Source organism: Aeromicrobium tamlense, from assembly GCF_013408555.1.
GTDB classification, from domain to species: domain Bacteria; phylum Actinomycetota; class Actinomycetes; order Propionibacteriales; family Nocardioidaceae; genus Aeromicrobium; species Aeromicrobium tamlense.
The window spans coordinates 1-54,727 of sequence record NZ_JACBZN010000001.1; the positions used below are offsets into that span (position 1 = coordinate 1).

56 protein-coding genes and 2 tRNA genes are annotated in these 54,727 nt (G+C 71.9%); 33 read left to right on the plus strand and 25 right to left on the minus strand.

The features are described from left to right. From BJ975_RS00005 to BJ975_RS00060, 12 genes are all read left to right on the plus strand, one after another. Window positions 1–552, plus strand: a 552-nt coding sequence (locus BJ975_RS00005; RefSeq protein ID WP_179422416.1) for an ABC transporter substrate-binding protein, incomplete at its 5' end; no start/stop codon positions are given. 111 nt (window positions 553–663) lie between these two features. Continuing rightward, window positions 664–1,836: an ABC transporter substrate-binding protein gene (locus BJ975_RS00010; RefSeq protein ID WP_179422418.1), complete on the plus strand. Its 1,173-nt coding sequence runs from the start codon at window positions 664–666 to the stop codon at window positions 1,834–1,836. 85 nt (window positions 1,837–1,921) lie between these two features. Then, on the plus strand, window positions 1,922–3,271 hold the full coding sequence (locus BJ975_RS00015; RefSeq protein WP_179422420.1) for an MmgE/PrpD family protein: 1,350 nt from the start codon (window positions 1,922–1,924) through the stop codon (window positions 3,269–3,271). Next, window positions 3,268–5,259 carry an oxidoreductase gene (locus BJ975_RS00020; RefSeq protein ID WP_179422422.1) on the plus strand — a complete coding sequence of 664 codons (1,992 nt, stop codon included), beginning with the start codon at window positions 3,268–3,270 and terminating at the stop codon, window positions 5,257–5,259. Before BJ975_RS00015 ends, BJ975_RS00020 begins: the two co-directional genes overlap by 4 nt. Window positions 5,260–5,279: 20 nt before the next feature. After that, a complete protein-coding gene (locus BJ975_RS00025; RefSeq protein WP_179422424.1) occupies window positions 5,280–5,627 on the plus strand; it encodes a RidA family protein in 348 nt (115 codons plus the stop codon). Beyond that, complete coding sequence (locus BJ975_RS00030) at window positions 5,624–6,346, plus strand: SDR family NAD(P)-dependent oxidoreductase (protein WP_179422426.1); 723 nt, start codon at window positions 5,624–5,626, stop codon at window positions 6,344–6,346. Before BJ975_RS00025 ends, BJ975_RS00030 begins: the two co-directional genes overlap by 4 nt. A gap of 47 nt (window positions 6,347–6,393) precedes the next feature. Then, the gene (locus BJ975_RS00035) at window positions 6,394–7,548 is read left to right on the plus strand and encodes an NAD(P)/FAD-dependent oxidoreductase (protein ID WP_179422428.1); all 1,155 of its coding nucleotides are present in this window, start codon (window positions 6,394–6,396) and stop codon (window positions 7,546–7,548) included. Then, window positions 7,545–8,243 (plus strand): SDR family oxidoreductase, encoded by a 699-nt coding sequence (locus BJ975_RS00040; protein ID WP_179422430.1) that lies wholly within the window; start codon window positions 7,545–7,547, stop codon window positions 8,241–8,243. The genes BJ975_RS00035 and BJ975_RS00040 overlap by 4 nt, the downstream gene beginning before the upstream one ends. Before the next feature lie 15 nt (window positions 8,244–8,258). Then, window positions 8,259–8,609 (plus strand): cupin domain-containing protein, encoded by a 351-nt coding sequence (locus BJ975_RS00045; RefSeq protein ID WP_179422432.1) that lies wholly within the window; start codon window positions 8,259–8,261, stop codon window positions 8,607–8,609. Then, complete coding sequence (locus BJ975_RS00050) at window positions 8,606–9,421, plus strand: Rossmann-fold NAD(P)-binding domain-containing protein (protein WP_179422434.1); 816 nt, start codon at window positions 8,606–8,608, stop codon at window positions 9,419–9,421. The genes BJ975_RS00045 and BJ975_RS00050 overlap by 4 nt, the downstream gene beginning before the upstream one ends. A gap of 10 nt (window positions 9,422–9,431) precedes the next feature. Continuing rightward, the gene (locus tag BJ975_RS00055) at window positions 9,432–10,166 is read left to right on the plus strand and encodes an aspartate/glutamate racemase family protein (protein ID WP_179422436.1); all 735 of its coding nucleotides are present in this window, start codon (window positions 9,432–9,434) and stop codon (window positions 10,164–10,166) included. 35 nt (window positions 10,167–10,201) lie between these two features. Beyond that, the gene (locus BJ975_RS00060) at window positions 10,202–11,191 is read left to right on the plus strand and encodes an MDR family oxidoreductase (RefSeq protein WP_179422438.1); all 990 of its coding nucleotides are present in this window, start codon (window positions 10,202–10,204) and stop codon (window positions 11,189–11,191) included. Window positions 11,192–11,197: 6 nt separating this feature from the next. Here BJ975_RS00060 and BJ975_RS00065 read toward each other — a convergent pair whose 3' ends face one another. The 3 genes from BJ975_RS00065 to BJ975_RS00075 form a co-directional block, all read right to left on the minus strand. Continuing rightward, window positions 11,198–11,668, minus strand: coding sequence for a nitroreductase/quinone reductase family protein (locus BJ975_RS00065; protein WP_179422446.1), 471 nt, complete (start codon window positions 11,666–11,668; stop codon window positions 11,198–11,200). Between the two features lie 32 nt (window positions 11,669–11,700). Beyond that, window positions 11,701–12,309, minus strand: a complete 609-nt coding sequence (locus BJ975_RS00070) for a hypothetical protein (RefSeq protein WP_179422448.1) — start codon at window positions 12,307–12,309, stop codon at window positions 11,701–11,703. A gap of 239 nt (window positions 12,310–12,548) precedes the next feature. Continuing rightward, window positions 12,549–12,621, minus strand: a tRNA-Glu gene (locus BJ975_RS00075). A 136-nt stretch (window positions 12,622–12,757) separates the two neighbouring features. Here BJ975_RS00075 and BJ975_RS00080 point away from each other — a divergent pair. The 5 genes from BJ975_RS00080 to BJ975_RS00100 are packed head-to-tail and all read left to right on the plus strand — an operon-like array spanning window position 12,758 to window position 17,206. Beyond that, a complete protein-coding gene (locus BJ975_RS00080; protein ID WP_179422450.1) occupies window positions 12,758–13,108 on the plus strand; it encodes a metallopeptidase family protein in 351 nt (116 codons plus the stop codon). Beyond that, window positions 13,101–13,766 (plus strand): pirin family protein, encoded by a 666-nt coding sequence (locus BJ975_RS16505; protein WP_218845691.1) that lies wholly within the window; start codon window positions 13,101–13,103, stop codon window positions 13,764–13,766. The genes BJ975_RS00080 and BJ975_RS16505 overlap by 8 nt, the downstream gene beginning before the upstream one ends. 10 nt (window positions 13,767–13,776) lie before the next feature. Then, window positions 13,777–15,135, plus strand: coding sequence for an FAD-binding oxidoreductase (locus BJ975_RS00090; protein ID WP_179422452.1), 1,359 nt, complete (start codon window positions 13,777–13,779; stop codon window positions 15,133–15,135). After that, on the plus strand, window positions 15,132–16,418 hold the full coding sequence (locus BJ975_RS00095; protein WP_179422454.1) for a class I SAM-dependent methyltransferase: 1,287 nt from the start codon (window positions 15,132–15,134) through the stop codon (window positions 16,416–16,418). Before BJ975_RS00090 ends, BJ975_RS00095 begins: the two co-directional genes overlap by 4 nt. Then, the gene (locus tag BJ975_RS00100) at window positions 16,418–17,206 is read left to right on the plus strand and encodes an exodeoxyribonuclease III (protein WP_179422456.1); all 789 of its coding nucleotides are present in this window, start codon (window positions 16,418–16,420) and stop codon (window positions 17,204–17,206) included. The genes BJ975_RS00095 and BJ975_RS00100 overlap by 1 nt, the downstream gene beginning before the upstream one ends. A 1-nt stretch (window position 17,207) precedes the next feature. On the opposite strand, the gene BJ975_RS00105 is transcribed toward BJ975_RS00100, so the two are convergent. From BJ975_RS00105 to BJ975_RS00135, 7 genes are read right to left on the minus strand one after another with little or no spacing between them, the layout of a single operon-like run. Next, on the minus strand, window positions 17,208–17,606 hold the full coding sequence (locus tag BJ975_RS00105) for a phage holin family protein (RefSeq protein ID WP_179422458.1): 399 nt from the start codon (window positions 17,604–17,606) through the stop codon (window positions 17,208–17,210). A 40-nt stretch (window positions 17,607–17,646) separates the two neighbouring features. Then, window positions 17,647–17,976, minus strand: coding sequence for a monovalent cation/H(+) antiporter subunit G (mnhG, locus tag BJ975_RS00110; protein ID WP_179422460.1), 330 nt, complete (start codon window positions 17,974–17,976; stop codon window positions 17,647–17,649). Then, complete coding sequence (locus BJ975_RS00115) at window positions 17,973–18,242, minus strand: monovalent cation/H+ antiporter complex subunit F (protein ID WP_179422462.1); 270 nt, start codon at window positions 18,240–18,242, stop codon at window positions 17,973–17,975. Before BJ975_RS00115 ends, mnhG begins: the two co-directional genes overlap by 4 nt. After that, a complete protein-coding gene (locus tag BJ975_RS00120) occupies window positions 18,239–18,796 on the minus strand; it encodes a Na+/H+ antiporter subunit E (protein ID WP_179422464.1) in 558 nt (185 codons plus the stop codon). Before BJ975_RS00120 ends, BJ975_RS00115 begins: the two co-directional genes overlap by 4 nt. Continuing rightward, window positions 18,789–20,402, minus strand: a complete 1,614-nt coding sequence (locus BJ975_RS00125) for a Na+/H+ antiporter subunit D (RefSeq protein ID WP_179422466.1) — start codon at window positions 20,400–20,402, stop codon at window positions 18,789–18,791. Before BJ975_RS00125 ends, BJ975_RS00120 begins: the two co-directional genes overlap by 8 nt. Continuing rightward, window positions 20,399–20,857, minus strand: coding sequence for a Na(+)/H(+) antiporter subunit C (locus tag BJ975_RS00130; protein WP_179422468.1), 459 nt, complete (start codon window positions 20,855–20,857; stop codon window positions 20,399–20,401). The genes BJ975_RS00125 and BJ975_RS00130 overlap by 4 nt, the downstream gene beginning before the upstream one ends. Further along, complete coding sequence (locus tag BJ975_RS00135) at window positions 20,854–23,712, minus strand: Na+/H+ antiporter subunit A (protein WP_179422470.1); 2,859 nt, start codon at window positions 23,710–23,712, stop codon at window positions 20,854–20,856. Before BJ975_RS00135 ends, BJ975_RS00130 begins: the two co-directional genes overlap by 4 nt. A gap of 145 nt (window positions 23,713–23,857) precedes the next feature. Between BJ975_RS00135 and BJ975_RS00140 the strand changes: the two genes are divergently transcribed. Together BJ975_RS00140 and BJ975_RS00145 are read left to right on the plus strand one after the other, a co-directional pair. Continuing rightward, on the plus strand, window positions 23,858–24,406 hold the full coding sequence (locus tag BJ975_RS00140; RefSeq protein WP_179422472.1) for a hypothetical protein: 549 nt from the start codon (window positions 23,858–23,860) through the stop codon (window positions 24,404–24,406). Beyond that, a complete protein-coding gene (locus BJ975_RS00145; protein ID WP_179422474.1) occupies window positions 24,399–25,163 on the plus strand; it encodes an exonuclease domain-containing protein in 765 nt (254 codons plus the stop codon). Before BJ975_RS00140 ends, BJ975_RS00145 begins: the two co-directional genes overlap by 8 nt. 1 nt (window position 25,164) lies before the next feature. Here the strand turns inward: BJ975_RS00145 and pgm are convergent, their stop codons facing one another. The 3 genes from pgm to BJ975_RS00160 all read right to left on the minus strand — a co-directional run bounded on the left by pgm (window position 25,165) and on the right by BJ975_RS00160 (window position 28,439). After that, window positions 25,165–26,802, minus strand: coding sequence for a phosphoglucomutase (alpha-D-glucose-1,6-bisphosphate-dependent) (gene pgm / locus BJ975_RS00150; RefSeq protein WP_179422476.1), 1,638 nt, complete (start codon window positions 26,800–26,802; stop codon window positions 25,165–25,167). A gap of 102 nt (window positions 26,803–26,904) precedes the next feature. Next, entirely contained in the window at window positions 26,905–27,735 is an 831-nt protein-coding gene (locus BJ975_RS00155; protein ID WP_179422478.1) for an alpha/beta fold hydrolase, read from the minus strand. Then, window positions 27,732–28,439 carry a lysoplasmalogenase gene (locus BJ975_RS00160; RefSeq protein ID WP_179422480.1) on the minus strand — a complete coding sequence of 236 codons (708 nt, stop codon included), beginning with the start codon at window positions 28,437–28,439 and terminating at the stop codon, window positions 27,732–27,734. The genes BJ975_RS00155 and BJ975_RS00160 overlap by 4 nt, the downstream gene beginning before the upstream one ends. Before the next feature lie 40 nt (window positions 28,440–28,479). Between BJ975_RS00160 and BJ975_RS00165 the strand changes: the two genes are divergently transcribed. Further along, entirely contained in the window at window positions 28,480–28,887 is a 408-nt protein-coding gene (locus BJ975_RS00165) for a pyridoxamine 5'-phosphate oxidase family protein (protein WP_179422482.1), read from the plus strand. A 1-nt stretch (window position 28,888) separates the two neighbouring features. On the opposite strand, the gene BJ975_RS00170 is transcribed toward BJ975_RS00165, so the two are convergent. From BJ975_RS00170 to BJ975_RS00195, 6 genes are all read right to left on the minus strand, one after another. Then, the gene (locus BJ975_RS00170; RefSeq protein WP_179422484.1) at window positions 28,889–30,145 is read right to left on the minus strand and encodes a DUF1501 domain-containing protein; all 1,257 of its coding nucleotides are present in this window, start codon (window positions 30,143–30,145) and stop codon (window positions 28,889–28,891) included. After that, window positions 30,142–31,602 carry a DUF1800 domain-containing protein gene (locus tag BJ975_RS00175; protein WP_179422486.1) on the minus strand — a complete coding sequence of 487 codons (1,461 nt, stop codon included), beginning with the start codon at window positions 31,600–31,602 and terminating at the stop codon, window positions 30,142–30,144. The genes BJ975_RS00170 and BJ975_RS00175 overlap by 4 nt, the downstream gene beginning before the upstream one ends. Next, a complete protein-coding gene (locus tag BJ975_RS00180) occupies window positions 31,602–32,546 on the minus strand; it encodes a spore germination YkwD domain-containing protein (protein WP_179422488.1) in 945 nt (314 codons plus the stop codon). Before BJ975_RS00180 ends, BJ975_RS00175 begins: the two co-directional genes overlap by 1 nt. Window positions 32,547–32,645: 99 nt before the next feature. Continuing rightward, a complete protein-coding gene (locus BJ975_RS00185) occupies window positions 32,646–33,464 on the minus strand; it encodes a DivIVA domain-containing protein (protein ID WP_179422490.1) in 819 nt (272 codons plus the stop codon). A 69-nt stretch (window positions 33,465–33,533) separates the two neighbouring features. Next, window positions 33,534–34,391: a cellulose-binding protein gene (locus BJ975_RS00190; protein ID WP_179422492.1), complete on the minus strand. Its 858-nt coding sequence runs from the start codon at window positions 34,389–34,391 to the stop codon at window positions 33,534–33,536. Then, complete coding sequence (locus BJ975_RS00195) at window positions 34,388–35,809, minus strand: coiled-coil domain-containing protein (RefSeq protein WP_179422494.1); 1,422 nt, start codon at window positions 35,807–35,809, stop codon at window positions 34,388–34,390. The genes BJ975_RS00190 and BJ975_RS00195 overlap by 4 nt, the downstream gene beginning before the upstream one ends. Before the next feature lie 240 nt (window positions 35,810–36,049). Between BJ975_RS00195 and BJ975_RS00200 the strand changes: the two genes are divergently transcribed. Next, complete coding sequence (locus tag BJ975_RS00200; RefSeq protein WP_179422496.1) at window positions 36,050–37,081, plus strand: NADP-dependent oxidoreductase; 1,032 nt, start codon at window positions 36,050–36,052, stop codon at window positions 37,079–37,081. A gap of 132 nt (window positions 37,082–37,213) precedes the next feature. On the opposite strand, the gene BJ975_RS00205 is transcribed toward BJ975_RS00200, so the two are convergent. The 3 genes from BJ975_RS00205 to glnT all read right to left on the minus strand — a co-directional run bounded on the left by BJ975_RS00205 (window position 37,214) and on the right by glnT (window position 39,704). Then, window positions 37,214–37,286: transfer RNA gene (locus BJ975_RS00205), tRNA-Lys, on the minus strand. 40 nt (window positions 37,287–37,326) lie between these two features. Then, entirely contained in the window at window positions 37,327–38,325 is a 999-nt protein-coding gene (locus BJ975_RS00210) for an alpha/beta fold hydrolase (RefSeq protein WP_179422498.1), read from the minus strand. Next, a complete protein-coding gene (glnT, locus tag BJ975_RS00215; RefSeq protein WP_179422500.1) occupies window positions 38,325–39,704 on the minus strand; it encodes a type III glutamate--ammonia ligase in 1,380 nt (459 codons plus the stop codon). Before glnT ends, BJ975_RS00210 begins: the two co-directional genes overlap by 1 nt. Window positions 39,705–39,812: 108 nt before the next feature. On the opposite strand from glnT, the gene BJ975_RS00220 reads away from it, so the two are divergent. Both BJ975_RS00220 and BJ975_RS00225 read left to right on the plus strand, forming a co-directional pair. Further along, window positions 39,813–40,514 (plus strand): TetR/AcrR family transcriptional regulator, encoded by a 702-nt coding sequence (locus BJ975_RS00220; RefSeq protein WP_179422502.1) that lies wholly within the window; start codon window positions 39,813–39,815, stop codon window positions 40,512–40,514. A gap of 114 nt (window positions 40,515–40,628) precedes the next feature. Further along, a complete protein-coding gene (locus BJ975_RS00225) occupies window positions 40,629–41,936 on the plus strand; it encodes an ammonium transporter (RefSeq protein WP_179422504.1) in 1,308 nt (435 codons plus the stop codon). A 46-nt stretch (window positions 41,937–41,982) separates the two neighbouring features. Here the strand turns inward: BJ975_RS00225 and BJ975_RS00230 are convergent, their stop codons facing one another. Further along, a complete protein-coding gene (locus BJ975_RS00230; protein WP_179422506.1) occupies window positions 41,983–43,455 on the minus strand; it encodes a polysaccharide pyruvyl transferase family protein in 1,473 nt (490 codons plus the stop codon). A 74-nt stretch (window positions 43,456–43,529) separates the two neighbouring features. Between BJ975_RS00230 and BJ975_RS00235 the strand changes: the two genes are divergently transcribed. The 4 genes from BJ975_RS00235 to BJ975_RS00250 are packed head-to-tail and all read left to right on the plus strand — an operon-like array spanning window position 43,530 to window position 46,566. Further along, window positions 43,530–44,513: a Rossmann-like and DUF2520 domain-containing protein gene (locus BJ975_RS00235; RefSeq protein WP_223302976.1), complete on the plus strand. Its 984-nt coding sequence runs from the start codon at window positions 43,530–43,532 to the stop codon at window positions 44,511–44,513. After that, on the plus strand, window positions 44,513–45,355 hold the full coding sequence (panC, locus tag BJ975_RS00240; protein ID WP_179422510.1) for a pantoate--beta-alanine ligase: 843 nt from the start codon (window positions 44,513–44,515) through the stop codon (window positions 45,353–45,355). Before BJ975_RS00235 ends, panC begins: the two co-directional genes overlap by 1 nt. Before the next feature lie 4 nt (window positions 45,356–45,359). After that, on the plus strand, window positions 45,360–45,776 hold the full coding sequence (gene panD / locus BJ975_RS00245; RefSeq protein ID WP_179422512.1) for an aspartate 1-decarboxylase: 417 nt from the start codon (window positions 45,360–45,362) through the stop codon (window positions 45,774–45,776). A gap of 13 nt (window positions 45,777–45,789) precedes the next feature. Continuing rightward, window positions 45,790–46,566 carry a type III pantothenate kinase gene (locus BJ975_RS00250; protein ID WP_179422515.1) on the plus strand — a complete coding sequence of 259 codons (777 nt, stop codon included), beginning with the start codon at window positions 45,790–45,792 and terminating at the stop codon, window positions 46,564–46,566. Between the two features lie 102 nt (window positions 46,567–46,668). Here BJ975_RS00250 and BJ975_RS00255 read toward each other — a convergent pair whose 3' ends face one another. After that, window positions 46,669–47,391, minus strand: a complete 723-nt coding sequence (locus BJ975_RS00255; RefSeq protein ID WP_179422517.1) for a glycerophosphodiester phosphodiesterase — start codon at window positions 47,389–47,391, stop codon at window positions 46,669–46,671. A 118-nt stretch (window positions 47,392–47,509) separates the two neighbouring features. On the opposite strand from BJ975_RS00255, the gene BJ975_RS00260 reads away from it, so the two are divergent. Together BJ975_RS00260 and lysS are read left to right on the plus strand one after the other, a co-directional pair. Then, window positions 47,510–48,091 (plus strand): 1-acyl-sn-glycerol-3-phosphate acyltransferase, encoded by a 582-nt coding sequence (locus BJ975_RS00260; RefSeq protein ID WP_179422528.1) that lies wholly within the window; start codon window positions 47,510–47,512, stop codon window positions 48,089–48,091. 87 nt (window positions 48,092–48,178) lie between these two features. Next, window positions 48,179–49,636: a lysine--tRNA ligase gene (gene lysS / locus BJ975_RS00265; RefSeq protein ID WP_179427899.1), complete on the plus strand. Its 1,458-nt coding sequence runs from the start codon at window positions 48,179–48,181 to the stop codon at window positions 49,634–49,636. On the opposite strand, the gene BJ975_RS00270 is transcribed toward lysS, so the two are convergent. Next, window positions 49,637–50,983, minus strand: a complete 1,347-nt coding sequence (locus tag BJ975_RS00270) for a dipeptidase (RefSeq protein WP_179422530.1) — start codon at window positions 50,981–50,983, stop codon at window positions 49,637–49,639. Between the two features lie 124 nt (window positions 50,984–51,107). On the opposite strand from BJ975_RS00270, the gene BJ975_RS00275 reads away from it, so the two are divergent. From BJ975_RS00275 to BJ975_RS00290, 4 genes are all read left to right on the plus strand, one after another. Next, on the plus strand, window positions 51,108–52,133 hold the full coding sequence (locus BJ975_RS00275; RefSeq protein ID WP_179422532.1) for a heme-binding protein: 1,026 nt from the start codon (window positions 51,108–51,110) through the stop codon (window positions 52,131–52,133). Window positions 52,134–52,212: 79 nt separating this feature from the next. Beyond that, window positions 52,213–52,812, plus strand: a complete 600-nt coding sequence (locus BJ975_RS00280; protein WP_179422534.1) for a hypothetical protein — start codon at window positions 52,213–52,215, stop codon at window positions 52,810–52,812. After that, window positions 52,809–53,561 carry a hypothetical protein gene (locus BJ975_RS00285; protein ID WP_179422536.1) on the plus strand — a complete coding sequence of 251 codons (753 nt, stop codon included), beginning with the start codon at window positions 52,809–52,811 and terminating at the stop codon, window positions 53,559–53,561. The genes BJ975_RS00280 and BJ975_RS00285 overlap by 4 nt, the downstream gene beginning before the upstream one ends. A gap of 24 nt (window positions 53,562–53,585) precedes the next feature. Next, window positions 53,586–54,578, plus strand: a complete 993-nt coding sequence (locus BJ975_RS00290; protein WP_179422538.1) for a HEAT repeat domain-containing protein — start codon at window positions 53,586–53,588, stop codon at window positions 54,576–54,578. Window positions 54,579–54,727: the final 149 nt, after the last annotated feature.

Consider the following 54,727-nt stretch of genomic DNA (forward strand, 5'->3'; position numbering starts at 1 on the left):
AGCCTGGTCACCACGACCGGTCAGAAGGACTTCACCCCGCAGCTGACCGAGCTGAAGAACGCCGGCATCGACAGCCTCGTCCTGCTGAACCTCTACACGGACGCCGCGCTGCAGATCAAGCAGGCGAAGGCCCTCGGACTGGACGTGCCGATCCTGGTCACGGCCAGCGCCAACAACCCCGAGCTGGTCAACATCGCCGGTGCCGAGGCCGCCGAGGGCACGTACGTCTCGGCGATCTTCGACCCGGGCAGCAGCAACGAGGGCACCCAGGCGTTCGTCAAGGCGTTCAGCGACGCCAACGGTCGCGAGCCCAGCGAGGGCGCGGCCGTGGCCTACGACTCCGCGTGGGTCGTCTTCCGGGCCTTCGACGAGGGCGCGAAGGACCGAGAGTCGCTGATCAGCACGATCGACGGCATCGAGTCCTTCGACCTGCCGATCGTCGGGGAGTTCGTCTTCAACGACAAGCACGAGCCCACCGTCACGCCCGGCAAGCCCTCGCAGTCGCTGCTGCAGGTGCAGGGCGGCGAGATCAAGACGCGCCCCGGCGCGTGAGTCCCGGTCCGGCGGGTGCGGACTCCGCACCCGCCGGGCACCACTTCCCCACCATCGCGGCGGCCGTCCGGTCGTGGCAGCAACTCCCAACCAACGAAAACCAGGAGTGACATGTCGAGGAAACAGCTGATGCTGGCCGCGCTGGCCGGTGGAGCGCTCATGCTGAGCGCGTGTGGGGGCGGTGACGAGGCCGGTGACAAGGACACGATCGTCGTGGCCGTCGCAGGACCGATGACCGGAGAGAACGCGATCTACGGCAAGAACCAGCTCGCGGGCGTCCAGTTCGCGGCGAAGCAAATCAACGACGGAGGCGGCGTCGAGTCCGGCCCGCTCAAGGGCGCGAAGATCGAGGTCAAGTCGTTCGACGACGTGGCCGACCCCAACCAGGGCGCCTCGGTGGCGCAGAAGATCTGCGACGACGACGACATCATGGCCGTCTTCGGTCACAGCAACTCGTCCGTGACCCTCGCGGCGATGCCGATCTACGAGCGCTGCGGCATCCCGCTGTTCGTCAGCTACTCGTCGAACCCGGAGATCACGGCCGAGCTGCACGAGAACCTCTTCCGCACGCTCATCGACGACGCCTCCATGGGTGCCGAGATGGCGTACCAGGCGGGTCGGGAGATCGGCGCCGAGAAGGTCGGCCTGATCGCCTCGGACGACGACTACGGCACCGGACTCGTGGAGTCCTTCGAGGAGACCGCGCCCGACGCGGGCCTCGAGGTGGTCGACTCGATCGCCACGACCACCGGACAGAAGGACTTCACGCCCCAGCTGACCACGCTGCGCAACCAGGGCGTCGACACGATCGTCCTGCTGAACACGTACACCGACGCCGCCCTGCAGATCAAGCAGGCCGACGCCCTGGGCTGGGACGACGTGAAGATCCTGGTCACGGCCGGCTCCAACACCCCCGAGCTGGTCAAGATCGCCGGCAAGGACGCCGTCGAGGGCGTGCTCGTGAACGCGGTCTTCGACCCGAACTCCTCGTCGGAGGGCGTGAAGTCCTTCGTGGACGCGTACTCCGCGGACAACGGCGAGGCGCCCGGTGAGGCCAACGCGGTCGCCTACGACTCGTTCTTCGTCTTCCTCGACGGGCTCGAGAACGGTGGCGAGGACCGCGAGTCGCTGATCTCGCAGGTCGCCGACACCGAGTCGTTCGAGCTGCCGATCCGCGGCACGTTCCGCTTCGACGAGAACCAGGGTGCGGCGGTCGACCCGGACTCCCCGGCGACGGCGCTGCTGGAGATCCAGGACGGCGCGTTCGCCTCGTTCACCCCGTGACCGGTCGGGGCGCCCCGCCCCCTTCACGGGGCGCCCCGACCCTCCCGCCCACCCACCTCACGTCTCGTCCTGCCAGGAGCTCCTCATGACCGATCCCCTCAAGAAGATGTCCGACTGGGCCGCCGGCCTGCGCTGGGAGGACGTCCCGAGCGCCGTCCGCGAGCGGGCCGCCGACGCCCTGAGTGACACCGTCTCGACGATGGTCGGGGGAGCCGTGACCGGCTCGGCCGGCATCGCCGCGAAGGTCACCGGCCGCACCGCGGGCCCGTCCCCGGTCGTCGGCCGCGGCCAGGGCTCGTCGCCCACCATGGCCGCCTTCGCCAATGGCGTCGCGGCCAGTGCCCTGGACTTCGACGACGGCCACTACCTGGCCGGCGCGATCCACCCCGGGTCGGTCATCGTGCCCGCCGTGCTCGCGGCGGCGACGAGCGGCACCACCGTGGCGGAGGCGCTCACGGCGCAGGTCGTCGGCTACGAGATCGGCCTGCGGGCCGCGCACCTGCTGTGGCCCAAGCACGACGGCGACCACTACCACTGCACGGGCTGCGCGGGCGCGATCGGCGCCGCCGCCGCGGCCGCCAAGGTCTCCGGAGCCGACGCCGACGAGATCGAGCGCGCCGTGAAGATCGGCTGGCTGCACGCCCCGATGGCCACGTTCGGCTCGCCCATGGTGAAGGAGTCGATCGGCTGGGGCGCCGCCACCGGCGTCATGGCCGCCGAGCTCGCGGCCGCCGGCTTCATGAGCCTGCCGGAGGGCTACGCGCTCGCCGACAACGACGTGCTCCCCGCGACCCCGTTCCACCAGCCCGGGGCGGCCGAGGACCCGTTCGTCACGAGCATCGGCGAGGTCTACGAGACGGGCAACACCTATTTCAAGTCGTTCGCGGCCTGCCGCTACACGCACGCCGCCGCCGCGGGCTTCCGCGGACTGCTCGCCGAGCACGCGATCACGCCCGAGCGGATCGCACGGGTGCGCGTGGGGACCCACCAGGCCGCCACGTTCCTCGACGAGCTCCGTCCCGGCACGATCGACTCCGCGCAGTACAGCTTCCCGTTCGTGCTGGCCTCGATCGCGCTGCACGGCGCCGCCGGTGCGGCCGAGATGGACGAGTCCGTCCTCGCCGAGCCCGAGCGGCTCGACCTCGCCTCGCGCGTCGTCCTCGAGCACGACGCCGACCTCGACCAGCACTACCCGGCGCGCTACCCGAGCCGCGTCACGATCGAGACCACCGACGGCGCCAGCGTCGACGGCGTCTTCCTCGACGCCCCGGGCGATCCCGGCACCGACTTCGGTCGCGCCGAGCTGCAGGAGAAGTGGCGTCTGCTGCTGACGCCGGCGCTGGGGGAGCAGTCCGACCGGGTCCTGGCGGGACTGCGGGACGACGACGCGCTCGTCCTCGACGCCTCGGCCCCTGCGTGGGAGGCATGGGCATGACGTCCGCCCACCTGCGCTCCCTCGTCGAGCCGCTGCGGCTCGGTCCGGTCACGCTGCGGAACCGCATCGTCGTCACGGCCCACGCGACGCACAACATCGACACCGAGCACCTGCCCAACGACGACGACGTCGCGTACTTCGCCGAGCGGGCGAAGGGCGGCGCGGCGATGGTCTCGATGGGCACGACCGCCGTGCACCCGAGCTCGCCCACGCCCTACGGGATCTACCACAACTTCGACGACCGGATCGTCGAGCGCTACGAGCGTCTCTCGGAGGCCGTGCACGCCCACGGCGCCGTGATCGTGCCCCAGCTGGGGCACATGGGCGGGCGCACCGACGGCGGCGACGGCGGCGTCTGGGCGCCCTCGGGATTCTCGCACCACCTCTACGGCTCGGTCCCGCGCGAGATGACGCGGCGCCAGGTCGACGAGATCGTCGAGGCCTTCGCCAGCGCGGCCGAGCGGGCCGTGCGCGGTGGGATGGACGGCGTCGAGATCGCCGTGGGTCACGGCCAGCTGGTCAACCTGTTCCTCTCGCCCCTGACGAACCGCCGCGCCGACGAGTACGGCGGCAGCGACGAGGCGCGCTTCCTCTTCTGCCGGCGCGTGCTCGAGGCGGTGCGCGAGCGGATCGGCGGCGCCCTGCTGATGGTGCGCGTCAACGGGTCGGACGAGACCGAGGGGTCGCTGGACACCGACGCCTGGCTCGACATCGACCAGCGGATCGACGAGCTCGGCATCGTCGACGGGATGAACGTCTCGGCGAACTTCAACGGCTCGGTCATCCCCACGATGGCGGTGCGCCGTGGCTGCTACCTGCACTACGCGCGTGCCGTGCGTGAGCGCGTCGGCCTGCCGGTCGGCGCGGTCGGGCGGATCACGGATCCCGCGATGGCCGCCGCGGCGATCGAGGCCGGCGACGCCGACTTCGTGGGCATGACGCGCGCCCACATCGCGGACCCCCACCTCGTCACGAAGATGCTCGAGGGGCGCGAGGACGAGATCCGGCCCTGCATCGGCTGCATCCAGATGTGCCAGGGCGAGCTGGGCCGTCACCGCAACGTGAAGTGCGTCTACAACCCCGTCACGGGACGCGAGCGCTTCCTCGGCGACATCGAGACCACGACCGCGCCCACCTCGCGCCGCGTCGTGGTGGTCGGCGGCGGGCCCGCCGGACTCGAGACCGCGCGGGTCAGCGCCCTGCGCGGGCACGACGTCACGCTGTTCGACGAGCGTCCCGACACCGGCGGCACCGTGCGGATCGCCGCGCGCACCGAGGGTCGCGACGGGCTGGTCGACGCCGTCGACTGGCTGGGCAACGAGGTCCGCCGCCTCGGCGTGGACCTGCGCCTGCGCCGGACCGCCGAGGGTCGCGACATCGCGGCGCTCGACCCCGACATCGTGGTCCTGGCCACCGGCGCTGCCGAGACCCTGCCGCAGTGGGCGGCGCGCGACCACCGGCGCCTCGTCGCCGCGGCCGACGTCGTCTCGGGGCACCCGGTCCTCTCGGGCCGAGTCGTCGTGGTGGACGAGCACCACCGCACCAACGCGATGTCGGCGGCCCTCGTCGCCGCGCGCGCCGGCTGCGAGGTGACCTTCGTGACTGCCACGCCGGGGCCCGCCGAGCTCGTGGAGCCCGAGGTCCGCGACGACTTCCTGACGCTCATGCACGAGGCCCGCATCGCGATCCGCTGCTCCACCAAGGTCACGGAGTTCGACCCCGCCGGGCCGCGGCTGCTGTGCCACCTCGGCGGCGTCGAGGCGCTGACCTACCGCCACACCGACGACCACGGACGGCCGGTCGTCCGCCCCTCCGAGGTCGTCGAGCTCGAGGCCGACTGGGTCGTCCACACCTGGACCGAGCCGCGCTCCGAGCTGTTCGACGAGCTGCCCGACGACGTCACCGTGCACGCGGTCGGCGACGTCATGAACCCCCACCGCATCGAAGGTGCGGTCCACGCGGCCTTCCGACTCGCCGCGACCTTCTGACCTACCGAAAGGAACCACCCATGGCCACCTACCCCCTCCGCGCGAGCGTCAAGGCAGGCTCGCTGCTCTTCGTGTCCGGCCAGCTCGGCATCGTCGACGGCGCGCTCGTCGACGGCGCCAGCGACCAGACCGACCGCGCGCTGGCCAACTTCGAGGCCGTCGTGCGCGAGCACGGCGCCACGCTGGCCGACGTCGTGAAGACCACCGTCTTCATGTCGTCGATGGAGCACTACGCCGACATGAACGAGGTGTACGCGCGCTGGTTCCCGACCGACCCGCCGGCCCGCTCGGCCTTCGCGGTCCAGGAGCTGCCCCTCGGCGGTCTCGTCGAGATCGAGGGTGTCGTCCAGCTGCCGGAGGACCGATGACGACTCCCGTCGCCGTCGTCACCGGGGGCTCGCGCGGCATCGGTCGCGCGTTCGTGCTGGAGTGCGCGCGCCGCGACTACGCGGTCGTGCTCACCCACCGCGGGCGTGGCACCGACGCCGAGGAGACCGTGCGCGCGGTGGAGGAGATCGGCGGTCGTGCGGTCGCCGTCGTCGCCGACGTCACGACGGACGAGGGCGTCGCTGCCGTGCAGTCGGCCGCCGGCGACCTCGGTGCCGTGTCGCTGCTGGTGAACAACGCCGGCATCCTCGCGCACGGCGAGCTCGGCGAGACCACCGACGAGCTGTGGGACGACGCGTTCGCGATCCACGTGAAGGCGCCCATGAAGCTGACCCGGGCGCTGCGCGACGACCTCGCGGCGACCGGGGGAGCCGTGCTCAACCTGTCCTCGACCGGTGGTGTCGTGGGCTCGGTCCACGGCGTCTCCTACGGAGCGTCGAAGGCGGCGGTCATCGGACTGACGAAGACCCTCGCCCGCGAGCTCGCCCCGCACGTGCGGGTCAACGCCGTGGCGCCCGGCCCGGTCGCCACCGACATGTACGCCTCGATCCCGGCCGACGAGCAGACCGCGGTGGAGGACGAGACCCCGCTCAAGCGGATCGCCGACCCCGCGGAGATCGCCCGCACCGGCCTCGACGTGAGCTCCTGGCCGAACGTCACGGGGCAGGTCATCGTCTCCGACGGTGGACGCGTCATGTGATCCCGTCACACCCTGAACATCACCCACATCTTCGAAAGGACCCTTCAATGGGACAGACACCCGGCAACGACGCGACCAAGGTCGGCACCGCCATCATCGGCGGCGGCATCGTCGGTGTCACGCTCGCCTTCTACCTGGCCGAGCTCGGTGAGAAGGACATCGTCGTGCTCGAGGGTCGCGAGCTGGCCAGCGGATGCACGGGCGGGTCGCTCGGTGGCGTGCGCCAGCAGTTCAGCACGGCGACGGAGATCGAGCTGGCCATCCGTGGCCGCCGGTTCTGGCAGACGTTCGAGGACGTCTTCGATCAGCCGTGCCAGTACCACCAGGACGGCTACCTCATGCTGACCGGCCGCGAGGAGCTCTTCGCGAAGCTCGCCGAGGCGGCCAAGACGCAGGCGACGCACGGCGCGCCGAACGTCGAGATGCTCACCGCGCGGGACCTCAAGGAGGTCGTGCCGTGGCTCGGCACCGACGGCCTCGTCGGCGGCTGCTGGACCCCCGAGGACGGCCGCGTCAACCCGACCGACGGCGTCTACGGCGTGGCCGCGGCCGCGCGCCGGCTCGGCGTGAAGATCCGCGAGCGCTTCGAGGTCGCCGACCTCACGCAGGTCGAGGGCGGCTGGCTCATCGCCGGGCCCGAGCCCGTCGTGGCGGAGCGCGTCGTCGTGGCCAGCGGCCTGGGGTCGCCCAAGCTCCTGGCGAAGTTCGGCCTCGACATGGACATCTTCCCGATGTGGGTGCACTACGGCTTCACGACGCCCGTCCTGGGCGACCAGCGCCTGCCGCTGACGATCGACCTCGAGACCGGCTGGTGCGTGGAGCGCGAGCAGGACGGCGCCATGGTGACGATCCTGAGCTCCACCCTGCCGGAGCGCTACGGCGTCAGCGACATGCTGGCCGAGTTCGCCGAGGCGTCCGAGACGCGCGCCCCGATCTTCGCCGAGGTCGGCATCCGCAGCACGATCAGCGCGGCCGCCGACGCGACCGGCGGCGACGGCCACCCGTTCATCGGCGAGGTCGAGTCGGGCCTGTGGACCATCACGGGCTTCGACGGCCACGGGACGATGATGGGCCCCGCCGCGTCGCAGCTGCTGGCCAAGCTCATGCTCGGCATGCCCGACCCGGTGCTGGACGTGAAGGCGTTCGACCCGCACCGCACGGCCACCGAGAACCTCGAGTGGCTGCGGGCGGCGCGCAAGTGAGCCGTCCGGTCGCGATCGTCACCGCGGCGAGCAGCGGCATCGGCGCGGGGATCGCCCGCACGCTGGCGTCGTCGCACGACCTCGTGCTGTTCGCCCGCTCCGAGGCCGTCGTCGAGCTCGCCAACGAGCTCGGAGCGGTCGCCGTGCGTGGCTCGCTGACGGACGCGGCCGACCGCGAGCACCTCGTGGCCACGACGATCGAGCGGTTCGGCCGCATCGACGCCGTGGCCGTGAACTCCGGCCACCCGCCGAAGGGCGACCTGCTGGAGCTCACCGACGAGGACTGGAGCACCGGCTTCGAGCTGCTGTTCACGAGCGTCGTCGACCTGGCCCGGCTGGTCACGCCGCACATGCAGGCGGCCGGTCGTGGAGCCTGGGCCGTGGTGACGAGCTACGCCTCGCTCCTGCCCGAGCCGGCGATGCCCGTCTCGAGCGTCGTCCGCGCGGCGGTGCAGAGCTGGGTGAAGCTCTACGCCACGCGGGTCGCGGCCGACGGCATCCGCGCCAACTGCGTCCTGCCGGGCTTCGTGCAGACCCACCCGATCGACCGGGAGCGCCTGGCCACGATCCCGCAGCGTCGCTACGCCCAGCCCGGCGAGATCGGCACGGTCGTGCGCTTCCTGCTCTCGGACGAGGCGTCGTTCGTCACCGGCCAGAACCATGTCGTCGACGGCGGCATGATCCCCCTTCCCTGAACCCGAGGAGCCTCCATGTCCCACCCCGTCCGCCTGGCGCCCTTCAACGCCGACTTCACCGCCCAGAACGGGCCGATCGACATCGAGCGCCGTTCGATGCCGAACGGCCTGTCCGAGCTGTCCGCCGGCATCGTGCGGTTCCCCGACGGAGGCCGCTCCGAGCCGTGGACCCTGCCGTACGAGGAGGCGTTCTACGTCATCGACGGCGAGCTCTCGCTGCACGTCGGCGACGAGACGATCGTGGTGCCGGCCGGCGAGGTCGTGACGCTCGAGAAGGGCTGCACGGTCGAGTACGAGGGCACGCCCGGGACGAACGCGTTCTTCTGCCTCGTGCCGGCCAACTGGCTGGAGACGATGGAGTCGTGATCGCGCTGACGGGCGCGTCGGGCAAGACCGGGCGCGACCTCGCGGCCCTGCTCGCGGAGCGCGGGATCGCGCACGTGCGGCTCTCGAGCCGCCCGGGCTGCGGCGACCGGGTCTTCGACTGGACCGACCGCGCCACGTGGGGTGCGGCCCTCGAGGGCGTCGACTCTCTGTACCTGGTCAAGCCGCCCCACGGCACGGGCATGGCCGAGCTCGTCGCCGACCTGCTCGCGTCCGCGCCCGCGATCCGGCGCGTCGTCCTCCTCTCGGAGATGGGGCGGGGCGACAAGCCGGACGCCGACCCGGACCGCGCGGTCGAGCGCGTCCTGGAGCGGTGGGACGGCGAGTGGACGCTGCTGCGACCGAGCTGGTTCTTCCAGAACTTCTCGGCGGGCGGCGGCTTCCGCGCCGGCGTCGTCGACGGCACGATCGCGCTGCCCACCGGGGGCGCGCCCGTGTCGTGGCTCGACACGCGCGACATCGCCGAGGCGGCGCTCGTGGCCCTCACCGAGGACGGCCACTGCTGCCGCGGCTACACGCTCACGGGTCCGGAGTCCTTCGGCGTGCCCGAGCTGGCCCGCCGGATCGGTGTGGTCACGGGACGCATCGTGGAGGCGGCCGACCCGCTGCGCGTCGAGGAGCTCGCGACGACCTACGACGACGGGACGGAGCGCGGCTCCTACTACGCCGAGCTGCTGGTCGACGTGCGCGAGGGGCGGTACGCCGACATCACGACGGACCTCGAGGACCTGACCGGACGCGCGCCCCGCACGTTCGACGACTTCGTGCGCGAGCACGCCGACGACTGGAAGTGAGAGGACGACGATGACGGTCTACGAAGCGCGCAAGGGCCAAGTGTCCTACGGCTACACGATCGGGATGCTGAGCGCCGAGTGGCACATCGCGTTCCCGCCCGGCGACATCGGCAACGCCTCGACGTTCGACTTCCCGATCCGCTACCTCGGCATCGAGGGCATGGACGGCTCGGCCGTCCTCAACGGCGCCGACCCGGACTCGACGGGTCGCGTCGTGGAGGCCGCCCTGCGGCTGCAGGACGAGGGCGTCCGCGCGATCACCAGCAACTGCGGCTTCATGGCGGCCTACCAGCCGGCCGTCGCCGAGGCGCTCGACATCCCGGTGTTCCTGTCGAGCCTGCAGCAGCTGCCGATGCTGACGACGATGCTGGGCTCGCACCGCAGGCTCGCGCTCGTCACCGCGAACGGCGCCAACATGACCCCCACCCTGCTGGAGGCCGCGGGCTTCACCGACCTCGACAGGCTGCACATCGTGGGCATGGAGGAGTACGAGCACTTCGTCGACGCGATCTTCCGCGAGAACGGCACGCTCGACACCGAGATCATGGAGCGCGACGTCGTCGACGCCGCCGTGCGCGCCACCCGCGAGGCGCCGATCGGCGGCATCTTCCTGGAGTGCAGCGACCTCCCGCCGTACACCTCCGCCGTGCATCGTGCGACGGGCCTGCCAGTGTGGGACTGGACCCAGTTCATCCGGTACGTCCACGCCGCGGTCGCCCCGCGGCCGTACACCGGCACCTTCTGACCATCGATTCGACCGCAACGTCCGAGGAGACACCCATGACCGAGACCACCTTCAAGGCCTACCGGGTCGACGCGCCCAAGCAGCCCGCCGAGCTGGTGACCTCGAACCGCGACGAGCTGACCGGCGGCGACCTGCTCGTCCGCGTCACGCACTCGTCGCTCAACTACAAGGACGGCCTCGCGATCCTGGGCAAGCCCGGCGTCGTGCGCTCGTTCCCGATGACCTGCGGGATCGACCTGGCCGGCGAGGTCGTCGAGGGCGGCGGGGACTTCGCCGAGGGCGACCAGGTCGTGCTCACCGGCGCGGAGCTGTCGGAGACCAAGCCCGGCGGCTACTCGCAGTACCAGCGGATCGAGTCGGACTCGGTCGTCGCCACCCCCGCCGGCCTCGGCCCGTGGGGCGCCATGGCCGTCGGCACCGGAGGCCTGACGGCGATGCTGTGCGTCCTGCGCCTGGAGGCCGCGGGCGTGACGCCCGAGGACGGCCCGATCCTGGTGACCGGCGCGACGGGCGGCGTCGGCAGCTTCGCGGTGTCCACCCTCGCGCGCCTCGGCTACGAGGTCCACGCCGCGACGGGCAAGGACAGCGAGCACCAGTACCTCACGGACCTCGGTGCGTCGGAGATCATCGCGCGCGACGAGCTCTCGGGCGACCCGCGGCCGCTCGCGAAGGAGCGCTGGGCCGCTGCTGTCGACAGCGTCGGCGGCACCACGCTGGCCAACGTGCTCTCGCAGATCCGCTACGGCGGCGCGGTGGCCGCGTGCGGACTCGCCGGCGGCCACGGCCTGCCCGCCACCGTCATGCCGTTCATCCTGCGCAACGTCGCGCTGCTCGGCGTCGACAGCGTGCATGCGCCGCTCGAGGCGCGGAAGCAGGCGTGGTCGCGCCTCGACGAGCTGTTCTCCGAGGAGGACCTGCGCGCCGTGGCGGTGGACGCGGCCTTCACCGACCTGCCCGAGCTGAGCGAGAAGATCCTCTCGGGCGGCATCCGCGGCCGCGTCGTCATCGACGTCGCCGGCGCCTGACCCGCGTCAGCCGGCCGCGGGACGCTCGGTCAGTCGGATGACCGGGATCTCGCGGTCGGTCTTGTCGCCGTAGCCGGCGAAGTTCGGGGCGGCGGCGATGATCGCCGCGAGCGCCGCCTCGCGCTCGTGACCGTGCAGCTGCTCGGCGGTGACCGCGATCCGGCGATCGCCGATCTCGATCGTCGCGTCGTCCGGGTGCGCCGCGAGGTTGTGGTACCACGCGGGGTTCTTCGCGGCGCCGTTCGCCGAGGCCACGACCAGCCACGTGCCGTCGTCGCCGGGGAACCAGGCGAGCGGCGTCTCGCGGCGCTCGCCGCTCTTCGCGCCGGTCGTGGTGAGTGCGAGGAGCCGCATGCGCCCGAGCGAGGCCGTCTCCGAGCGGCGGGCCTTGCGGACCATGAACCGGTTGACCAGTCGCATCAGGGGGTTGCTCGTGCTCTTGCGTCCTCGGGTGCCGGTGGGTGTCTCGAAGCTCATGCCGTCCTCCTGGGTCGGGCCCAGCCTCGAACCTAGCGCGCGGAGTCGGCCGGGGGCAGGACCGTGGCGCGGTCGGCGGGGGTGCGCAGCCAGATCCAGTAGATCCAGATGCCGATCGCGGAGCCGGCCGAGTTCAGCATCATGTCGGCCATCGTGTCGGCGTAGCCGCGCGAGTGGTGCGTGGCCTGCAGCTGGTCCGACGTCCACTCGCCGATCTCCCACAGCGAGCCGATGCCGAGCCACGACAGCCACAGGGCGACCAGCAGCAGCGCGGCGGACTCGGCGCGGTACTTGTGCAGCAGCAGCCGGGCGATGCCCATCGTGCTGACGAGCGAGAACGTGAAGTGGGCGAAGTCGTCGTACCACCAGATGCGGTCGTAGAAGTTCAGTCCCCAGCCGAGGACGGCACCCAGGATCACGACCGTCAGGCCCACCATGACCACCGGATCGCGCAGCGTCTGCCACAGCGCGATGCAGCCCATGACGCTCGCGGCCATCGTGAGGCGGGTGAAGTGGTCGCTCGCGGTGAGGCCGACGACCGCGGCACTGAGCATGGTCGCGATCGTGAAGACGAGGGCGGCCCAGTGCAGGCGGGGCGTCTCCTCCGCGTCGGCGGTGGGAGGCAGGGTTCTCTGGGGCATGTGCAGCAGTTCGGCTCGGAGGGCTCGGTCGTGACGACGCGGCGACTCGGCGGGGGGCCGAGGCCCCACCACCCTACGTGGCCGCGGCGCCGATCCCGGAATCCGCGGCCCGCGCCGGCCGCCGACGCTCTCACTTCTGGAACGGGATGCACGCTTCGGGACGCGCGAACGGTTCAACGCGTTCCAGAAGTGGAGGGGGGAGGGCGGTCGCAGGCCGGACCGAGCCGGCCTCGAGCGAGTACCCCCTACGGGATTCGAACCCGCGCTACCGCCTTGAAAGGGCGGCGTCCTAGGCCGCTAGACGAAGGGGGCCGGACAACCCGTCCAGCATAGGGCAACCCGCGACCTCCCCCCGAAGCGGTGGCGGTGACGTTCGCGGGCTCGATGCGCCCGAATGGCCCCGCGAACGTCACTGTCGGCGCTTCGGGGAGCCACCTAGACTCGGGGCGTGATCGACGTCGACCCGGACCGGTTCGAGGAGCTGGTGACCGCGGCCCTCGCCGACGTGCCCGCCGAGCTCGCCGACCGGCTCGACAACGTGGTGCTGTTCATCGAGGACGACGCACCGCCCGAGGACCCCCACCTGCTCGGCCTCTACGACGGCATCCCGCTCACCGAGCGCGACTCCACGTACGCCGGCGTCGTGCCCGACCGCATCTTCGTCTACCGCAACCCCACCCTCGCGATCTGCGAGACCGAGGAGGAGGTCGTCGAGGAGGTCCGCATCACCGTGGTCCACGAGATCGCCCACTTCTTCGGCATCGACGACGCGCGACTGCACGAGCTCGGCTATGCCTGACCGCGTCGTCCGCCGCTCCGCCGACCGCTACCGCACCGTCGGCGAGGGCACCGAGACGCTCCACTCCTTCTCCTACGGGAGGCACTACGACCCCGACAACGTCGCCTTCGGGCCGGTCGTGGCGATCAACGAGGAGCGCCTCGCCCCGGGTGCCGGCTACGACGACCACCGCCACGAGGACGCCGACATCGTCACGTGGGTGCTCGACGGCGTGCTCGCCCACGAGGACTCCACGGGCCAGCGCGGCGAGGTCGCGCCCGGCCTCGCCCAGCGGCTCAGCGCGGGCTCCGGCGTCACCCACGCCGAGCGCAACGCCAGCGCCACCGAGCCCCTCCGGTTCGTCCAGATGATGCTGCGCAGCCGGAACTGGGACGCCCCCGATTACGCCCAGGTCACGGTGCCCGACGGTCCCGGCCTGCACGAGACGGTGCCCGTCCACGCCGACGCCCGGCTGCTGGTCGCGCGACCGGCGGGGGAGCCGATCGAGGTCGCCGCCCCGGCTGGAGCCCTGGTGCACGTGACCCGCGGACCCGTCACGGTCGACGGCATCACCCTCGCCGGCGGCGACGAGCTGCGTGTCCACGGCCCGGTCACGCTGAGACTCGCCGGAGAGAATGTGGAGACCTTGGTCTGGTTGCCGGACCATCCACGGGGATAGCCTGCGAAGTATGCAGGGTTGGACGCAGCACGAGCACGCCGTCGACACCCTCCTCGCCTCGTGGCGGGCGATCCCCGAGGGACGCCCCGTCCGACTCGCGAAGAAGACCTCCAACCTCTTTCGCCCCCGCGGCCGCACCGACGGCCCCGGCCTCGACGTCTCGGGGCTCGACGGGGTCATCGAGATCGACCCCGTCAGCCACACCGCCGACGTCCAGGGCATGTGCACGTACGAGCGGCTCGTCGAGGAGACGCTCGCGCACGGCTTGGTGCCCACCGTGGTGCCACAGCTGCGCACCATCACCCTCGGCGGTGCCGTCACCGGCCTCGGCATCGAGTCCACGTCGCTGCGCCTGGGCCTGCCGCACGAGGCCGTGCTGGAGATGGACGTGCTCACGGGCTCGGGCGAGATCGTCACCGCCACTCCCGACAACGAGCACGCCGAGCTGTTCGCGGCGTTCCCGAACTCCTACGGCAGCCTCGGCTACGCGGTGCGCCTCCGCATCCGACTGGAGCCCGCGCCCGCCCAGGCCCACCTGCGCCACGTGCGATTCGGCTCGGCCGTGGACGCCGCCAAGGCCATCGCCGAGATCGCCGAGACGGGCCGCTGGGAGGGGGTCGAGGTCGATGCCGTCGACGGCACCGCCTTCACTCCCGATGAGGTCTACCTCAGCCTCGCGCGCTTCGCCGACACCGACCTGCCCACGAGCGACTACACGGGCCAGCAGGTCTACTACCGCTCGATCCAGCAGCGCCGCGAGGACGTGCTGACGCTCGAGGACTACCTGTGGCGCTGGGACACCGACTGGTTCTGGTGCTCGGCCGCGTTCGGGGCGCAGCACCCGCTGGCCCGCCGGGTCTGGCCGCGCCGCTGGCGCCGCAGCGACGTCTACCACCGGCTCGTCGCGCTCGACTCCACCGTCGGCGTCAGCCGCGTGCTCGACCGCCTCAAGCACGTCCCGGGTCGCGAGCGCGTCATCCAGGACATCGAGGTCCCGCTCGAGCGGCTCGACGACTTCCTCGCCTGGTTCGACCGCGAGGTCGGCATGCGGCCGGTCTGGCTGTGCCCGCTGCGCACCACGCGCGCGTGGCCCACCTACCCGCTCGTGCCCGGCGAGGTCTACGTGAACGTCGGCTTCTGGGGCACCGTCGTCGTGCCCGAGGACTCCGAGCCGGGCGCCGTGAACCGCCGGATCGAGGCCGAGGTGCACCGGCTCGGCGGCCACAAGTCGCTCTACTCCGAGGCCTTCTACGACCGCGTGACCTTCGACTCCCTCTACGACACCGCGGGGCTCGACCGGCTGCGAGACCGGTACGACCCGCAGGCTCGACTCCACTCTCTCTACGACAAGGCGGTGAGGAACTCATGAGCATCGCATCCGAGACGCGACTGACGATCGCGGAGGCCTTCGAACGGCTCCTGCGCGACGGCATGCCCATCCGGTTCGAGGCGTTCGACGGCAGCTCGCTCGGGCCGGAGGACTCCCTCCTGCGCCTGCGCCTGGTCAACGAGCGCGGCCTGGCCTACCTCATGACCGCCCCGGGCGACCTCGGCTTCGCGCGCGCCTACGTGTCGGGCGACCTCGAGGTCGAGGGCGTCCACCCCGGCGACCCGTACGAGATCATGAAGGCGCTCATGAGCCGCCTCAAGTTCCGGGTCCCGAGCGCCCCCGAGATGCTGCAGATCGTCCGCAGCCTGGGCTTCGGCAACCTCCGACCGCCCACCCCGCCGGCCGAGGAGCACCTGCCGAAGTGGCGGCGCGCCCTGGAGGGCCTGCGGCACAGCAAGGGCCGCGACGCCGAGGCGATCCACCACCACTACGACGTCTCGAACCGGTTCTACGAGCTGGTCCTCGGCCCGTCGATGACCTACACGTGCGCCGTCTACCCCAAGCCTGACGCGAGCCTGGAGGAGGCCCAGGCCGAGAAGTACGACCTCATCTGCCGCAAGCTCGACCTCAAGGCCGGCGACCGGCTGCTCGACCTCGGCTGCGGCTGGGGCGGGATGGTCCGGCACGCCGCGCAGCACTACGGCGTGCAGGCGCTCGGCGTCACGCTGTCGCGCGAGCAGGCCCAGTGGGCGCAGCAGGCCATCGAGCGCCAGGGCCTGTCCGGCCTCGCCGAGGTGCGCTTCAGCGACTACCGCGACGTCCCCGAGACCGACTTCGACGCGATCAGCTCGATCGGCCTCACCGAGCACATCGGCGTGCGCAACTACGCCGACTACTTCGCCTTCGCGCGGAGCAAGGTGAAGGTCGATGGCCGGATGCTCAACCACTGCATCACGCGCCGCGACAACACGGGACGCGCCACGGCCGGGCAGTTCATCGATCGCTACGTCTTCCCCGACGGCGAGCTCACGGGGTCGGGCACGATCGTGAGCGCGATGCAGGACGAGGGCTTCGAGGTCCGTCACGTCGAGAACCTGCGCGACCACTACGCGCTGACGCTCGCCGCGTGGTGCCAGAACCTGGTCGACCACTGGGAGGAGGCGCTCGACGAGGTCACCGAGGGCCGGGCCAAGGTGTGGGGCCTCTACATGGCAGGATCGCGGTTGGCCTTCGAGAGGAACGAGATCCAGTTGACCCACGTGCTCGGCGTGAACACCCCCGCTGACGGACAGTCCTCCTACCCCCTGCGAGTCGACTTCTGATGCGCATCGCGACGTGGAACGTCAACTCGATCCGCAGCCGCATCGACCGCGTCGTCGGCTGGCTCGACCGGCACGACGTCGACGTCCTCGCGATCCAGGAGACCAAGTGCCGTGAGGACCAGTTCCCCGGCCTGGAGCTGTCGGCGCTGGGCTACGAGTACGCGCACGTCGGCGTCAACCAGTGGAACGGCGTCGCGATCATCTCGCGCGTGGGCCTCGAGGACGTCGAGCGCTCGTTCGGCGTCGACCAGCCGCAGTACGAGGACCTCCTCGAGCCGCGCGCCATCGGCGCCACGTGCGGTGGTGTGCGGATGTGGAGCCTCTACGTCCCGAACGGCCGGGAGCTCGACCACGCGCACTACGCCTACAAGCTCGAGTGGCTGGCGCGGCTGCGCGACGCAGGCCATGCGTGGCTCGCGAAGGACCCCGAGGCGCAGATCGCGCTGACGGGCGACTGGAACATCGCGCCGCAGGACGACGACGTGTGGGACATGGCGGTCTTCGCGGGTCGCACCCACGTCTCCGAGCCCGAGCGCGCGGCCTTCTCGGCCGTGGTCGACGCCGGCTTCACGGACGTCGTCCGTCCGCACACCCCCGGCCCGGGCGTCTACACGTACTGGGACTACACGCAGCTGAGCTTCCCGAAGAAGAAGGGCATGCGGATCGACTTCGTGCTCGGCTCGCCGGCGCTCGCGCAGCGCGTGGAGGGTGCGTTCATCGACCGCGAGGAGCGCAAGGGCAAGGGCGCCAGCGACCACGCGCCCGTCGTGGTCGACCTCGCCGACTGACTCAGGCGCCGCGGCGCTCGCGCGCGTTCTCCACGCCGGCCTTGACGAGGATGAACGGCAGCAGGAACGACGCGAGAGCAGCCGCGAGCCACACGATCACCGCGGCGATGAGCCAGGTGGCCAGGCCCGAGATCGTCAGTGCGTCGCCGAACAGGCTCGCCACCCACAGCGCCACGAGGGTGGACACGATGCCGACGCCGCCGAGGAACGCCTCGGCGTTGCGCTTCACGACCACGAGGATGAACGGTGCCAGGATCGCCTGGGCCAGCGCGAAGATGACGACGGTGAGGACGAAGCCGGAGGCGGTGACCTCGAGGTCGTCCAGCACGGCGTTGGCCACGAGCAGGCCGATGGCGGCGGAGACCAGGTTGATGGCCGCGCGGATGAGCAATCGGATCATGCCCGCACTCTAGGGCGCGCGAGGGGTCCTGCCCAGAGGGTCAGTCGCCCTCGTCCACCACGAGCCGGTCGCGGTCGACCTGGTCGGCGCGGAACGCGGCGCGTCCGACCATGTGCGCCGAGACGGGCGCCGTCAGCAGCTGGAACAGGGCCACGACGACCACCAGGGTCAGGTCGCTCAGGCTCTCGATCCGCAGCGCGAGCCCGGCCAGGATGAGCAGCAGGCCGAAGGTCTGCGGCTTCGTGGCGGCGTGCATGCGGGTGAGCACGTCGGGGAAGCGCACGACGCCGACCGCGGCGACGAACGCGAACGCTGCCCCCAGCACCAGGCAGGTGCCCGAGAGGATGTCGACGATCAGGCCCCAGCTCACTGGCCACCTCCTGCGGACTGCGCGGCGTACCGCGCGATGCTGACCGAGCCCAAGAAGGCCACCAGGGCCAGCGCGACGAGGATCGGCAGCGTGGTGTTGTGACGGCCGATCGCGGCCTCGACGCCGATCGCGCCCACGCAGGCCGCGACGAAGACGTCGGCCGCGACGGTGCGGTCGAGCATGGTCGGGCCGCGCACGATGCGCACCAGGCACAGCAGGCCGGTGAGGCCCAGCAGCACGGCACAGACGATTCCCACGACGGTCATGCGGCGTCCTCCCGGAGTCGTCGTTCGCTCTCGGCGACCTCGGCATCGGTGCCGATGGCCCTCAGCAGTCGGTGCTCCTGCATCCGGGCCTTGCGGCGAGCCTCGGCGATGCGCTCGGGCGTGCCGGCGTCGAGCACGTGCAGCCACAGGCGGTGGCCCTCGGAGTCGAGCTCGATGAGCAGCGAGCCGGGCACCAGGGAGATGAGCTCGCCGGTCAGGGTCTGGCGCAGCTCGGAGCCGCTCACCAGCCTGATCTCGAGCACCGCACTGGGCGGCGGGTCCTTCGGCCGCACGGCCAGCCACGCGACGCCGAAGCTGGCGACCGCGAGGTCGGCCAGGAAGCGCGACAGCAGCACGATCGTGGCCCAGGGCCGGACCTTCGCCTCGACCGACACCCGCGGGAACGGGAACACCAGCACGATGATCGCGCTGACGAGCAGTCCGCCGACGAGGTTGATCCGGGTGACCTCGCCCCACAGCAGCAGCCAGACGATCGTCAGCCAGGCGATGACGGGCAGGTGCCACAGGTGCAGCCCCCGGGTGCGGTCAGCCATCGCCGAGCACCGCCTCGATGTAGGGGGTGCGCTCGTGGAGCTCGTCGGCGGCGCGCTCGGCCACCGAGAACAGCGGAGCGGCGAACACGGTCAGCGCGACGGTGACGAGGCCGAGCGCGATCGTGGGCACCGCCATCCGGGAGGGCAGTCGCTCGCCCTCGGTGTCGGTCTTCCACGTGGTCTCGCGCTGGGTGGCGGTGGAGACGCCGCTGCGGCCGTGCAGCGAGCCACCCTGGACCTGCGGGTCGAACGGCACGGGGGTGTCGTCCTCGGGGTCGCCGGCCGGCTGCCAGAACGCGCGGTTCCAGATCTTGGCGACCGCGTAGAGGGTCAGCAGGCTGGTGATGACCGAGGCGGCCACGGCGACGAGCGCGAGCCAGTCGGCCTCGTCGACGCCGGCCTCGAGCAGCGCCAGCTTGCCCAAGAAGCCCGAGAACGGCGGGATGCCGGCCAGGTTCATCGCCGGGACGAAGAACATCACGGCCAGGACCGGCGCCAGGCGGGCGAGGCCGCCGAGCCGGTCGAGGTTGGTCGTGCCCGATCTGTACTCCACCAGTCCGGCCACGAGGAACAGCGTGGTCTGCACGGTGATGTGGTGGACGATGTAGAAGATCGCTCCGGCGACGCCGAGCTCGGTGCCCAGCGCGATGCCGAAGAGCATGAAGCCGATGTGGCTGACCAGCGTGAACGACAGGACACGCTTGATGTCCGACTGCGCGACGGCGCCCAGGATGCCGACCACCATCGTGAGGATGGAGGCCCACAGCAGCATCGTGCGCAGCTCGTGGGTGGGGAACATCAGGGTCTGGGTGCGCAGGATGGCGTAGACGCCCACCTTGGTCAGCAGGCCGGCGAACACCGCCGTGACCGGGGCGGGCGCGGTGGGGTAGGAGTCGGGCAGCCAGGCCGACAGCGGGAAGACGGCCGCCTTCACCGCGAACGTCAGCAGCAGCATGAGCTGCAGCATCGTGGCGGTGGCATCGGGCAGCTCGGGCAGGCGCAGCGCCAGCTGGGCGAAGTTCACGGTGCCCGTGGCCGCGTAGACCGACGCGATGGCGATGAGGAACAGCGCCGACGACGCCAGGCTGACGATGATGTAGATCGTGCCCGATCGCACGCGGGCCTCGGTGCCGCCGAGCGTGATGAGCACGTAGGACGAGGCGAGCAGGATCTCGAAGCCCACGAACAGGTTGAACAGGTCGGCCGAGAGGAAGGCGTTGGAGACGCCGGCGCTCAGCACCAGGAACGTGGGGTAGAAGACCGACAGCGGTGAGTCTCGGCCGTACTCGACGATGCCCTGGCCGATCGAGTACAGCAGCACGCACAGCGTGACGAGGGTGGAGATCAGCAGCAGCAGCGAGCTGAGCCGGTCGGCCACGAGGCTGATGCCGAGCTCGGCCGGCCAGCCGCCCACGTTGAAGGACTGGGGTCCGTGCCGGTCGGCGCGCACCAGCAGCACGGCGGCGGACGCCACGACGGCCAGCAGCGTGATGATGCTGATGATGCGCTGGGGCGCGGCGAAGCGGCCGAACGCCAGACACAGGCCCGCGCCCAGCAGCGGCAGGATCACCGGGGCCAGGACGAGCTGGTCGAGCAGGTCGTTCATCGGGGCACCTCGTCACCGGGCTCGAGGGTGGCGTCGCCCGCGTAGCCCTCGTCGGGCAGCTCGCTGTCGGCCTCGTCGAAGGTGGCCGAGACCTGGTCGGTCTCGGCGCGGCGGCGGATCAGGTCGTCCTCGAGGTCGTCCTGGACGTCGTCGGTGCCGGTGAGCTGCCAGGCGCGGTACGCCAGTGCGAGCCCGAAGGCGGTGGTGCCGAGGGTGATGACGATGGCGGTCAGAGCCATGGCCTGCGGGAGGGGATCGGCCATCGGGTCGCCCGAGAGGCCGAGGATGGGCGCGGCGCCGGCGGGACCGGAGACCACGAGGAACATGACGTTGAGGCCGTTGCCGATCAGCACGAAGCCCACGAGGATGCGGGTCAGGCTGCGCTCGAGCACGAGCGTGGTGCCGCAGGCCACCATCACGCCCACGACGATGATCAGGATCAGGTTCGCGGTCATCGCGCCACCTCGCTGGTCGCGACCTCGGCCGCGTCGTTCTCGTCGTCGATCTGGGCGTCGATGCCGCTGCCGAGGCTGCGCAGCACGTCGAGCGACAGGCCGACCACGACGAGGTAGACGCCGATGTCGAAGAACACCGAGGTCACCAGGTGCAGCTCGCCGAGCAGCGGCAGCGGGATGTCGACGATCGCGCTCTGCAGGACGCCGCCGCCCAGCAGCGTGGGCAGCAGGCCCGAGAGGGCGGCGGTGGCCAGGCCGAGGCCCAGCACGAAGCCGGCGTCGACGGGGGCGGCGTTGTCGAGCTCCTCGCGGCCGCCGGCGAGGTAGCGGATCATCAGGGCCAAGCCCGCGATGAGGCCGCCGGCGAAGCCGCCGCCGGGGGAGTTGTGGCCCGAGATCATGAGGTAGATCGAGAACAGGATCACCGTGTGGAAGATCAGGCGGGTGATGATCTCGAACACGATCGAGCGGCGCTGGTCGTGCAGGTTGGCCGCCAGCCAGGCGTTGGAGTCCACCGTGACGATGCGCTTCGGGCGGATCTGGCGCATCGAGCGGTCGGTCAGCAGGAAGATGAGGCTCGCGATGCCGGTGGCCGCGACGACCAGGACGCTGAGCTCGCCGATCGTGTCCCACGCGCGGATGTCCACGAGGGCGACGTTGACGATGTTCTTGCCGCCGCCGTACTCGTAGGCGGGCTCGGCCCAACCGGCAGAGATCGGCGTGGACTGGCGGGCGTTGGTGGCCATGAACGCGAAGCCGGCCACCGTGATGCCGGTGGCGGTGCCCAGGCCGACGCGCCACCAGCGGGCGACGTTGAACGGGCGGTCGCTGAAGAACGGGGGGAGGCGGCGCAGGACGAGCACGAACGTGACCAGCAGGAACGTCTCGACGAGCACCTGGGTGAGGGCGAGGTCGGGGGCGCCGTGCGCGACGAACAGGATCGCCGTGCCGTAGCCGGTGACGCCGAGCAGCAGCACGGCGCGCAGGCGGCGGCGCGAGCGCACCGTGAGGATCGCGGCGGCCACCATGACGATGCCGACGACGATCTGCAGCGGGTTGTCCGAGAGGCGCACGTCGGGCGTCTCCCAGGCGCGCCACAGCGCGATGCCGGGGACGATCACGAGGGTGACCAGGATGATGCCGAGGTAGACCGGCAGCGAGCCTCGCTGGGTGCGACCGGTGACCTCGACGGCCAGGCGGTCGATCCCGCGCATGACGCCCTGGTAGGCCCGCTCGGCGTCGGGGAACGGCAGCCGGTCGACGATCGCGTGCTGGGTCGCGGCGACGGGGCGCCGCCACACGAACAGCGCGACGCCCGCGGCGATGGCCAGGACCGAGAGCCACAGCGCCGGCGTGAAGCCGTGCCAGAGCGTGAGGACGGCCTCGTGGGCGCCCTCGGGGAACTGGTCGGAGTACGTCGCCAGGCGCGGGGTCAGGAACGGGCCCGCGAGGCCGGCGACGAGGCTGAGCGCGGCCAGCGTGGCCGGCACGACGGTGAACCAGACCGAGAAGTCGCGCGGGGTGCACGGCTCGACGCCGGGCTTGTCGGCGAAGGTGCCCCACACGAACCGCGCGCTGTAGGCGACCGTCAGGATCGAGCCGAGCACGATGCCGACGAGGGCGGCCAGGCCCCAGCCCGGGTGGCCGAGGTCCTCGCCGAGGTCGACGAACGCGGCGAGCGCGGCCTCCTTGGCGGTGAAGCCGAACAGCACGGGCAGGCCGGCCATCGAGGCGGTGGCCAGGACGGTGGTGGCGAACAGCAGGGGGCGCGCCCGGCGCATGCCCGAGAGCTCGCGGAGGTCGCGCGTGCCGACGGAGCGGTCGATGATGCCGACCACGAGGAACAGCGCCGACTTGAACAGGCCGTGCGCGCAGAGCAGGGCGAGTCCGGCGAACGCGGCCGAGCGGGTGCCCGCGCCGACGACGGCCATGAGGAAGCCGAGCTGGCTGACGGTGCCGTAGGCGAGCAGCAGCTTGACGTCGTACTGGCGCAGCGCGCGCAGGCCGCCGAGGATCATCGTGGCGATGCCGAAGCCGATGAGCACGGGCCGCCAGCCGGGCGTCTCGGCGAACACGGGGGCGAGCAGGGCGACGAGGTAGATGCCGGCCTTGACCATCGCCGCGGCGTGCAGGTAGGCGCTGACCGGGGTGGGCGCGGCCATCGCGCCGGGGAGCCAGAAGTGGAACGGCAGCAGCGCCGACTTCGACAGGGCGCCGACGAGCACGAGGGCGATCGAGGCCGTGACGGCGGGGCCGGCGGCCGGCGGATCGGCCAGGATCGCGCTGATCCGCGGGGTGCCGCTCAGCAGGTGCAGGCCGATGAGGCCCACGAGCATCGCGAGGCCGCCGAAGGTGGTGACGATGAGGGCGTTGAGCGCGGCGCGACGGTTCGCGCGGCGCTCGGGGTTGTGGCCGATGAGCAGGAACGACAGGACCGTCGTGAGCTCCCAGAACACGTAGAGCACGTAGACGTTGTCGGCCAGGACCAGGCCGAGCATCGCGCCGGCGAAGCCGGTGAGGACGCCGGAGAAGCGCCAGATCTCGGAGTCCTTGGGGCGGAAGTACCACGCGCAGTAGACCAGGACGAGCGCGCCGACACCCGTGACGAGCAGCGCCACGATGCCGCTGAGCGCGTTGACGCCGAAGTCGAGGTCGAGCCCGATCTGCGGGATCCAGGCCCAGTGCTCGTACGTGGCCTCGCCGTCGGTGGTGGCCCGGCCGACGGGTCCCAGGAGCCACACGAACGAGGCCGCGGGGACCAGCGCGAGTACCAGGAACGCCCGGCGATCCAGCATGCGGACGAGCGCAGGGGAGGTCGCTGCAACGAGAAAGTGCAGCGCGACGAGGAAGACCATGGGCTCGGGTCAACCCTAGCGGGTGGCCCCCTGTGAACTGTCCGGCAGGAGTGTCAGAATGGGCGCCATGGCCGACCCCGCGAACTCCCGTTCCGCAGGTCTGTCATCGGAAGGTCCCGGGTCTCGGACCGGGGCAGAGATCTGGGTGCGGCGCATCGTCGTGGTGCTCGTGCTCGTGGTGGTCGCCCTCGTCGTCTACGGTCTGCTGGCCGCGGCACTGCCGCGCTGGTGGGCCCAGCGCGTGGGCAATCAGGTCGACGGACGGATGACCGTCGGCATCTTCTGGGGTCTGTTCTACGGCTTCGTCTTCAGCTTCCTCCCGGTGCTCGTCGTGTGGCAGGTCCGACGCCCGTTCCTGAAGTGGCCGTGGAAGATCGCGGTGGTCCTCGTGGCGGTCGCGCTGGCCGCGCCCAACTGGCTGACGCTGTCGATCAGCCTGGGCGACAACAGCGCGTCGGACGCGGGCTGGATCACCCTGGTGAACGAGGCTCCCGGATTCCAGTGGGCGACGCTGTTCGGGGCCATCGCGGGCGTGCTCGCGTCCTTGGCCCTGGTCGGCACACTGGCCTCGGCTCGGCGGCGCAAGTCCAAGGTCTCCGAGCTCGAAGGACGGTTGAGGGAACGGGACGCGGACACGCGGGCGGGGGCGGACGAGTCGAATGATGAGCACCGAGAGGAACCGCCCCATGCCTGAAGCGTCCGCCCGCCCCACGTCTGAGCCGGATCGTCCCGGCCCGGGACGGCGCGCCAAGAACGTCCTGCCCCCGCGCGAGGACCCCAACGCCTGGTACCGCCAGCCGCTCGCCTCGCTCGACTTCGAGACCACCGGCATCGATCCGCGCGCCGACCGGATCCTGAGCTTCGCCGCGCTGTCCGACGTGGGCGGCGACCTCATGGGCATGGTCAACCCCGGGGTGCCGATCCCCGAGTCCTCGGCCGACATTCACGGCATCACCGCGTCCGACCTGGCGCGCGCGCCGATGTCCGCGCAGGCGCTGCGTCCCGTGCTGGCGTGGGTCCACGACCTCGTCCAGCGCCGCATCGGCCTGGTCGTCTACAACGCCTCGTTCGACCTCACGCTGCTGCGTGCCGAGGCCGAGCGCCATGGGCTGGACCAGCCCGACTGGGACCGCCTCCTCGTGGTCGACCCGTTCGTCATCGACTGGGGCGTCGACCGCGACCGCGACGGCCAGCGCCGCCTGTCCGACGTCGCCTCGCACTACGGCGTCCGGCTCGACAAGGCGCACGACGCGGCCCACGACGCCCGCGCGGCGCGCGAGATCGCGATCACGATGGGCACGGCCTACCCCGAGATCGTCGGCTCCAGCCTCACGATGCTCATGGCGCAGCAGCGCTACTGGATCGCCGCCCGGACGATGGACTGGAACAAGCGCGCCCACGAGCTGGGTCGCGGCCTGACCATCCCCGGCCTCGACTGGCCGTTCGCCTGACTCAGTCCGACGCCAGCGCCGCGTCGACCACCGACTTCGCCGCGGCCTGTACCTCGGCCAGGTGGTCGGGTCCGCGGAACGACTCCGCGTAGATCTTGTAGACGTCCTCGGTGCCCGAGGGGCGGGCGGCGAACCACGCCGACTCCGTCGTCACCTTGAGGCCGCCGATCGCGGCGCCGTTGCCCGGCGCCTCGGTCAGCACCGCGGTGATCGGCTCGCCCGCGAGCTCGGTCGCGGTCACGTCGTCGGCGCTCAGGCTGCCCAGGCGCGCCTTCTGCTGCCGGTCGGCGGGGGCGTCCACGCGGGCGTAGGCCGGGTCGCCGTGGCGCTCCACCAGCTCGCCGTAGAGCTGGCTGGGGGTCTTCCCGGTGGTGGCGATGATCTCCGACGCCAGCAGCGCGGCGGTGATGCCGTCCTTGTCGGTGGTCCACACGCCGCCGTCGCGGCGCAGGAACGACGCGCCGGCCGACTCCTCGCCGCCGAAGCCGAACGAGCCGTCGATCAGGCCGGGCACGAACCACTTGAAGCCCACGGGGACCTCGACGAGCGGTCGGCCCACCTGCTCGGCCACGCGGTCGATCATCGAGGACGACACGAGCGTCTTGCCGATCTGTGCGCCGGCGGGCCAGTCGGGCCGCGCGCCGCCGAAAAGGTGGGAGATCGCCACGGCGAGGAAGTGGTTGGGGTTCATCAGGCCGGCGTCGGGCGTGACGATGCCGTGGCGGTCGGAGTCGGCGTCGTTGCCGGTGGCCACGTCGAAGCGGTCGCGCTGCTCGATGAGCGACGCCATCGCGTGCGGTGACGAGCAGTCCATGCGGATCTTGGTGTCCCAGTCCAGCGTCATGAACCGGAACGTCCCGTCGACGAGGGGGTTGACCACGGTGAGGTCGAGGCCGTGCCGGTCGGCGATCTCGGCCCAGTAGGCCACGCTGGCGCCGCCGAGCGGGTCGGCGCCGATGCGCACGCCCGCGGCCGCGATGGCCTCGACGTCGATCACGTGAGGCAGGTCGTCGACGTACGTGCCGAGGTAGTCGTAGGGCCGGCACGCGGCGCGCGCCCGCGTGAACCGCACACGCCGGACGCCGCCGAGGCCGGCCGCGATGAGCTCGTTGGCGCGGTCGGCGATGACCGACGTGGCGTCGCTGCCCGCCGGTCCGCCGTGGGGCGGGTTGTACTTGAAGCCGCCGTCAGCGGGCGGGTTGTGCGACGGCGTGACGACGATGCCGTCGGCCAGGCCGGTGGTGCGGCCGCGGTTGGCGCGCAGGATCGCGTGCGAGACGGCGGGTGTGGGCGTGTAGCCGTCGCGCGCGTCCACCAGGACCTCGACATCGTTGCCGACCAGCACCTCGAGCGCCGTCGCCCAGGCGGGCTCGGACAGCGCGTGCGTGTCGCGGCCGATGAAGAGCGGACCGGTGATGCCCTCGTGGCTCCGGTAGTCGCAGATCGCCTGCGTCGTCGCCGCGATGTGGTCCTCGTTGAACGCGGTGTCGAGGCTCGAGCCGCGGTGCCCGCTGGTGCCGAACGCCACCCGCTGCTCCACCACGCCGGGGTCCGGCCGCAGCGTGTAGTAGGCGGTCACGAGATGGGCCAGGTCGACGAGGTCCTCCGCCGCGGCCGGTTGTCCTGCGCGCTCCGTCATGCGCCCATCATGCCGTTTCCGGCGCTGACAGTTTCCCCGGTCAAGCGGGGAAACTGTCACTTCACGAGGTTTGCAAACCTCGCTCAGTGACAGAAAACCCACTTAACCGGGGAAACTGCGGACCCGGTCGAGGATCTCGGAGGCGAGCAGGTCGGGGTGCGTGTCGGGGAGCCAGTGGCCGCTGTCGACCTCGACGAAGCGGTAGTCGCCGGTGACGTGGTCGCCGCAGCGCTCGGCGCCGTAGCGGCCGATCGCGAGGTCGGTGGCGCCCCAGACGAACGTCGTCGGCACCGTGACCGAGGGCGTCGCCGAGAGCGCGGGAGTCATGGCGCGGTACCAGTTCAGCGTCGCCGTCAGCGCGCCCGGCTCGGACAGCCTCTCGACGTAGGCGTCCTCGTCCTCGGGCGGAACATCGCCGCCGTACATCGCGCGCAGTCGTGCCCCGTCGTCCTCCAGCAGGACCGTCTCGGCCTTGCCGGGACGACGCAGCAGGCCGATGTAGGCGCCACGCTCCTGCTGGTCGGGGTCGCCGGCCAGGGCCTCGTTGTAGGCGGCCAGGTGCGGCACCGAGACCGCGGTGAGCGTCAGCACGTGGGCGGCGTGACGCGTGGCCACGACCCACGAGACGGCCGCGCCCCAGTCGTGGCCGACGAGGTGGAACCGGTCGTGCCCGAGGGCCCCCGCGATCGCGACGACGTCGTCGGCCAGCACGTCGGCGTCGTAGTTCTCCACGCCCTCCGGGCGCGCGGTCGGGCTGTAGCCGCGCTGGTCGGGCACGATGACGCGCAGCCCCTCGTCCGCGAGGCGCTCGGCGACACCACGCCACGAGCGGCGGTCCTGCGGCCAGCCGTGCAGCAGCACGATGGGCGTGCCGTCCTCGGGTCCGAACAGGTCGACGTCGAAGGCCAGGCCCGAGGCCTCGACGGTGCTCACGCGGTCTCCGTCGGCAGCTTCGGCCAGCAGTCCGTGGGCCGCGTCGCATCCAGCCCCGTGGTGGCGGCCCGGCTGCGGGCCTCCTTCTGCACGATCGCGGTCGTCAGGAAGAACAGCGCCAGCGCGTAGGTCAGCATGACGACGAAGTTACCGAACGCCGACTCCTCGGGCACCCGGTCGGCGATGCGTGCCGCGATGAGGCCGTCGCTGAACAGGAAGAGCAGGGAACCGATCCCGGCCCGCAGGTCGACCGCCAGGGCCGTGGCCGCGGTGGAGGACAGCAGCAGCGCGTAGACGAGCACCGGCACCCGCAGCTCGGCGTCCAGCCCGGACCAGACCCACGCCAGCAGCGCGACCGCGGCGACCGCGAGCGCGAGCGGGATCCACGCCCGGCGGCGCAGCACGTCGAGCGCGCCGCGGCGGACGAAGAACGTCACGAAGCACACGTGCGCCGCCGCGAAGGACGCCATGCCGGCGAGGAAGAGGCCGTCGATCTCGAGGAACAGGTCGCCGCCGAGGCAGAGGACGAGCGCGAGCACGAGGATCCGTGGGCCCTGCTGCTCGATCACCCACCCGATGAGCAAGGGGGCGAGGAGGCACTTGGTGATGCTCTCCCACGGCTGGGCTTCGGCGAGCACGAGCGCCAGGTGCACCACGACGGCGAGGCCGAACGCGGCGAGCCAGGGGCTGCGGAGCGAGTTCATGGCCACACCGTAACGCTGGCCACGCGTGCACAATGGACTCATGAGCACCGGATCGATCCAGGAGTTGGACCAGGACGAGTGCCGTGAGCTGCTGAAGGTCGGTCGGTTCGCGCGGATCGCGTTCGACACCGGCGACCAGCTGGAGCTGCTGCCCGTCAACTACGCCTACGACGACGGCATCATCCTGATCCGTACGAGCGAGACCTCAGGACTGTCCACGATCGTCGACCGCCGGTTCGTCCTCGAGGCGGACCACCACGACGACACCTACCAGACCGGCTGGAGCGTCGTCGTGCGCGGAACGGCCACGCGGGCCACGAAGGAGCAGCTCGAGGAGTTCGGCACCCGGCTGCCGAACTCGTGGGTCGCCGCCGAGGGCGCGGCCGTCCACATCGCGATCACGATCGACGACGTCCGCGGCCGCCGCGTGCGCCAGTTCCCGGGCTGACTCAGTACGGCGACATGAACCCGAGGGTCGTGCGCGTGAGGCCCGGGAAGACCGTGCCGACGCCCACCTCGGGGAAGCGCGCGGCGAGGATCTCGGCCAGCACGCTGCGGTAGTCGGTGGTGACGGCGAGATCGCCGTCGACCCGTCGGTCCGTGGCGAGCGTCGGCCAGTTCGCGTAGTAGCCGCCCCGCACTCCGGCGCCGAACGCGAATACGGCGTTGCCGTAGCCGTGGTCGAGACCCGCCGCGCCGTTCTGGCCGAGCCGGCGCCCGAACTCGCTGAGCGTCACGATCGTCACGCGCGACGCGTCGGGGCCGAGGTCGGTGAGGAACGCCGCGATCGACTTCGACATCTGCTCGACCTGCCGGCTGATCCGCCAGGAGATGTCGACGTGGTGGTCCCAGCCGCCGAAGTCCACCGCGATCGCGCGCACGCCGACGCCCGCGCGGATGAGCGCGGCCGAGCTGGCCAGGGCGCGCCCGAGCTCGTGGTGCTCGGGGTAGACGGCGCCGTGCTGCGGGCCCTTCTTCTCCTCGGCGGCGATCGTGCCGGTGCGCCGGTCGAGGGCGAGGGCCTCCTGGCCGGCCTTGCCGATGACGGTGCCCGCGTCGCGGTACATCGTCGACAGGACCGAGCGAACCCGCGGACCGAGGCTGGCGTGGTCGGCCCACGGCGCCGAGAGCGAGGTGAAGTCCGAGGTCGCGAACGACGGCTCGGGCCCGATGAGCGAGGTCGGCATGACGGTGGAGCCCACCTGGATGCCGTCGAAGACGTCGTTCGAGGTGAAGCAGCCGATGACGCGGTTGAGCCAGCCGATGCGCTCCGACGACCCGGGGTCGGCGTCCTCGACCAGCTCCATCGCCTCGAAGTGCGAGCGGTTCGGGGTCGGCAGGCCCACGGCGTGGATCGCGGCCATTCGTCCGCTGTCCCACAGCGACTCGAGCGGCTTGAAGGACGGGTGCAGGCCGAAGGTGTGGTCGGGCCGGAGCAGGTCGCCCTTCTTCACCGCGATGTTCGGCCGCGCGGCGTAGTAGGCCGACTCGGCGTGCGGCACCATCATCGACATCCCGTCGGCCCCGCCGCGCAGCGAGAGGACGACGAGGATGTTGCCGTTCGTGGCGCCGTAGGCGGTGGACGTCAGGACGTCGCCGAACATCTTCGTGGAGACGCCCGCCATGCCGATCAGGCCGGCCGACCTCAACAGGTTGCGGCGGGTCACGCCGTAGTCGGCGCAGGACGCGTCGTGTCCGTCGGTCATCGCAGCATCGCCTCCGGCGCGTTGAGGATCGCCGTCCGGATCAGCGTCAGCATCCAGGCGAGGTAGTCGGTCTCGCGCTCCCAGGACTTCGAGAAGACGTGGGTCGCGGGCTTGTCGATCAGCGTGGCGGCCCCGGCGACGGTCTCGGCGGTGGCCCGCCGGCCGGTCATCATCACCGACTGGTGGTGCACGAGGTCCTCCAGCGGCAGCGGCCACACGGGCGGGATCAGGTCGCGCACGAGCGGACGGGTCGCCTGCTTGAGCGTGCCGTTCGTGCTGGCCATCCACGTGTGAACCGTCCACGTCCGCAGCATGCGCGCGGGGGAGAGGTAGGTGTCGGACTGCTCGGGGAACCCGTCGGGACGCGGCCACGAGAACAGGGCCTGACCGGTCCAGCTGCACTGCCAGCTGAACGAGTCGACATGGCTGCCCGAGCCCGCGCCGGTGGGCACGATGTCGCACGCGCGCTGGGTGGCCAGCACGTCCTCCACGGGCGTGCGCGCCTTGCGGAAGGCCGAGGCGCGGAACGCGTCGTGCCGCACGAGAGTGCGCAGGCACGCCTTGATGTCCGAGCCCGACTCGAGGTACGTGGCGCGGACCGAGTCGACCGCGCTCTGCGGCGGGTCGTCGCTGATGAACCGCACGCACAGCCGGCGCGCGATGCGCGTCGCCGTCTCGGGCCGCATCGCGAGCCACTCGAGGTAGGCGTCCAGCTGGGGCCGCCCGTCCGCCGCCGCGTTCTCGAACCGCTGGCCCAGCACCGACACGGCTCCGACGTGGTGGCGGGCCGGGTCGTAGCCGGCGGCGTAGTCCTTGCCGACCGCGACGGTGAAGCCGGTGAGCAGACGGGCCGAGTCCTTCACGTCGTCCTCGGTGTACCCGGCCGTGCGCCCGACGGTGTAGAGCTCGAGCAGCTCGCGCCCGAGGTTCTCGTTGATCTGCGCCCTGGTGTTGCGGTGGTTGGACAGGTAGCCCGACATCGACGGGTGGGTCACGGCGGCCCGCAGCAGCGCCTTGTAGGTGCCCAGGGCATGCGGCCGGATCGCGTGCGTGTCGTAGTGCATCCGCCAGGGGAAGCTCGAGTCCTCGCCGGCCGGGATGTGCAGCAGGTTGGACCAGAAGTCCACCATCACCTCGTGCACCTGCCACGTCGACACCACGCGACGGCACAGCGAGTACCGGACGAGGTCGTTGCCGTACTGCCAGCCGCCGTAGGCGCCGCTGCGCGCGTTCTCCCACGCCGTGGCGGGGGAGTCGCGCAGGTGCGGGAACCACGCCAGCGTCGCGTCCGCCGCCGCGTCCTTGCCGGGTGACAGCTGCGCCTCGAACCACGCGTCCACCGATCCGAGCCGCAGGACGTCGGCCTCGAGACGGCCGTTGTGGCCGTACGTGAACCGGCGGACGAGGTGCTGCGCGTACTCGGGCAGGCGCGGCTGCGTGCCGGGGAGGGCGACCATCAGCAGACCCCCGACGACTTCGTGGCGGCGGTGTCCGACGAGACGAGGACGGTGAGCCAGCGGGTCCCGCCGGCCGTGGTCGAGGCGATCCCGTACTCGAAGCCGCTCGCGTCGTGGCAGGCCGACAGCAGGCGGCCGGTCTCGCCGTAGGGAGAGGACAGCCAGGCGTCGACCGTCGTGCGGATCGCGTCGGCGGCACTCGCTCCGCCGACGGCGCGGGTGACGGCCGAGACGGTACGTCCGGGACAGTCCTTCGCGGGCAGGCTGCGGCCGGCGGCGCGATGCTCCGCGGAGCCCGGATCGGCGGCGCGGCCCAGGCTCGCCATCCAGGCCGCATGACGTCGCGCGTACGTCGTGAGGCAGGCCTCCGCGCCGCGATCGGTGGCGGCCGTGACGGCGGGACGCGCGTAGGTGCCGCGGGCCTCGCGCACGGCGGCGAGGAGCGTCTTCTCCTCGGCCGTCAGGGTGGCGGGCCGCGACGGCACGGTGCGCTGCACGGCGCGCACGGCGACCTTGACCTGGCCCGAGCGGGCGAGCCGGTGCGTGTGCGCGGAGCCTCCGCTCCTGTGCCTCACGCGCGGCGCGATCGCGCGGTACGTGAACGTGCCGGTCCCGGGCTTCAGGCGAATGGAGGCGCTCCCGCGCACCGTGCGCTTCGCGATCGTGCGCCAGGCCTTGCGGGTCGAGTCGTAGCGCTGCAGGTGCACCGGCCGCGGGTGCTTCGTGGAGGTCTTCAGGCGGAACGTCACGACCTGTCCGCGCTCGAGGCTGCGGGGCGTGGCGCCGAGCCTCAGCGCGGGCTTCTTCGCGGCCGGCTGCAGCGTCGTCCCGGACTGACGTTCGACCGCCGTGCGCTCCTGCGCCACCACGAGCGCGCCCCCGGCGAGGGCGGTCACGGTGACCGCGACGGCAGCCGCGGCTCCGATGTGACGAAAGTGACGCATGGGGAGAATGATGACTGACCGCAGGCCGAAAGAACAGTCCGTTGTGGAACGAGAACGGCCCGCCCCTGCTGGGGCGGGCCGTGACGTGCTCGGTGCGGGTCAGCCGCGCTCGGAGGAGGTCTCGAAGAGCGAGCCCTGCTCCTCCTGCGGGGCCTCGCCCGTGAGGTTCGCCAGCGCGCGGCGGACGTTCGTCAGCTGCGCGTTGATGCTCTCGCGGCGGCGCTCGATCTCGGCGACCTCGCGCTCGGACTCGAGGCGGACGCGCTCGGCCTCCGCCTTGGCGTCCTCGACGATCGCGGCAGCCTTGCGGTGCGCCTCGTCGGCACGCTCGCGGTCGAGGCGGGCCGCCTCGGCCTGCTCGGCGTCGGCCTTCGCGCGACGGGCCGCGAGGTCCTGCTCGAACTCCGCGACCGACCGCTGGTGCTCGGCGGTGATGCGGTCGAGCTCGGCCTGGGCCGCCTCGGTGACCTGGGCGGCCTCGTCGAGCGCCTGCTTGCGCACGCGGTCGGCCTCGAGTTCGGCCTCGCGACGGGTGGCCTCGGCGTACTCGTCGGCCTCGCGCCGCGTGGCGCCGGCGTACTCGTCGGCCTCGCGACGGGTGCTGACGTCGTAGGCGTCGGCCTCCTTGCGCAGCTTGCGGACCGCGTCGTTCGCGTCGGTGCGCTGGGTCTCGACCTCCTTGGCGGTGGCCTTGCGCAGCGCGGCGGCCTCCTCCTCGGCGAGGCTGAGGATCTGGCCCACGCGGTCGCCGAGGTGCCGGAAGTTCGGCTCGGTGACCGCGGCCAGCCGGTCCTCGCCCTCGGCGATCTGCTCGCGAAGGGCCTTCGCGTGCTCCTTGAGCGTGGCGATGTGCGCGTCGACCTCGCTGGGGTCGTAGCCGCGCATGACGGTGCGGAAGGACGAGTTCGGGCTGCTCATGGTGGGTCCAGTGTCTCAGAGGGGACAAGCACCTCGTAGGCCCTCAACAGACGGGTCTGGTGTCTCGCGTCACGCGGTGGTGTCGTCCCGAGGCGTGGCCGGCGACCCGGTGAGGGTGCTCAGCATCTGGCGCAGGTTCGCCAGCTGGTCGTTGATGCTGTCGCGTCGTTGCATCGCGGCGGCAACTTCTCGTTCGGACTCGGCCCGGATGCGGTCGGCCGTGGACTTGGCGTCGTGGACCAGGCCGTTCGCGCGGGCCTGGGCCTCCTCGAGGATGCGGCGGGCGTCGCGCTCGGCGTCGGCACGCTCGGCCTCGGCGGCCGCGTGCTGCTCCTGCAGGCGGCGCTCCAGCTCGTCGAGGCGCGAGCGGTGCTCGGCCTCGGACTCGGCGAACTGCTGCTCGGCGGCCTCGCGGCGCGAGGCCATCGCGACCTCGAAGTCGGCGTTGGCGGCGGCGGCCTTCGCGCGCTGGCGCTCGACCAGCGTCTCGGCCTCGTGCCGCCGGGTGGCCACCTCGCGCTCGGCGCTCTCGAGCAGGTCGGCGGCGGTGGTGCGGGCGTCCTCGACCGTGCGGGTCGCCTCGGCCTCGGCGTCGCCGCGCGTGGTGTCGGCGTGGACCTGCGCGTGCTCGCGCAGACGCGCGATCTCCTCGTCGGCGGCGCGGCGCGCCTCGGCGACCTCGGTGGCGGCGGACTCGCGCAGCGCCGCGGCCTCCTCGCGGGCCAGGGCCAGGATCTGCACGACGCGCTCGCCGAGGTGCTCGAAGGAGGCGGGCTCGGCCGGCCGCGGCTCCTCGTCGACCGGCGGGGCCTCGGGAACGGCGCGGAGGCGCTCGATCTCGTCCTCGAGCTCGGTGACGCGGGACTGGACCTGGACGGGGTCGAACCCGCGCAGGACGATGCGGAAGTCGGCGGTGGACTCGGTCATGCGGGTGGCTGCTCCTCGTTGCCGGAGTGGTCGGTGTCATGGCCCGAGAGCACCGTGATGACGTCGGAGAGTCGTGCGAGCTCGTCGGCGGCGCGATCGCGCGCGGCCAGCAGGTCGTCGGCCTCGCCGCGAGCCTGCTCGAGCAGGGTACGGGCCTCGTGGCGGGCCTGCGCCACGCGCTCGTGGGCCTCGGCGAGCAGGGCCGTGGCCTCGTCGCGGCGGGCCTTGCTCTCGCGCAGCGCGTCGCGCTGGGTGGTGAGCACCTCGTCGCTCACGCGCGAGCGCAGCAGGCGGGCGGCGGACTCGGCCTCGGCGAGGCGGCGCGACGCGCGCTCCTCGGTGGCCTCGGCCAGGGCCTCGGCCTGCGAGCGCAGGCGGGTGGCCTCGCGGCCGGCCTCGACGAGGATGCGCTCGGCGCGCACCTGGGCGTCGGAGAGGACGTCGTCGGCGGCCGACGCGAGGTCGGCGGCGGCCTCCTCGGCCTGCGCGATGTCGTCGGCCAGGCGGGCCCGGACGCGTGCCGCGATCCCGCCGGCCACGATGCGGGTGCGACGCAGCACCGACGCGGCGTCGCGGTGGCCCTGCTGGCGCATCCGCTCGGACTCGAGGCGTCCGTTGCCCAGCAGCAGGTCGATCGTGGCGCGGGTCTCGTCGAGCTCGGCGCGGGCGGCGGCGATCGTGCGCTCGGACTCGGCGCGCGCGTGCTCGACGCGGCTGTCGGCGTCCTGACGCGCGTGGGACAGCAGGCGCTCGGCCTCGACCTTGGCGCGATCGGCCTCGTCGATGGCGGACTCGACCACCATCTCGGCGTTGCGGGTGGCGGCCTGCGAGATCTCGAGGGTGTGCTGGTCGGCCTCGGCGACGATGCGCTCGACGTACTCCTCGGCCTCGGTGGTGCGGCGCTCGCTGTCGGCCTCGGCGGTGGCCAGGAGCGCGGCGGCGCGGGCCTCGGCGTCGCGGACCAGCCGGTCGGCCTTCTCGTGCGCCTCGGACAGCAGGCGTCCGGCCTCGCCGGCGGCCTCGGTGAGCAGGGCCTCGGTCCGCTCGTGGGCGTCGGCGAAGGTCGCCTCGGCGTCGCGCTCGGCGACCTCGCGGCGCTGCTCGGCGTCGCGGACCAGCACGGTGGCCTGCTCGCTGGCGTCGGCGACGATCGTGGCGGCGTCCTCGGACGCCCGGGCGAGCTGCTCGGTGACGTTGACGAGGTGGGCGTCGGCGGTGTCGCGCACCTGGCGCGCGTCGTCGTAGAGGAGCCGGGCCTCGGCCTCGAGCCGGCGCGCCTCGGTGGTGATCCGCTCGGCCTCGGCGGCGGCGGACGCCTCGAGCTCGGCGGCCACCTCCTGGGCATGGCGCAACAGGTCGGCGACACCGCGGGCGTGGGCGGTGGCCGACCCGGATCCCTGCGTGTGATCAGCCGACATGGTCCGTCCAGTCTTCCACGGCCCACCGCCGCGGATCGAGGGGTGAGACGTCCCTTTTCGGCCGGTGAGACACAGGTCATGTAACACTCGGGGGGCTTGGTGACATTCGTGGGCTCGAGACCCTCGCCGCCGACCGTCCGCTCGGCCTCGGCCACGATTCCACGCCGACATCTACGATGGCCCTGCCCGCCGATCGCTTCGACCCGGCCGGCACCACCGCCGCGACAGCGGCCACCGACCGTGAGGACGAGCATGACCACCACGACCCGCGAGATCCACCTCGCCCAGCGACCCACCGGACTGCCGGGACCCGAGACCTACCGCTTCGTCGAGCGCGAGCTGCGCGAGCTGCGCGACGGCGACGTGCTGGTGGAGAACATCGTGCTGACGGTCGACCCATACATGCGCCCGCGGATGAACGACGTGAAGTCGTACGTGCCGCCGTTCAAGCTCGACCACGCGCTCGACGGCGGTGCCGTGGGCGTCGTCGTCGAGTCGCGCTCCGAGAGCCTGCCCGTCGGCACGGTCGTCCGTCACGGCCTCGGCTGGCGCGAGCACGCGGTGCTGGCCGACCAGTACGCGACGAAGCTCGACCTCAACGGCCTGCCGACCTCGTACTTCCTCGGCGTGCTGGGCATGCCCGGCCACACGGCCTACGCGGGCCTGTTCGACGTCGCCGCGTTCCAGCCCGGCGACTCGGTGTTCGTGTCGGCGGCTGCCGGTGCCGTGGGCAGCCTCGTCGGCCAGTTCGCGCGCCTCGCCGGCGCCGAGCGCGTGGTGGGCAGCGCCGGCTCGGCCGAGAAGGTCGCGCTGCTGACCGACGAGCTGAAGTTCGACGCCGCGATCAACTACAAGGACGGCGACGTCATGGGCCAGGTCGGCCAGGCGTTCCCCGACGGATTCGACGTCTACTTCGACAACGTGGGCGGCGACCACCTCGAGGCGGCGCTGGAGCACATCAACGAGCGCGGCCGGATGGCGCTGTGCGGCTCGATCTCGGGCTACAACGACCCGAAGGCCAGCGGTCCGCGCAACATGTTCAAGGCCGTGGGCAAGCGCCTCACGCTGCGCGGCTTCATCGTGAGCGACCACGAGTCCCTGCGCCCCGAGTTCGAGCAGAAGGTCGGCCAGTGGCTCCGCGACGGCGACCTCACCTACAACGAGACCACCTGGAACGGCCTCGACGCGATGCCCGAGGCCTTCGTCGGCCTGCTCACCGGAGCCAACACCGGCAAGGCGATCGTCCGCCTCCGCGAGGACCCCACCGCCTGACCGCACCACCCCGCCGCTCGCCCCCTGAACCGCGAGTGGCGCAATTCCGCCCGCCACTCGCCGAGTGGCGGGCGGTTCTGCGCCACTCGGGGACCCGGTCTGCGCCACTCGGCGCCGACGGAGGGGGACGAGTAGGCCCCGTGGGACTCGAACCCACAACCCGCGGATTAAAAGTCCGCTGCTCTGCCAATTGAGCTAGAGGCCCGCGCCGAGGCGCGGGCTCCAGTCTGCCAGTCGGACCGTGCTCAGCGGTCCCACGCACCGCCGAGCAGGTCGCGGACGGCCGCGGCGACGGCCTCCGTCTCGGCCGCGCGCACGCCCGGCCGGCCGGCCAGGTGCCCCAGATCGGACACGATCGGTCGCAACTCGGCGCCCGGCACCAGGCTCGCCTCGACTGCCGAGTCGGCGACCGTGAAGTACAGGTCGGTGGTCGACGGCATGACGATCGTGCGGGCGGTGATCGACGCCAGGGCATGCTCGTGGCCGTCGCGTCCGCGGCCCACGTCACCGGACTGCCACGTGTCCATCATCGCGAGCAGGTCGTTGGCGTCCCGGGCCGCGTGGTCCTGCGCCCAGTCCTCCAGGACCGCCTCCACCGACTCGTACCCGAGCTGGCGGTACGTCCCGTCCGCGAAGAACTCGCGCGAGTAGGCCCAGCCGGCGTAGACCCGGCCGAAGGCCCGGAGGCCCGCCACCGGAGGAGCGTCGTAGGCGCCCCCGGCGAAAGCTGGATCGGCGAGCAGCGCCGCCCGGACGCCCTCGAGGAAGACGTGGTTGTGCGGCGAGCAGCGCGCGGCACCGCAGATCGGCAGCAGCGCGTCCACGCGGTCGGGGTGGCTCACGGCCCACTCGTATGCCTGCATCGCACCCATCGACCACCCCAGGACGAGGCGCAGCCGCTCGACGCCGAGGTGGTCCAGCAGCAGCCGCTGGGCCGTGACCTGGTCGCGCACGGTCACGAGCGGGAACGCGCCGCCGTTCGACGGCGACGTCGAGACGCCGTTGCCCAGCATGTTCACCACGACGACGAACCAGCGATTCGTGTCGAGCACGCCGCCCGCGCCGATCCACGGGCGGTAGCTGTCGTGCGTGCCCGTGTAGTACGAGGGCACCAGCACGACGTTGTCGCGCGTCGGCGACAGCGTGCCGTGCGTGACGTAGGCCAGCTCGGCCGACAGGCTCGCACCGGACTCCAAGGGAAGGGAGTCCAGCGCGAGCCGTTCGACGGTGGAGGTCGCAACCATCAGAAGAACGTCAGGTAGCGCTCGGTCTCCCACGAGGAGATGTGCGACTGGTAGGCCTGCCATTCGTCGCGCTTGAGGTCGATGAACGCGTTGTAGAGCGCCTCGCCGAACACCTCGCGCGAGAGCCCGTCGGCCTGGAACTCGTCGATCGCCTCGGACAGGTTGCGCGGCAGCACGTCGATGCCGAGCTCGGCGATCTGCGCGTCGGAGTACTCGTACATGTTCTCGCGGTGCGGGGCGCCGGGGTCGATGCGCTCGCGCACGCCCTCCAGGCCCGCGGCCAGGATCATCGCCGCGCCCAGGTACGGGTTGCAGCTGATGTCCGCGGCTCGGCACTCGACCCGACCGCCGGCCAGCGGCACGCGCAGCATGTTCGTGCGGTTGTTGTCGCCATAGCTCACGAACACGGGGGCCCACGTCGAGCCCGACGTGGAGCCCTTGCGGACGAGCCGCTTGTAGCTGTTGACCGTCGGCGCGATGACCGCGCTGATGGCCTTCGCGTGGCGCAGGATGCCGCCGATGAAGTGGTAGGCGATCTCCGAGACGCCGACGCCGTGCGTGTCGTCGCCCTCTTCGAAGAGGTTGGCGCCCGTCGCCAGGTCCTTGAGCGACATGTTGAAGTGCGCGCCCGAGCCCGTCCGGTCGGCGAACGGCTTGGGCATGAACGAGGCGAGGTGGCCGTGCTTGCGAGCGATCTCGCCGGCCATCAGCCGGAAGAAGGTCACGCGGTCGGCCATCGTGAGCGCGTCGGAGTAGGTGAAGTCGATCTCGAACTGGCCGCGGGCGTCCTCGTGGTCGAACGAGTAGACGTCCCAGCCGAGCTCGTCCATCGCCTCGACCAGCTCGGTGAGCCAGGCGAAGTTGTCCAGCGTCGTACTCAGGTCGTAGCAGGGCTTCTCGGCCGTGTCGCGGTCCGAGACCTCCTCGAGGCCGTTCTCGCCCTGGCGCAGGACGAAGAACTCGGTCTCGATGCCCAGGTTGAAGCCCAGCCCGAGCTCGGCGGCGGCGGCCAGCTGGCGCTCCAGCACGTGGCGGGCACCGGCCTCGAACGGCTTGCCCTCGGTGAACAGGGTGGAGGGGAAGTAGACCACCTCGGGCTTCCAGGGCAGCCGGAAGCCGCGGCTCAGGTCGGGGTGCGCCGAGACCTCCTCGTCGTTGATGTCCTGGGGGACGCCGTCGACGGCGGCACCGGTGAACAGCTCCGAGCCGGCGGCCATCTGGGGGAGGTGGCCGATCGGCACGACCTTGCCCTTCAGGCGGCCGTGCACGTCGGTGAACCCGGCCATCGCGTAGCGGACGCCCGAGGCGGCGAGCTCGTGCTGCAGGGCGCTGACGTCCACGTCGGGGGCGGCCGTGGGGGTGGTGTCGGTGACGCTCATGGTGGTCCTCCTGCGATACGGTTTCAATGGCTCATCGAAAGAATGCGTGAACGATATTTCGATAGGTCATCGAAACTGTTGCCTGCGTGTTAACTCACAGGAGCCGCCATGGTCGAGTCCCCTGCTGCTCGCTCCGTCGGACGCCCCCGACGCACGGGAGTCGCCGGCGGCGATCCGCGTCGCGAGATCCTCGAGGCGGCCTCGCGACTCTTCGCCGCGCGGGGCTACGCGCCGACCACGATGACGGAGGTCGCGCGCGAGGTGGGGCTGGGCCAGTCCTCCCTGTACTACTGGTTCCGCTCGAAGGAGGACCTGCTCAAGGCCCTCGTCAGCGCGAACCGCGAGTCGCTCGACGTTGCCGAGCGCCTGGCCGCCGGGGACGCTCCTGCGGCAGTGAGGCTCTACGCGGTCCTGTACGCCGACGTCCTGCAGATGTGCGAGGGGGCGCTCGACTTCTACGACCTCGAGCGCGCGGCTCGCGCCCAGCCCGACGTGTTCGCCGAGGTGCTGGACGACTACGGCCGGCTGCGCGACGAGCTGGAACGGATCGTCGAGGCCGGCGCGGAGGAGGGAGCGCTCGTCGCGGCTGACGCCCGGCTGGCGGTGGTGGCCTGCCTCGCGCAGACCGAGGGAGTCCAGCACCGGTTGCGTACGCCGACTCCGGATGCGAGCGACCGGCCGAGCGCCCTGGCCTCGACGCGGGACGCAGCCCGTCTGGCGGCGACGACCGCCGTCCGTGGACTGCTGGCCGAACCCGCGCGGATCGACGAGGTCGAGCGGCTCGCGCTGGAGGCGCTGGGGGAGGATTAACCGGACGGAAACAGATTCGATGCGTCATTGAAAAGCGGTCGGCGGACTCTTTCGATGACGCATCGAATTGGCGGTGCGTCAGTCCACGTCCTGACTGACCGGAGGCGCCCGCCCATGGATCCCACGAACGCCGCCAACACCGCTTGGCTCCTGACCGCGATCATCGCGGTCATCCTGATGCTGCCCGGACTCGTGCTGTTCTACGGCGGCATGGTGTCGCGCCGCACGACGACGAACATGATGATGATGGTCTTCGGATCGTTCGCCCTGACCGCCTTCATCTGGGTGGCCTTCGGCTACTCGGCCGTCTTCGGCGACTCGGTCGGCGGCCTCGGCCTCATCGGCAACCCGCTGGAGAGCGCCGGGCTGGGCGACCTGATGGTGGCGTCCGAGGGTGCGGCGCTGCCGCCGCTGGCGCTGGCCACGATCCACCTCGGCTTCGCCGGCCTGACGATCGGCATCGTCGCCGGAGCAGCAGCCGACCGGATGCGCTTCGGCGCCTGGATGATGTTCGCCGCCATCTGGGTCGTGCTCTGCTATCTCCCGGTGGCTCACTGGACCTTCGCCTTCGACGGGGAGGACACCACCGGCGGCTGGCTGGCCAACGTCCTGGGCGCGGTCGACTACGCGGGGTCCACGCCCATCCACGTCAACTCCGGCATCGCCGCGCTGGCCCTGGCCATCGTGCTGGGTCGCCGTCGCACGTGGCCCGTCCAGCCCAAGGCGCACAGTCTCCCGCTCGTGCTGGCGGGCGTGGGCCTGCTGCTGACCGGGTGGCTGGGCTTCGACGGCTCGGCGCTGGGTGCCGCCGACAACGACGCCGCCGTGGCGATCTTCAACACGCTGGTCGCGGCCTGCGCCGGTACGTGCGCGTGGCTCGTCGTGGAGAAGGTGCGCGACGGTCACGCCACGACGCTCGGGGCCTGCTCCGGTGCCATCGCCGCGCTGGTCGCGATCACGCCCTCGTGCGGCACGGTCTCCCCGATGGGCGCCCTCGGCGTCGGCGTGGTGGCGGGCATGGTCTGCTACTTCGCCGTCAACCTGAAGCGACGCTTCGGCTACGACGACGCGCTCGACGTCGTGGCGCTGCACCTCGTGGGCGGCATCGTCGGTGCGCTGCTGATCGGCCTCATCGGTCACCCGAACTCGCCGATCGGCGAGGCGGGCCTGCTGCACGGCGGTGGCGTCGGTCTCCTGGGCAAGCAGGCCCTGGCGCTGGCGGCCACCTGCGCGTGGACCTTCACGCTCACCTGGCTGATCGCGACGGTGCTGCACCGCACGATCGGCATCCGGGTCACCGACGAGCAGGAGCGCGAGGGCCTCGACGGGGCGATGCACCGGGAGAACGCGTACGAGGACTTCGGCGAGATGGCGCACGAGCCGCGTGGCCACGCCGAGAAGCAGCACTACCTGGAGGTCTGAGCCTCCGACGAGGCGGCGCCTCGCACGCGAGTCGTGCGGGGCGCCGTCAGCCGCGGAAGAGCGCGCGCAGCCTGCGCGCGAGCCGCACGAGCAGGCCGCCGGGGGTGACGCGCTCGAGGCGGTCGATCCGCGCGGTCAGCTCGTCGATCCGCTGCTGCTGCCGCTTCGCCCGCTCGTCGCGCTGGTCGGCCAGACGGGCGTGGCGCGAGCCTGCGCCCTGGTAGGCCGGCGTGTCGAAGGGGTAGTCGTACCGCTTCGGGTGCCGCGTCATGTCGATGACCATCGCGTGCCGCAGCCAGTCCAGCCGGGCCGCGACCTCGCCGAGATCGGGGCGCGCGAGCGTGTGCACGGCCGGCGGGAACGAGGCCGCCTCGAGCCGGTCGTCGAACTGCGAGGCGTCGCGGCCGGGCTGCCAGCGGTGCTCGAGGCCGTTGCGCTCGAGGAAGGCGGCGTAGCGGTCGAAGCGCTCGGGCAGGGCCTCGTGGAACGGCGCGAGGTCGGTGGCCTCGAGGAGGTCCTCGACGCGGACCGGCTCGTCGAAGCGCGGCTGCAGCCGGTGCGGCATCCGGTGGTACTCGGCCAGCTCGAGGGTGCGCGAGTCGTGCGCCAGCATGAGCGCGGGCGTGCCCGCCAGCAGCGCGGCCACGTTGCCGTGGAAGCGGGTGCCGTAGACGAAGTCCTGCTGGGCGAGGAAGTCGTACCAGGACCACGTGTCGACGAAGAGCCGCATCCGGTCCTGCTGGTACAGCGGGTGCCGCAGGTGCGCCGGCACGAGCGGGTCGGTGACGTGCGGGTGCGGGACGCCCCACAGCAGCAGCCTCAGGTCGTGCTGGTCCTGGCCGACGTAGGTCAGGTTCGGGTGCCGGGCGCCCTGCTCGGTGGCGAAGGCGCCGATGCCCGGCACCTCGGGGGTCAGGTTGAGGCCGAGCGCGGCGTCCTCGGCGAGCGAGGCCGGGACGTCGCGGACCTTCAGGTCGGGTCCGTGCAGGAACAGCGAGGGGCAGCCGATCACGTCGATGGAGTCGCCGGGGAAGCCGAGGTCGACGAGGAAGTCGCGCGTGAACTCACCGCGGACACCGATCGACGCGGAGCGCTCGAGGACTGCCGCGACGAACCGCCGGGTCACGTCGCGCACGTCCGCGAGGGCGTCGAAGGAGCGGTCGGCGGGGGCCTGCGCGCCGATGCCGATCACGGTCACGGGGATCGTCAGCTGCTCGACCAGGGCCGCGAGGTTGTCGAGCTTGTCCGCGAAGTCGGCGCGGAACGAGTTCGCCATCGGCACGACGAAATGGTCGAACTCGTCGTTCATGCGTGCGGCGTCGTCGGCCGTGGCCGCGCGGCGCTCGCTCAGCGTGGAGTTCGCGACCAGCTCGTGCGGGGCCACGTCGAGCGCCTTCCACACGGAGTGCTGGAACAGGAAGTTCCCGCTGTTGGAGTTGAAGACGTCCTGCGTCAGGGTCGTCTCGGGTACGACCGCCGTGAACGGGTCCTTGCCCGCACGGATGAGGATCCGAGCCATGGCGCCAGTGTGGCAGAGCGACCCGCCCCTCCGGGGACGGACGATGAGGCATCTCGCCCCGCTCCGGCACCCGAATGCCTCATCGTTCGTCGGACTGTGATCGTGGTCACCTCAGTGCACACGAGGCGGATCCGCGACGTAGACTGACGGCGTCACTTTGTCTGGTACCCGCTTCGGGACTGGAACGAAAGGCAAGATCCATGTCGCACCCCCGCGTGGGTGTGGTCGGCGCCGGCCGTGTCGGTGCCGTCCTCGCCGCCCGGCTCCAGCGAGCCGGTCACCACCTCGTCGGCGTCAGCGGAGGCTCCGACGCCTCCCGCCTCCGTGTGCAGACCCTGCTCGGCGGCGTGACCGTGCTCGAGCCCGCCGAGGTCGTGCGGCGTGCCGAGATCGTCGTCCTGGCCGTGCCCGACGACGCCCTGGCCGGCGTCGTGGCCGAGCTCGCCCCGCACGTGGGCCCCGGCCGCCTGATCGCCCACACGAGCGGCCGCCACGGCCTCGCCGTCCTCGAGCCCCTCGCGCACGCCGGCGCCCGCACCCTCGCGATGCACCCCGCCATGACGTTCACCGGGACCGAGGTCGACCTCGACCGCGGCTGCGTCTTCGGCGTCACCGCCGCGCCCGCCGACCGCGATGCCGCCGAGACTCTCGTCGCCGAGCTGAACGGCTCGGTCATGTGGGTCGACGAGGCCGACCGCGCGACCTACCACGCCTCGCTCGCCCACGGCGCGAACCACCTCACCACGATCGTCACGCAGGCCATGGACCTGCTGCGCCAGATCGGCGCCGAGGACCCCGCCGCCGTGCTGCGCCCGCTGCTCGAGGCCGCGCTCGACAACACGCTGGCCTACGGTGACGCCGCGCTGACCGGCCCCGTCGCGCGCGGTGACGTCGACACCGTCCGCGCCCACGTCGCCCACCTGGCCGACCCGTCGGTGCGCCGCACGTACGCCGCGCTGGCCACCGCCACCGCGGACCGCGCCGAGTCCACGGGCCGCATCGACACCGACACGGCCGACGCCGTCCGCACGGCCGTCATCCGCGAGAAGGTCCGCTGATGCCCACCGTCGTCCGCACCGCGGCCGAGCTGCGCGCCGCGACGTCCGGCACCGTCGCCCTCGTCCCCACGATGGGCGCGCTGCACGACGGCCACGTGAGCCTCATGCGGCATGCGCGTCCACTCGCCGACACGCTCGTCGTCTCGATCTTCGTCAACCCCACGCAGTTCGCACCGGGGGAGGACCTCGACGCCTACCCGCGCACGTTCGACGCCGACCTCGAGCACTGCGAGGCCGCCGGGGTCGACGTCGTCTTCGCGCCCACCGTGGACGAGATGTACCCGCACGGCCTCGACGGCGCGATCACGGTCGACCCGGGCCCTCTCGGCTCGATCCTCGAGGGCGCCGAGCGCCCCACGCACTTCCGCGGCGTGCTCACGGTCGTCTCGAAGCTGTTCGGCCTCGTGCGTCCCGACGTCGCCGTGTTCGGCGAGAAGGACTACCAGCAGCTGACGCTGATTCGGCTCATGGCGCGCGAGCTGTGCCTGGGCGTCGAGGTCGTCGGCTGCCCCACGGTCCGCGAGGCCGACGGGCTCGCGATGAGCTCGCGCAACCGCTACCTGACCGCGTCCGAGCGCGAGCGGGCCGCCGCGATCTCGGCCGCCCTCCGCGCCGGCGTCGACGCCGGCCCCGACGGCCCCGAGGCCGTCCTCCATGCCGCCGGGAAGGTGCTGGCCGACGCCGGCATCGACCCGGACTATCTCGTGCTCACCAGCCCCGACCTCGGACCGGCCCAGCCCGGCCGGGAGTCGCGCCTGCTGGTGGCCGCCCGGGTGGGCCGACCGCGCCTGCTCGACAACTGCGCCGTCCCTCTCGGGGACGTCGCGAAGAGAGGGAAGTGACCCCATGCTGCGCACCATGATGAAGTCCAAGATCCACCGCGCCACCGTGACGCAGGCCGACCTGCACTACGTCGGCTCGGTCACCGTCGACGAGGACCTGCTCGACGCGTCCGACATCCTGCCGGGCGAGCTCGTGCACATCGTCGACGTCACCAACGGCGCCCGCCTGGAGACCTACACGATCGCCGGCCCCCGCGGCTCGGGCGTCATCGGCATCAACGGCGCTGCCGCGCACCTCGTGCACCCCGGCGACATCGTCATCCTCATCGCCTACGCGCAGGTCGAGGACGCCGAGGCCCGCGAGCTGCAGCCGAGCGTCGTGTTCGTCGACGCCGACAACTCGATCGTCACGCTGGGCCACGACGCCGCCGACGTCCCGGCCGACTCGGGCCTCAAGCGCGGAGACCTGGTGACCGTATGAGCGAGCGACGGGCATGACCCTGCTGGCGATCGACGCGGGCAACGCCGACACGAGCATCGGCCTGTTCGACGGCGACGAGCTGATCGCCGACTTCGTCGTCGCCTCCGACGAGCGCCGCACGTCCGACGAGTGGTTCCTCGTGGTGGAGGGCTTCCTGCGTCGCGCGAACCTGCCCGAGGTGGACGAGATCGCCATGTGCTGCACCGTCCCGGCGCTGATGGTGGCGTTGCGGCGCACCTATCTGCGCTACTACGGCGACGTGCCCGCGTGGGTCGTCGGCCCGGGCGTGAAGACCGGCGTGCCGATCCACACCGACAACCCGCGCGAGGTCGGGACCGACCGCATCGTCAACGCGCTGGCGGCCAAGGAGCTGTACGGCGGCCCGGCGATCGTCGTCGACCTCACGGGCACGGCCACGGTCATCGACGCGATCGACGCGCAGGGTCGCTACCTCGGCGGCTCGATCGCGCCCGGCGTCGAGGTCTCGCTGGACGCGATCGTGCGCCGCAGCGCCCAGTTGCGCAGCGTCGAGATCACCACGCCGCGCGACGTCATCGGCAAGAACACGGTCGAGGCGCTGCAGTCGGGCATCGTGTTCGGCTTCGCGGGCCTCATCGACGCGATCGTCGAGCGGATGATCGACTCGCTCGGTGAGGAGCCCGAGGACGTCTCGGTCATCGCCACCGGCAGCCACGCCGCGGTCGTGCTCACCGAGTGCGAGACGATCACCGCCCGCGACCCGAAGCTCACGCTGCAGGGCCTGCGGCTCGTGGCCGCCAAGAATCGCTGAGCCCCACGCCCTCTTCTCCGCTTCTGGAACGCGTTGCACCGTTCTCGACGTGAAATGGGTGCAACGCGCTCCAGAAGTGGAGCGGGGTGCCGGGCGGGCGAGTCAGACGAGCGCCGGGCGGGCGGCGGAGACGTCGTTCGTGGTGACCGAGTCGACCCCGAGGGCGCCGAGGCGCTCGACCTGCTGCGGGTCGTCCACGGTCCACGCCGTCAGGGTGCCGCCGGACTGGTGCACGCGCTCGACGAGCGCGCGGTCCACGCGGCGGGCGCTGACGTGGAACTCGTCGAAGCGCTCGAGGTCCTCGCGGCTCGGGCGGCTCCGGGTCACCAGGCCCACGGCATGGTGCACCGGCAGCGCGGCCTCGCAGATCGCACGGTCGACGCTCATCAGCGTGGCGCGGCTGTGGCTGCCGAGCTCGTCGAGCACGGCGCGCACGTAGGAGCGCGGGTCCACCGGAGCGGGCTTCAGCTCGACGACGAGCCGCGCGTCGGTGCCGCGCAGCGCGTGCACGACGTCGCGCAGGGTGGGCACGGGCGTCCCGGCGAAGGTCGGCGACTTCCAGCTGCCGGCGTCGAGCTCCGCCAGCTCGGCCAGGGTGAACCGCTGGACCGACAGGCCCACCTTGGCGGTGCGCACGTGGCGCAGGTTCGTGGTGCGCAGCGGCGAGCGGTCGTGCATCAGCACGATCGAGCCGTCGGCCGTGGGCTGCACGTCGACCTCGAGGGCGTCGGCCCCCAGGCGCACCGCTTCGCGCAGTGCGGGGATGGTGTTCTCGGGGTGCGTCGCGCTCTGCCCCCGGTGGGCGGTGATCCGCGGTGCTGTCATGGCTCCACGCTGCCCGCCGCACCTGACCGTGAGGTGAACGCACCCTGTGGATCGGCCGAACTTCCGCCGACGTGCGTCCGGGACCGCGGGTGGAGTCGTGCCGCGCTAGCCTCCGGGGATGAGGATCTTGCGCCTGGTCGCCGACGTGTACTGGTTCTTCAGCCGATGGACGTTCCGGTCGGAGCCCGCGCCGCAGCACTCGGGCATCCTGCTCGCGGCGCCCCACACCTCGAACTGGGACTTCGTCCTCATGCTGGGCGTCGCCTGGCGCGCCGGCTTCCGCCCGAAGTTCCTCGGCAAGAAGGAGCTCTTCCGCGGCCCGGCGGGCCCGATCATGCGCGCGCTCGGTGGCGTGGCCGTCGACCGCAAGAACCCGGCCGGACTCGTCGACGACCTCGTGAAGCAGGCTCGCTCGGGCGAGACCTTCCAGCTGGTCATCACGCCCGAGGGCACCCGCGGGAACGTGCCGCGCTGGAAGTCGGGCTTCTACCGCCTGGCCCGCGAGGCCGACCTGCCCGTCACGCTCGCGTACTGTGACCGCACCACCATGACGACCGGCCTCGGCCCGACGATCCACCTCACGGGCGACGTGAAGGCCGACATGGACGTGATGCGCGCCTTCTTCGCCGACAAGGCCGGGGTGCGTCCCGAGCGTCGCGTGGAGCCCTACCTGGCCGAGGAGGGCCGCGCGGCCGAGTGACCGTGTCGGCGGCCCTCGAGCCGCCGACTAGACTCGTGCCTCGTGACCGAGACGCCTGAACTTCCCGAGGACGACCTGCCCGAGCAGATGCGGGTGCGCCGGGAGAAGCGCCAGCGCCTGCTGGACTCCGGCGTCGATCCGTACCCGCTGCTCGTCGAGCGCACGCACACGATCCGTGAGGTCGTCGAGGCCCACGACCCCGAGCAGCTCGGCGCCGACGCGCACACCGGCCAGGTCGTGTCGATCGCCGGCCGCGTCATCTTCCTGCGCAACACCGGCAAGCTGTGCTTCGTCCGGCTGCGCGAGGGCGACGGCTCCGAGATCCAGGCGATGCTGTCGCTGGCCGAGGTGGGCGAGGAGTCGCTCGCCGACTTCAAGGCGCTCGTCGACCTGGGCGACCACCTCGTCGTCACGGGCGAGGTCATCACCAGCCGTCGCGGCGAGCTCTCGGTCATGGCCACCCGCTGGCAGATCGCGGCCAAGACGCTCCGTCCCCTGCCCATCGAGCACAAGCCGCTCTCGGACGAGGCCCGCACCCGCATGCGCTACCTCGACCTGATCGTCCGCGAGGACGCGCGCCAGAACGTGCGCGTCAAGGCCTCCGTGCTGAAGTCGCTGCGCGCCACGCTCGACCGTCACGGCTACATCGAGGTCGAGACGCCGGTCCTGCAGCACACCAACGGCGGCGCCGCGGCCCGCCCGTTCCACACGCACCTCAACGCGTTCGACGAGCCGGTGCTGCTGCGCATCGCCCTCGAGCTGCACCTCAAGCGTGGCCTGGTGGGCGGCATCGACAAGGTCTACGAGATCGGCAAGACCTTCCGCAACGAGGGCGTCGACAACACCCACAACCCCGAGTTCATGATGCTCGAGGCGTACGAGGCGTACGGCTCCTACGACACGATGGCCGAGCTGGTCCGCGACCTCGTCGTCGACGCCGCGCGCGCGGTGGGCAAGACCGTGGTCCCGGGCCGTGACGGCACCGAGATCGACCTCGAGGCCCCGTGGCGCCGCGCCACGATCCACGAGCTCGTCGCCGAGGCCACGGGCGCCGCGATCGATGTCCACACGCCCGAGGCGAAGGTGCGCGAGGTCGCGCGCGACCACGGCGTCGCCCTGCAGGACGGCTGGGGCGCGGGCGAGGTCGTGCTCGAGCTCTTCGAGAAGCTCGTCGAGCACACCCTGATCCAGCCCACGTTCGTGTGCGACTACCCCGAGGCCGTGCGTCCGCTGGCGAAGAAGCACCGCACCACGCCGGGCCTGGTCGAGGCGTGGGACCTCATCATCAACGGCGTCGAGCTGGCGCCGGCGTACTCCGAGCTGAACGACCCGGTGATCCAGCGCGAGCGGCTGGAGGAGCAGGCGCGTCTCGCGGCCGCCGGCGACCCCGAGGCGATGGACGTCGACGAGGACTTCCTCCGCGCGCTCGAGTTCGGCATGCCGCCCGCCGGTGGCATCGGCCTGGGCGTCGACCGCCTCGTCATGCTGCTGCAGGGCATCGGCATCCGGGAGGCCATCCTCTTCCCGGTCCAGCGCCGCGAGTAGTCAGTCGCGGGCGAGGTTCCGCAGCAGGAGGGCCTCGGCGAGGACGACGCGCTCGAACTCCGCGAGATGCAGACCCTCGTTGGCGCCGTGCGCGCGGGTGTCGGGGTCCTCGACGCCCGTCACGAGCACGCTGGCCTGCGGGAACGTCTCGAGGAACTCCGCGATGAACGGGATCGAGCCGCCGATGCCCATGTCCACGGGCGCGGTGCCGTCCCAGGCCTCGGTGAAGGCGGCGCGCGCCGCGTCGTAGGCCGGGCCGGTGGCGTCGATCGAGGTCGCCTCGCCGGTGTCCACCACGGTGAAGCCGAGCTCGGCGCCCCACGGCACGTGCTGCTCGCAGTGACGGCGCAGGCACTCCAGCGCGTTCTCGGCGGTGTCGCCGGGCGCGATGCGCAGCGAGACCTTGGCCCGGGCAGCGGGGACGAGCGTGTTGCTCGCGCCGTCGACGGCGGGGGCGTCGAGGCCCGTGATCGACAGCGCGGGCTTCGTCCAGAGGCGCTCGACGACAGCGCCCGTGCCGATCCACTCCACGCCGGGGTTCGCACCGGACTCGGCCCGCAACCGCTCCTCGGGGTACTCGACGTCGGCGGCGGGGCCGTGGTGCAGGCCCTCGATCACGAGGTCGCCCGCGTCGTCGTGGAACGAGGCGATCAGCCGGCTCAGCGCGATCAGGGCGTCGGGCACGAGTCCGCCCCACATGCCCGAGTGCACGGCATGGGTCAGGGTGCGGACCTCGACGTCGGCGCGGACGAGCCCGCGCAGGCTCGTGGTGAGGGCGGGCACGCCGATGTCCCAGTTGGCCGAGTCGGCGATGACGATGACGTCGGCCGCGAGCCGGTCGCGGTGCCGGCGCAGCAGCTCGGGCAGGGTGTCCGAGCCGACCTCCTCCTCGCCCTCGACGAACAGGGTGACGCTGACGGGCAGGTCGTCGCCGAAGACGCGCACGGCGCCGAGGTGCGCGGCGATGCCGGCCTTGTCGTCGGCCGCGCCGCGGGCGTAGAGCCGCCCGTCGCGCTCGGTCGGCTCGAACGGTGGCGAGTCCCACTCCGCGTGGTCGTTCTCGGGCTGCACGTCGTGGTGGGCGTAGAGCAGCACGGTGGGAGCGCCGGCCGGTCCGGCCTTGTGGGCGATGACGGCCGGGGCGCCGCCGTCCTCGCGTGCGCTGACGATGTCCACGCTGTCGAAGTCCTCGGCACGCAGCAGCTCCGCGACTGCCTCGGCGCTGCGGCGCACGTCGTCCGCCCGCGCCGGGTCGGCGCTCACCGAAGGGATGCGGACGAGGTCCTCGAGGTCCCGGCGGATCCCGGGGAGGAGCTGCTGGACCCTGGCGCGGATGTCGGCACTCATGGACCCAACCTAGGACGCGATCGGGTATCAGGTGCTCCGGGGCGGACCTCGTCAACGACGTCAGTCCGCCGGCACGCGCTCGGGGCGTCGGCGGCGGAGCTCTTCCACACCCCGGGGGTCCCCCATGAGAACCACGACCGAACAGCTGGAGGCCCTGCGCGGCCGCTTCCGCACCGTCGAGCAGGCCGTGCCCGGCGACGAGGACCTCGGTCCGTTCAAGCTCCTGCCCGGCACCTGGTCCAACGAGCCCGACCTCGCGGGCCGGGGCTGGAACATGATCGCGCTGCCCTTCGGCCCGCCGCAGGGTGCGACGTTCCGGCCGCCGTACCGGCTGCTGATGAACCAGTACAACGAGAAGCTGACGTTCAGCCTCGTCGACAAGGCGGTGCCGAACCGCGGCATCGCCCCGGCGGCGGCTGGGCTCACGCCGAACGCCGACCAGCTGCTCGTCGCGCTCGACTACGAGCAGGGCATCAAGCAGATCGTCTCCGACGACTTCCCGTCGACGAGCCTGACCGGCGCGCCGGACACTGCGATCCACCACGAGCCGGGTCTCTTCCTGAGCATGACCGACCCGCTCGACGAGGACGTCGTGGACATCGCCCGGCTCGCCACGATCCCGCACGGCGACTCGGTGCTGGGCCTGGGCGTCGCGACGGTATCGGACGGTCCGCCGACGATCACGGGCATCAACGCCCTGCCGCTGGGCGTCAACCAGGACGTCGACGCCAACCCGTACCTGCAGCCCTACAAGCACTTCCGCGACGCGCCGTTCCGCGGGCTGTTCAACCCCGTGGACTCGACCGCGCTGCTCAAGGCGGCGAACGAGGGCGTCGACATCGTGCGCACCACCCGGCTCGAGTTCGACAGCACCGTCGCCACCGGCGGCATCTCGAACATCCCGTTCATCGTGCGCCAGGCCAACGCCTCGGAGATGAAGTCGACCTTCTGGATCCAGGAGGTCCGCAACGCGGACGGCGGCATCGACCTGCGGCTGCAGTACGCCCAGGTCGTGCAGCTGGACTTCTTCGACCGCTTCGACGGCGGTCCGGGCCGCATCAAGTGGCCGCACGTCAGCATCAACACGCTCGCGAAGGTCGAGGACCCGCCGGCCCCCGGCCCCGGCGGCTACGACGTCATGCCGAGCTGAGCGCGTCCGGTGCCGGGTATCAGTCCCGGCACCGGGCGCCTCCCCGCCAGCACCCCCACCTCCCGACAGGACCACCGAGATGACCGACATCCGCTTCGAAGGCGACATCATCCACTTGGAGGGGCTCGTCGTGCGCGCCACGGCGAACGACCTCATCCTCGACGCGGCCGCGCGCCGCCGGACCAACACGCCGTTCCGGCGGGCCCTCGTCCACGACTTCGACGACGGCCTGACCCTCAACTGGGACCACGACTACCCCGGCGGCGTCAGCGTCAACGCGTGCAAGCAGATCTCCGGCTTCGACAACCGGGACTGGCTGATCGTGCGCAGCCGTATCCACCAGCAGTTCGGCACCGACTTCATGCTCGACGGCGGCGCGGACCGTCGCGGGCGGATCTTCGGCTCGTTGCGGCGCAACCCGTTCCGGCGCGCGCTCGTCCACGGCTTCGGGGACACCCTGGTGCTGAACTGGGACCGCGACTACACCGGCGGCGTGGTCGTCAACGGGCGCGTGACGATGCCCGACGGCGCCGTCGTCGCCGGCCAGGACGTCGCGGCGACGCTGACGTCCCTGCAGGGCCAGGTGACCGCGTTGACGACCGAGCTCACCGCCGCCACCGCCGCGATCGCCGACCTCACGGCCCGCGTCACTGCGCTCGAGTCCGAGGTCACGCCATGAGCGTCCGCTCGGTGCGCCAGGCGATGAGCGCCATGGGCCTCGGCGGCACGGGCGACCTCTCGGTGATGCGCGACGTGCTCGGGTTCTGGCGCGGCACGCCGCCGCCCGACCCGGCCACGGGAGCTCCGGTCCAGGTCACCCTGGGCGAGGCGTTCACCGCCCTGGAGCGCAAGCACGTCCACCTCAACCTGATCGAGGTCGGCTTCGATGCCGCGTCGGTCACCCTGGCGGAGGCGGACGAGCGCGTGGACTACGCCGTGCACCGGATCCGCCGCATCTACGCCGACGCCTCGCTCGGCCTCGGGCGCGTGCAGTACTTCTGGATCGACGTGCCCGCGGCCGACGGCTACGAGGACATCGGCAGCGAGTCCGAGGCCGACGACCTGTCCGACGACTGGAGCGTCCCGAACGACGGGATCGACATGTTCCTGGTCGCCAACATCAGCGACGACTTCGTCGGCATCTCGCCGGTGCCCGGCGACTGTGGCAAGGGCGGCAAGTCCGACGGTCTCGTCGGCGGCGAGGTCGGCCGCGCGGCGGAGGGCTTCTCGCGCACCGCCGCCCACGAGCTCGGTCACTTCCTCGACCTCTCCCACAACCACGGGGACGCCTGCCCGACGGCCACGTCGGCGCGGGAGAACCTCATGGCCCAGACGCGCTGCGCGGTGAGCGCCCGCAGCTCGGTCCTGCTGACGTCGGGCCAGGGCAGCACCGTGCGCGGCCGCTGCCAGACCCGCGCGGGCCAGTGAGCCCCGCTCCCGAAAGGACGCATCATGCCTGACCTCACTCCCTGGGACCAGCGCGGCGACGACGAGCTCGTCGATCTGGCCCACCGCTCTCGCGGCGACATCGCGAAGGAGTCCCTGGCCGCCCTGGCCCGACGCGGCTCCGAGCGCGCCACCCCGGTGGCCGTCGAGCTGCTCACCGCCCATGCCGAGCCGCGGGTGCGTTCGCTCGCGGCCGTGACCTTGGGACGCCGGCGCGACCCCGAGGTCCCCGAGGCCCTCACGCGGGCGCTCGCCGACACCGATCCGACGGTCGTGCGCCGGGCTGCCCAGTCGCTGGCGCGGGTCGGCGACGAGTCGGCGCTGCCCGACCTCGCCGGGTCGCAGCCGCCGCTCGCGACGCCCGCCGGGCGCGCTGTCCTGACCGCACGGATGCTCATCGGCTACCGCGCCCACCGGCCCGAGGTGCTGGTCCCGGCCACCGCCGAGGTCACCGACTTCGGCCGCCGTCGCGGCGAGGAGATCACGTTCGGCGGGCGGGCCAGTGTGTCCCGCGCGACCGTGCTGGAGGCCGTCCGCGCCGAGGTGCCGGCGCTCGGGTTCCGGCCCAGCGACCTGCTGACGTTCACCTGCTCGGGCGCCGCCGGCGCCGTGGCCCTGGCCGAGGAGGTCGGCGAGGCCGACCTGTCGGTGCCGCAGATGCTCGGCGTGATGGTGCGCGAGCGCGTGTGCTCGGAGCGTTACTCGCTGGACTGCTACGTGCTCAGCGACGACCGCGACGCGACGGGCGGCACCCGGCCGTGGCTGTGGCTCGTTCGGCCCAGCGGCCGTGTCGTCCACGTGGGCCGGGCCGAACTCGAGGACGGGCGTGCCCGCTTCGAGGTCACCGGCTCGGTCGCGCCGTACGCCAACCCCGTGAAGGTGGTCGGCGAGCGCTCCGCGTCGGGCGGGCTCAGCATCGAGACCGCGCTCGTCGGCAAGCCGGCGGCCTCGGCGGCCCGTGCGGCGGCACCTCCGGCCCGGGACTCGCTCATGCGCTGAGCCGCCGCGGGAACGCCGCACTCCCGGCCCGATTCCGCCGACAGCGAACAGTGGAAGCCCGACGGGTGCATGACGGTTGAGTTAAGCAACTGGACACGGCGAGGCGGGTCACCCAGACCCGTCTATGCTGAAAAGACCAGTCCAGCAGA

Excerpts from the sequence above, each read along its gene's own strand:
- BJ975_RS00010 (WP_179422418.1), top strand. The coding sequence starts at position 664 with ATGTCGAGGAAACAGCTGATGCTGGCCGCGCTGGCCGGTGGAGCGCTC.
- BJ975_RS00015 (WP_179422420.1), top strand. The coding sequence starts at position 1,922 with ATGACCGATCCCCTCAAGAAGATGTCCGACTGGGCCGCCGGCCTGCGC.
- BJ975_RS00020 (WP_179422422.1), top strand. The coding sequence starts at position 3,268 with ATGACGTCCGCCCACCTGCGCTCCCTCGTCGAGCCGCTGCGGCTCGGT.
- BJ975_RS00025 (WP_179422424.1), top strand. The coding sequence starts at position 5,280 with ATGGCCACCTACCCCCTCCGCGCGAGCGTCAAGGCAGGCTCGCTGCTC.
- BJ975_RS00030 (WP_179422426.1), top strand. The coding sequence starts at position 5,624 with ATGACGACTCCCGTCGCCGTCGTCACCGGGGGCTCGCGCGGCATCGGT.
- BJ975_RS00035 (WP_179422428.1), top strand. The coding sequence starts at position 6,394 with ATGGGACAGACACCCGGCAACGACGCGACCAAGGTCGGCACCGCCATC.
- BJ975_RS00045 (WP_179422432.1), top strand. The coding sequence starts at position 8,259 with ATGTCCCACCCCGTCCGCCTGGCGCCCTTCAACGCCGACTTCACCGCC.
- BJ975_RS00055 (WP_179422436.1), top strand. The coding sequence starts at position 9,432 with ATGACGGTCTACGAAGCGCGCAAGGGCCAAGTGTCCTACGGCTACACG.
- BJ975_RS00060 (WP_179422438.1), top strand. The coding sequence starts at position 10,202 with ATGACCGAGACCACCTTCAAGGCCTACCGGGTCGACGCGCCCAAGCAG.
- BJ975_RS00065 (WP_179422446.1), bottom strand. The coding sequence starts at position 11,668 with ATGAGCTTCGAGACACCCACCGGCACCCGAGGACGCAAGAGCACGAGC.
- BJ975_RS00070 (WP_179422448.1), bottom strand. The coding sequence starts at position 12,309 with ATGCCCCAGAGAACCCTGCCTCCCACCGCCGACGCGGAGGAGACGCCC.
- BJ975_RS16505 (WP_218845691.1), top strand. The coding sequence starts at position 13,101 with ATGCCTGACCGCGTCGTCCGCCGCTCCGCCGACCGCTACCGCACCGTC.
- BJ975_RS00090 (WP_179422452.1), top strand. The coding sequence starts at position 13,777 with ATGCAGGGTTGGACGCAGCACGAGCACGCCGTCGACACCCTCCTCGCC.
- BJ975_RS00095 (WP_179422454.1), top strand. The coding sequence starts at position 15,132 with ATGAGCATCGCATCCGAGACGCGACTGACGATCGCGGAGGCCTTCGAA.
- BJ975_RS00100 (WP_179422456.1), top strand. The coding sequence starts at position 16,418 with ATGCGCATCGCGACGTGGAACGTCAACTCGATCCGCAGCCGCATCGAC.
- BJ975_RS00105 (WP_179422458.1), bottom strand. The coding sequence starts at position 17,606 with ATGATCCGATTGCTCATCCGCGCGGCCATCAACCTGGTCTCCGCCGCC.
- BJ975_RS00115 (WP_179422462.1), bottom strand. The coding sequence starts at position 18,242 with ATGACCGTCGTGGGAATCGTCTGTGCCGTGCTGCTGGGCCTCACCGGC.
- BJ975_RS00120 (WP_179422464.1), bottom strand. The coding sequence starts at position 18,796 with ATGGCTGACCGCACCCGGGGGCTGCACCTGTGGCACCTGCCCGTCATC.
- BJ975_RS00125 (WP_179422466.1), bottom strand. The coding sequence starts at position 20,402 with ATGAACGACCTGCTCGACCAGCTCGTCCTGGCCCCGGTGATCCTGCCG.
- BJ975_RS00130 (WP_179422468.1), bottom strand. The coding sequence starts at position 20,857 with ATGACCGCGAACCTGATCCTGATCATCGTCGTGGGCGTGATGGTGGCC.
- BJ975_RS00135 (WP_179422470.1), bottom strand. The coding sequence starts at position 23,712 with ATGGTCTTCCTCGTCGCGCTGCACTTTCTCGTTGCAGCGACCTCCCCT.
- BJ975_RS00145 (WP_179422474.1), top strand. The coding sequence starts at position 24,399 with ATGCCTGAAGCGTCCGCCCGCCCCACGTCTGAGCCGGATCGTCCCGGC.
- pgm (WP_179422476.1), bottom strand. The coding sequence starts at position 26,802 with ATGACGGAGCGCGCAGGACAACCGGCCGCGGCGGAGGACCTCGTCGAC.
- BJ975_RS00160 (WP_179422480.1), bottom strand. The coding sequence starts at position 28,439 with ATGAACTCGCTCCGCAGCCCCTGGCTCGCCGCGTTCGGCCTCGCCGTC.
- BJ975_RS00165 (WP_179422482.1), top strand. The coding sequence starts at position 28,480 with ATGAGCACCGGATCGATCCAGGAGTTGGACCAGGACGAGTGCCGTGAG.
- BJ975_RS00170 (WP_179422484.1), bottom strand. The coding sequence starts at position 30,145 with ATGACCGACGGACACGACGCGTCCTGCGCCGACTACGGCGTGACCCGC.
- BJ975_RS00175 (WP_179422486.1), bottom strand. The coding sequence starts at position 31,602 with ATGGTCGCCCTCCCCGGCACGCAGCCGCGCCTGCCCGAGTACGCGCAG.
- BJ975_RS00180 (WP_179422488.1), bottom strand. The coding sequence starts at position 32,546 with ATGCGTCACTTTCGTCACATCGGAGCCGCGGCTGCCGTCGCGGTCACC.
- BJ975_RS00185 (WP_179422490.1), bottom strand. The coding sequence starts at position 33,464 with ATGAGCAGCCCGAACTCGTCCTTCCGCACCGTCATGCGCGGCTACGAC.
- BJ975_RS00190 (WP_179422492.1), bottom strand. The coding sequence starts at position 34,391 with ATGACCGAGTCCACCGCCGACTTCCGCATCGTCCTGCGCGGGTTCGAC.
- BJ975_RS00195 (WP_179422494.1), bottom strand. The coding sequence starts at position 35,809 with ATGTCGGCTGATCACACGCAGGGATCCGGGTCGGCCACCGCCCACGCC.
- BJ975_RS00210 (WP_179422498.1), bottom strand. The coding sequence starts at position 38,325 with ATGGTTGCGACCTCCACCGTCGAACGGCTCGCGCTGGACTCCCTTCCC.
- glnT (WP_179422500.1), bottom strand. The coding sequence starts at position 39,704 with ATGAGCGTCACCGACACCACCCCCACGGCCGCCCCCGACGTGGACGTC.
- BJ975_RS00220 (WP_179422502.1), top strand. The coding sequence starts at position 39,813 with ATGGTCGAGTCCCCTGCTGCTCGCTCCGTCGGACGCCCCCGACGCACG.
- BJ975_RS00225 (WP_179422504.1), top strand. The coding sequence starts at position 40,629 with ATGGATCCCACGAACGCCGCCAACACCGCTTGGCTCCTGACCGCGATC.
- BJ975_RS00230 (WP_179422506.1), bottom strand. The coding sequence starts at position 43,455 with ATGGCTCGGATCCTCATCCGTGCGGGCAAGGACCCGTTCACGGCGGTC.
- BJ975_RS00235 (WP_223302976.1), top strand. The coding sequence starts at position 43,530 with ATGCCTCATCGTTCGTCGGACTGTGATCGTGGTCACCTCAGTGCACAC.
- panC (WP_179422510.1), top strand. The coding sequence starts at position 44,513 with ATGCCCACCGTCGTCCGCACCGCGGCCGAGCTGCGCGCCGCGACGTCC.
- panD (WP_179422512.1), top strand. The coding sequence starts at position 45,360 with ATGCTGCGCACCATGATGAAGTCCAAGATCCACCGCGCCACCGTGACG.
- BJ975_RS00250 (WP_179422515.1), top strand. The coding sequence starts at position 45,790 with ATGACCCTGCTGGCGATCGACGCGGGCAACGCCGACACGAGCATCGGC.
- BJ975_RS00255 (WP_179422517.1), bottom strand. The coding sequence starts at position 47,391 with ATGACAGCACCGCGGATCACCGCCCACCGGGGGCAGAGCGCGACGCAC.
- BJ975_RS00260 (WP_179422528.1), top strand. The coding sequence starts at position 47,510 with ATGAGGATCTTGCGCCTGGTCGCCGACGTGTACTGGTTCTTCAGCCGA.
- lysS (WP_179427899.1), top strand. The coding sequence starts at position 48,179 with ATGCGGGTGCGCCGGGAGAAGCGCCAGCGCCTGCTGGACTCCGGCGTC.
- BJ975_RS00270 (WP_179422530.1), bottom strand. The coding sequence starts at position 50,983 with ATGAGTGCCGACATCCGCGCCAGGGTCCAGCAGCTCCTCCCCGGGATC.
- BJ975_RS00275 (WP_179422532.1), top strand. The coding sequence starts at position 51,108 with ATGAGAACCACGACCGAACAGCTGGAGGCCCTGCGCGGCCGCTTCCGC.
- BJ975_RS00280 (WP_179422534.1), top strand. The coding sequence starts at position 52,213 with ATGACCGACATCCGCTTCGAAGGCGACATCATCCACTTGGAGGGGCTC.
- BJ975_RS00285 (WP_179422536.1), top strand. The coding sequence starts at position 52,809 with ATGAGCGTCCGCTCGGTGCGCCAGGCGATGAGCGCCATGGGCCTCGGC.
- BJ975_RS00290 (WP_179422538.1), top strand. The coding sequence starts at position 53,586 with ATGCCTGACCTCACTCCCTGGGACCAGCGCGGCGACGACGAGCTCGTC.